Source organism: Serratia sp. Nf2 (genome assembly GCF_003028435.1).
Classification (GTDB): Bacteria; Pseudomonadota; Gammaproteobacteria; order Enterobacterales; family Enterobacteriaceae; genus Serratia; species Serratia marcescens_L.
The window spans coordinates 682,680-740,350 of sequence record NZ_PYTW01000001.1; the positions used below are offsets into that span (position 1 = coordinate 682,680).

Annotated in this window: 51 protein-coding genes and 3 pseudogenes (2 of these 54 cut by a window edge); 38 read left to right on the top strand and 16 right to left on the bottom strand. The window is 60.6% G+C overall.

The window, feature by feature from the left end:
• The 27 genes from C9411_RS03255 to C9411_RS03380 form a co-directional block, all read left to right on the top strand.
• A protein-coding gene (locus C9411_RS03255; RefSeq protein ID WP_063990283.1) for a DotU family type VI secretion system protein crosses the window boundary here: on the top strand, positions 1 to 922 show its 3' portion. The gene continues 299 nt to the left of window position 1, outside the view; the window shows 922 of its 1,221 coding nt (coding positions 300-1,221); its start codon lies beyond the left edge, outside the window; the stop codon is at positions 920 to 922.
• On the top strand, positions 922 to 4,557 hold the full coding sequence (gene tssM / locus C9411_RS03260) for a type VI secretion system membrane subunit TssM (RefSeq protein WP_107226390.1): 3,636 nt from the start codon (positions 922 to 924) through the stop codon (positions 4,555 to 4,557). Before C9411_RS03255 ends, tssM begins: the two co-directional genes overlap by 1 nt.
• A gap of 18 nt (positions 4,558 to 4,575) precedes the next feature.
• The gene (tagF, locus tag C9411_RS03265) at positions 4,576 to 5,295 is read left to right on the top strand and encodes a type VI secretion system-associated protein TagF (protein WP_063990285.1); all 720 of its coding nucleotides are present in this window, start codon (positions 4,576 to 4,578) and stop codon (positions 5,293 to 5,295) included.
• Positions 5,296 to 5,318: 23 nt separating this feature from the next.
• Complete coding sequence (gene tssA / locus C9411_RS03270; protein ID WP_107226391.1) at positions 5,319 to 6,350, top strand: type VI secretion system protein TssA; 1,032 nt, start codon at positions 5,319 to 5,321, stop codon at positions 6,348 to 6,350.
• A 121-nt stretch (positions 6,351 to 6,471) separates the two neighbouring features.
• On the top strand, positions 6,472 to 7,008 hold the full coding sequence (tssB, locus tag C9411_RS03275; protein WP_033635026.1) for a type VI secretion system contractile sheath small subunit: 537 nt from the start codon (positions 6,472 to 6,474) through the stop codon (positions 7,006 to 7,008).
• Between the two features lie 3 nt (positions 7,009 to 7,011).
• Positions 7,012 to 8,517, top strand: a complete 1,506-nt coding sequence (gene tssC / locus C9411_RS03280; protein WP_016927259.1) for a type VI secretion system contractile sheath large subunit — start codon at positions 7,012 to 7,014, stop codon at positions 8,515 to 8,517.
• A 67-nt stretch (positions 8,518 to 8,584) separates the two neighbouring features.
• A complete protein-coding gene (locus C9411_RS03285; protein WP_107226392.1) occupies positions 8,585 to 8,968 on the top strand; it encodes a Rap1a/Tai family immunity protein in 384 nt (127 codons plus the stop codon).
• Between the two features lie 263 nt (positions 8,969 to 9,231).
• The gene (locus tag C9411_RS03290) at positions 9,232 to 9,714 is read left to right on the top strand and encodes a type VI secretion system tube protein Hcp (RefSeq protein WP_004961372.1); all 483 of its coding nucleotides are present in this window, start codon (positions 9,232 to 9,234) and stop codon (positions 9,712 to 9,714) included.
• A 58-nt stretch (positions 9,715 to 9,772) separates the two neighbouring features.
• Positions 9,773 to 10,258 carry a type VI secretion system amidase effector protein Tae4 gene (locus tag C9411_RS03295; RefSeq protein ID WP_074181220.1) on the top strand — a complete coding sequence of 162 codons (486 nt, stop codon included), beginning with the start codon at positions 9,773 to 9,775 and terminating at the stop codon, positions 10,256 to 10,258.
• The gene (locus C9411_RS03300) at positions 10,255 to 10,614 is read left to right on the top strand and encodes a T6SS amidase immunity protein Tai4 family protein (protein ID WP_107226393.1); all 360 of its coding nucleotides are present in this window, start codon (positions 10,255 to 10,257) and stop codon (positions 10,612 to 10,614) included. Before C9411_RS03295 ends, C9411_RS03300 begins: the two co-directional genes overlap by 4 nt.
• Positions 10,615 to 10,773: 159 nt before the next feature.
• Positions 10,774 to 11,232, top strand: coding sequence for a T6SS amidase immunity protein Tai4 family protein (locus C9411_RS03305; protein ID WP_107226394.1), 459 nt, complete (start codon positions 10,774 to 10,776; stop codon positions 11,230 to 11,232).
• 18 nt (positions 11,233 to 11,250) lie between these two features.
• Positions 11,251 to 11,598 carry a T6SS amidase immunity protein Tai4 family protein gene (locus C9411_RS03310; protein WP_369919367.1) on the top strand — a complete coding sequence of 116 codons (348 nt, stop codon included), beginning with the start codon at positions 11,251 to 11,253 and terminating at the stop codon, positions 11,596 to 11,598.
• A gap of 243 nt (positions 11,599 to 11,841) precedes the next feature.
• Positions 11,842 to 13,605, top strand: coding sequence for a type VI secretion system-associated FHA domain protein TagH (tagH, locus tag C9411_RS03315; RefSeq protein WP_107226395.1), 1,764 nt, complete (start codon positions 11,842 to 11,844; stop codon positions 13,603 to 13,605).
• On the top strand, positions 13,605 to 14,378 hold the full coding sequence (locus C9411_RS03320; protein WP_015378289.1) for a PP2C family serine/threonine-protein phosphatase: 774 nt from the start codon (positions 13,605 to 13,607) through the stop codon (positions 14,376 to 14,378). The genes tagH and C9411_RS03320 overlap by 1 nt, the downstream gene beginning before the upstream one ends.
• A 28-nt stretch (positions 14,379 to 14,406) precedes the next feature.
• Positions 14,407 to 15,393, top strand: coding sequence for a type VI secretion system-associated protein (locus C9411_RS03325; protein ID WP_107226396.1), 987 nt, complete (start codon positions 14,407 to 14,409; stop codon positions 15,391 to 15,393).
• Between the two features lie 15 nt (positions 15,394 to 15,408).
• Complete coding sequence (locus C9411_RS03330) at positions 15,409 to 16,230, top strand: type VI secretion system accessory protein TagJ (RefSeq protein WP_301336339.1); 822 nt, start codon at positions 15,409 to 15,411, stop codon at positions 16,228 to 16,230.
• Positions 16,231 to 16,232: 2 nt separating this feature from the next.
• Positions 16,233 to 16,808: a type VI secretion system baseplate subunit TssE gene (locus C9411_RS03335; protein WP_038876749.1), complete on the top strand. Its 576-nt coding sequence runs from the start codon at positions 16,233 to 16,235 to the stop codon at positions 16,806 to 16,808.
• Between the two features lie 4 nt (positions 16,809 to 16,812).
• Positions 16,813 to 18,699, top strand: coding sequence for a type VI secretion system baseplate subunit TssF (tssF, locus tag C9411_RS03340; RefSeq protein WP_063990295.1), 1,887 nt, complete (start codon positions 16,813 to 16,815; stop codon positions 18,697 to 18,699).
• Complete coding sequence (gene tssG / locus C9411_RS03345) at positions 18,696 to 19,766, top strand: type VI secretion system baseplate subunit TssG (RefSeq protein WP_107226397.1); 1,071 nt, start codon at positions 18,696 to 18,698, stop codon at positions 19,764 to 19,766. Before tssF ends, tssG begins: the two co-directional genes overlap by 4 nt.
• Positions 19,767 to 19,822: 56 nt before the next feature.
• Positions 19,823 to 22,477: a type VI secretion system ATPase TssH gene (gene tssH, locus C9411_RS03350; protein WP_107226398.1), complete on the top strand. Its 2,655-nt coding sequence runs from the start codon at positions 19,823 to 19,825 to the stop codon at positions 22,475 to 22,477.
• A gap of 49 nt (positions 22,478 to 22,526) precedes the next feature.
• Entirely contained in the window at positions 22,527 to 23,972 is a 1,446-nt protein-coding gene (locus C9411_RS03355) for a serine/threonine-protein kinase (RefSeq protein ID WP_107226399.1), read from the top strand.
• Between the two features lie 143 nt (positions 23,973 to 24,115).
• A complete protein-coding gene (locus C9411_RS03360; protein WP_107226400.1) occupies positions 24,116 to 26,044 on the top strand; it encodes a type VI secretion system Vgr family protein in 1,929 nt (642 codons plus the stop codon).
• A gap of 55 nt (positions 26,045 to 26,099) precedes the next feature.
• Positions 26,100 to 26,546 carry a DcrB-related protein gene (locus tag C9411_RS03365; RefSeq protein WP_107226401.1) on the top strand — a complete coding sequence of 149 codons (447 nt, stop codon included), beginning with the start codon at positions 26,100 to 26,102 and terminating at the stop codon, positions 26,544 to 26,546.
• Complete coding sequence (locus C9411_RS03370; RefSeq protein ID WP_233221862.1) at positions 26,539 to 29,520, top strand: DUF6531 domain-containing protein; 2,982 nt, start codon at positions 26,539 to 26,541, stop codon at positions 29,518 to 29,520. The genes C9411_RS03365 and C9411_RS03370 overlap by 8 nt, the downstream gene beginning before the upstream one ends.
• Before the next feature lie 620 nt (positions 29,521 to 30,140).
• Positions 30,141 to 31,004, top strand: coding sequence for a glycohydrolase toxin TNT-related protein (locus tag C9411_RS25955; RefSeq protein ID WP_233221879.1), 864 nt, complete (start codon positions 30,141 to 30,143; stop codon positions 31,002 to 31,004).
• 6 nt (positions 31,005 to 31,010) lie between these two features.
• On the top strand, positions 31,011 to 31,385 hold the full coding sequence (locus C9411_RS03375; RefSeq protein ID WP_107226402.1) for a hypothetical protein: 375 nt from the start codon (positions 31,011 to 31,013) through the stop codon (positions 31,383 to 31,385).
• A 56-nt stretch (positions 31,386 to 31,441) separates the two neighbouring features.
• Positions 31,442 to 32,137, top strand: coding sequence for a hypothetical protein (locus C9411_RS03380; protein ID WP_233221863.1), 696 nt, complete (start codon positions 31,442 to 31,444; stop codon positions 32,135 to 32,137).
• A 90-nt stretch (positions 32,138 to 32,227) separates the two neighbouring features.
• Here C9411_RS03380 and sbmC read toward each other — a convergent pair whose 3' ends face one another.
• The 5 genes from sbmC to rclC form a co-directional block, all read right to left on the bottom strand.
• On the bottom strand, positions 32,228 to 32,695 hold the full coding sequence (gene sbmC, locus C9411_RS03385; protein ID WP_107226404.1) for a DNA gyrase inhibitor SbmC: 468 nt from the start codon (positions 32,693 to 32,695) through the stop codon (positions 32,228 to 32,230).
• A gap of 23 nt (positions 32,696 to 32,718) precedes the next feature.
• Positions 32,719 to 33,561: a tryptophan 2,3-dioxygenase gene (kynA, locus tag C9411_RS03390; protein WP_025303311.1), complete on the bottom strand. Its 843-nt coding sequence runs from the start codon at positions 33,559 to 33,561 to the stop codon at positions 32,719 to 32,721.
• Between the two features lie 147 nt (positions 33,562 to 33,708).
• Positions 33,709 to 35,046 (bottom strand): reactive chlorine resistance oxidoreductase RclA, encoded by a 1,338-nt coding sequence (gene rclA, locus C9411_RS03395; protein ID WP_107226405.1) that lies wholly within the window; start codon positions 35,044 to 35,046, stop codon positions 33,709 to 33,711.
• A 37-nt stretch (positions 35,047 to 35,083) separates the two neighbouring features.
• Positions 35,084 to 35,539 (bottom strand): DUF302 domain-containing protein, encoded by a 456-nt coding sequence (locus C9411_RS03400; protein WP_107226406.1) that lies wholly within the window; start codon positions 35,537 to 35,539, stop codon positions 35,084 to 35,086.
• Positions 35,536 to 36,108: a reactive chlorine resistance membrane protein RclC gene (gene rclC, locus C9411_RS03405; protein WP_107226407.1), complete on the bottom strand. Its 573-nt coding sequence runs from the start codon at positions 36,106 to 36,108 to the stop codon at positions 35,536 to 35,538. The genes C9411_RS03400 and rclC overlap by 4 nt, the downstream gene beginning before the upstream one ends.
• A 137-nt stretch (positions 36,109 to 36,245) precedes the next feature.
• On the opposite strand from rclC, the gene C9411_RS03410 reads away from it, so the two are divergent.
• From C9411_RS03410 to C9411_RS03435, 6 genes are all read left to right on the top strand, one after another.
• The gene (locus tag C9411_RS03410; protein ID WP_107226408.1) at positions 36,246 to 37,121 is read left to right on the top strand and encodes a cupin domain-containing protein; all 876 of its coding nucleotides are present in this window, start codon (positions 36,246 to 36,248) and stop codon (positions 37,119 to 37,121) included.
• Between the two features lie 159 nt (positions 37,122 to 37,280).
• Positions 37,281 to 38,318, top strand: coding sequence for a LacI family DNA-binding transcriptional regulator (locus C9411_RS03415; protein WP_107226409.1), 1,038 nt, complete (start codon positions 37,281 to 37,283; stop codon positions 38,316 to 38,318).
• Between the two features lie 271 nt (positions 38,319 to 38,589).
• Positions 38,590 to 39,825 (top strand): MFS transporter, encoded by a 1,236-nt coding sequence (locus tag C9411_RS03420; protein ID WP_172837476.1) that lies wholly within the window; start codon positions 38,590 to 38,592, stop codon positions 39,823 to 39,825.
• A gap of 21 nt (positions 39,826 to 39,846) precedes the next feature.
• A complete protein-coding gene (locus C9411_RS03425) occupies positions 39,847 to 40,608 on the top strand; it encodes an SDR family NAD(P)-dependent oxidoreductase (RefSeq protein WP_063990306.1) in 762 nt (253 codons plus the stop codon).
• Positions 40,609 to 40,656: 48 nt separating this feature from the next.
• Positions 40,657 to 41,073: an RbsD/FucU domain-containing protein gene (locus tag C9411_RS03430; protein ID WP_063990307.1), complete on the top strand. Its 417-nt coding sequence runs from the start codon at positions 40,657 to 40,659 to the stop codon at positions 41,071 to 41,073.
• A 137-nt stretch (positions 41,074 to 41,210) separates the two neighbouring features.
• Positions 41,211 to 42,293: a pyruvate dehydrogenase (lipoamide) gene (locus C9411_RS03435; protein ID WP_107226411.1), complete on the top strand. Its 1,083-nt coding sequence runs from the start codon at positions 41,211 to 41,213 to the stop codon at positions 42,291 to 42,293.
• Here C9411_RS03435 and C9411_RS03440 read toward each other — a convergent pair whose 3' ends face one another.
• Complete coding sequence (locus C9411_RS03440) at positions 42,294 to 42,731, bottom strand: MarR family winged helix-turn-helix transcriptional regulator (protein WP_063990368.1); 438 nt, start codon at positions 42,729 to 42,731, stop codon at positions 42,294 to 42,296.
• A gap of 154 nt (positions 42,732 to 42,885) precedes the next feature.
• On the opposite strand from C9411_RS03440, the gene aceE reads away from it, so the two are divergent.
• A complete protein-coding gene (aceE, locus tag C9411_RS03445) occupies positions 42,886 to 45,561 on the top strand; it encodes a pyruvate dehydrogenase (acetyl-transferring), homodimeric type (protein WP_107226412.1) in 2,676 nt (891 codons plus the stop codon).
• Positions 45,562 to 45,588: 27 nt separating this feature from the next.
• Here aceE and umuC read toward each other — a convergent pair whose 3' ends face one another.
• From umuC to C9411_RS26165, 7 genes and pseudogenes are all read right to left on the bottom strand, one after another.
• Positions 45,589 to 46,905: a translesion error-prone DNA polymerase V subunit UmuC gene (gene umuC, locus C9411_RS03450; RefSeq protein ID WP_107226413.1), complete on the bottom strand. Its 1,317-nt coding sequence runs from the start codon at positions 46,903 to 46,905 to the stop codon at positions 45,589 to 45,591.
• A 180-nt stretch (positions 46,906 to 47,085) separates the two neighbouring features.
• Positions 47,086 to 47,904, bottom strand: coding sequence for an energy transducer TonB (locus C9411_RS03455; RefSeq protein ID WP_107226414.1), 819 nt, complete (start codon positions 47,902 to 47,904; stop codon positions 47,086 to 47,088).
• A 163-nt stretch (positions 47,905 to 48,067) separates the two neighbouring features.
• Complete coding sequence (locus C9411_RS03460) at positions 48,068 to 48,982, bottom strand: FecR domain-containing protein (protein WP_158263870.1); 915 nt, start codon at positions 48,980 to 48,982, stop codon at positions 48,068 to 48,070.
• Between the two features lie 20 nt (positions 48,983 to 49,002).
• Entirely contained in the window at positions 49,003 to 49,515 is a 513-nt protein-coding gene (locus C9411_RS03465) for a sigma-70 family RNA polymerase sigma factor (protein ID WP_063990452.1), read from the bottom strand.
• Positions 49,516 to 49,682: 167 nt separating this feature from the next.
• Positions 49,683 to 52,220, bottom strand: a complete 2,538-nt coding sequence (locus C9411_RS03470) for a TonB-dependent hemoglobin/transferrin/lactoferrin family receptor (protein WP_369919353.1) — start codon at positions 52,218 to 52,220, stop codon at positions 49,683 to 49,685.
• Positions 52,221 to 52,316: 96 nt separating this feature from the next.
• Positions 52,317 to 52,751, bottom strand: coding sequence for a translesion error-prone DNA polymerase V autoproteolytic subunit (gene umuD, locus C9411_RS03475; RefSeq protein WP_033635060.1), 435 nt, complete (start codon positions 52,749 to 52,751; stop codon positions 52,317 to 52,319).
• 188 nt (positions 52,752 to 52,939) lie between these two features.
• A pseudogene (locus tag C9411_RS26165) lies at positions 52,940 to 53,119 on the bottom strand (hypothetical protein); the annotation flags it as partial.
• A 37-nt stretch (positions 53,120 to 53,156) separates the two neighbouring features.
• On the opposite strand from C9411_RS26165, the pseudogene C9411_RS25960 reads away from it, so the two are divergent.
• A pseudogene (locus C9411_RS25960) lies at positions 53,157 to 53,363 on the top strand (HTH domain-containing protein); the annotation flags it as partial.
• 58 nt (positions 53,364 to 53,421) lie between these two features.
• Here the strand turns inward: C9411_RS25960 and C9411_RS25480 are convergent.
• Complete coding sequence (locus C9411_RS25480; RefSeq protein ID WP_126171699.1) at positions 53,422 to 53,793, bottom strand: hypothetical protein; 372 nt, start codon at positions 53,791 to 53,793, stop codon at positions 53,422 to 53,424.
• A gap of 213 nt (positions 53,794 to 54,006) precedes the next feature.
• Positions 54,007 to 54,177: pseudogene (locus tag C9411_RS03500) on the bottom strand (DNA polymerase V); the annotation flags it as partial.
• A gap of 329 nt (positions 54,178 to 54,506) precedes the next feature.
• Here C9411_RS03500 and fdhD point away from each other — a divergent pair.
• Genes fdhD through C9411_RS03515 form a run of 3 tightly spaced genes read left to right on the top strand, consistent with a single transcriptional unit; the run spans position 54,507 to position 57,322 of the window.
• Complete coding sequence (fdhD, locus tag C9411_RS03505) at positions 54,507 to 55,349, top strand: formate dehydrogenase accessory sulfurtransferase FdhD (RefSeq protein ID WP_063990369.1); 843 nt, start codon at positions 54,507 to 54,509, stop codon at positions 55,347 to 55,349.
• A gap of 58 nt (positions 55,350 to 55,407) precedes the next feature.
• Positions 55,408 to 56,325 (top strand): bestrophin family protein, encoded by a 918-nt coding sequence (locus tag C9411_RS03510; protein ID WP_063990370.1) that lies wholly within the window; start codon positions 55,408 to 55,410, stop codon positions 56,323 to 56,325.
• A 34-nt stretch (positions 56,326 to 56,359) separates the two neighbouring features.
• Positions 56,360 to 57,322, top strand: a complete 963-nt coding sequence (locus C9411_RS03515; protein WP_107226417.1) for a Dyp-type peroxidase — start codon at positions 56,360 to 56,362, stop codon at positions 57,320 to 57,322.
• A 27-nt stretch (positions 57,323 to 57,349) separates the two neighbouring features.
• Here the strand turns inward: C9411_RS03515 and arsC are convergent, their stop codons facing one another.
• On the bottom strand, positions 57,350 to 57,671 hold the 3' portion of the coding sequence (gene arsC, locus C9411_RS03520) for a glutaredoxin-dependent arsenate reductase (RefSeq protein ID WP_107226418.1). Its footprint extends 110 nt past the window's final position; only the last 322 of its 432 coding nucleotides appear in the window; the start codon falls outside the window, past its right edge — the gene reads right to left on this strand; its stop codon occupies positions 57,350 to 57,352.

Genomic DNA, 57,671 nt, shown 5'->3' on the forward strand with positions numbered 1-57,671 from the left:
CCATAACGAAACCTGGGGCGGCGAGAAGTTTTTCCAACTGCTGGCCAAGCTGTCGCAAAGCCCGCGCGAGCACATCAACCTGCTGGAGCTTATCAATTATTGCCTGCTGCTGGGCTTTGAAGGCCGCTACCGGGTGATGGAAAACGGCCGCTCGCAGCTGGAAACCATGAAGCAGCGCCTGCTGCAGCTGATCCGGTCGGTGCGCGGCGGCTATGCCCCGCCGCTGTCGCCTCATGCGCTGGATCTGCCAGTACAGCAGAAACTGTGGCGTCCGCTGGTGCCGCTGTGGGCCTGCGTGGCGCTGACCGGCTTCCTGGCTTCGCTGCTGTTCATCGCCCTCAACTGGCGGCTGGGCGACAACACCAGCCCGGTGCTGGCGGCGATTTACCAAACCAATCTGCCGCAGGTGGCGATCGGTAACCCGGCGCCGGCCGCGCCGCCGACGCTGAGCCTGAAAAGCTTCCTGCGCAAAGAGATCGCCGAAGGGCTGGTGGTGGTGCGCGACGAGGCGCAGCAAAGCGTGGTGATCCTCAAAGGCGACGGGCTGTTCGACTCCGCCGCCACCACGGTGCGCGCCAACTATATTCCGGTCATCGACCGCATCGCCGCCGCCATGAACGGCGTCAGCGGCAAGATCCTCGTCACCGGCTACAGCGATAACGTGCCGATCCGCAGCGCCCGTTTCGCCTCCAACTGGGAGCTGTCGCTGGCGCGCGCCGAAGCGGTCAGCGCCCGTTTGCAAAAGCACCTCGCCAACCCGCAGCGGGTCAAGGCCGAGGGCCGCGGCGAAAGCAACCCCGTCGCGCCGAACGATAACAAAGTGAACCGCGCGTTGAACCGCCGGGTAGAAATTACGCTGTTGGTCGCCCCGGAAAATACCCAGGCGGAAATCAACGGCTTGCCGCAAGGAACCGGAAAGTAATGCTCAGTACGTTATTCTCCATCATCACCAGCCGCCTGCTGTGGGGCTTTGTCGGCATCACCGCGCTGGCGTTCATCATCTGGATGATCGGCCCGCTGGTGGCCATCGGCGACTATCGCCCGCTGGAGCCGGAACTCAACCGCCAGATCGCCATCGGCGTTATCTACCTGATCTGGTTCCTGTGCCGCCTGATCCCGCGCCTCTACAGCGCCTGGTTCAACAGCCGCCTGTTGAGCAACCTGCGCGCCGCCGAAGCGGTACCGGCGGAAGACGGCAAGCCCGAAGTTAAACAAGACGAACAGCTGGCTCAGCGCTTCGACGAAGCGGCGCAGCTGCTGAAAAAGGCGCGCTTCGCACCGGGCCAGGAGGGCGGCAAACACCGCTGGATGACCCGCTTCAGCCGCCAATACCTGTACCAGCTGCCGTGGTATGTGATCATCGGCGCGCCCGGCGCCGGCAAGACCACCGCGCTGGTCAATTCCGGCCTGCACTTCCCGCTGGCGGATCGCTTCGGCAAAGCCGCGCTGCGCGGTGTGGGCGGCACCCGCAACTGCGACTGGTGGTTTACCAACGACGCTGTGCTGCTCGACACCGCCGGCCGCTACACCACGCAGGAAAGCCAGCGCGAAGAAGACGCCGGCGAATGGCAAAGCTTCGTCGCGCTGCTGAAAAAATACCGCACCCGTCAGCCGATCAACGGCGTGATGGTGACTATCAGCGTGGCCGATCTGCTGAGTGACAGCGCCGAAGCGCGCGCCGCCCAGGCCAGTGCGCTGCGCAAACGCCTGATCGAACTGCACGAGCAGCTGGGCATTCACTTCCCGGTCTATGTGCTGGTGACCAAAACCGACCTGCTCAACGGTTTTATGGCCTACTTCGGCAGCTTCGACAAAGCGCAGCGCGACCAGATCTGGGGGTTCACCTTCCCTTACGAGCGCTCGCGGCAGCCGGACTTCAATCTAAACGCCGCTTTCGAACAGCAATACGCCCTGCTGCAACAGCGGCTGGACGCGGCGCTGCCGGATACGCTGCTGATGGAGCACGACGCGCGCCAGCGCGCCGAAAGTTATCTGTTCCCGCAGGAGTTCGCGGCCCTGCGCCCGCTGCTCAGCCAATACCTGGAACAGGTGTTCGCCACCTCCAGTTTTGAAACCCGCTTTACCCCGCGCGGCATCTATTTCACCAGCGGCACACAGGAAGGTCTGCCGTTCGACCGGGTGATGGGCGAGCTGAACCGCTACCTGCAGCTGCCGACGGCAAACTCAGGAGCGCAGGCCAACGCGGCCTGGGACAGCGTGGGCCAGGAAGCGCCGATCCCGGCGGCCAAGGGCCAAAGCTTCTTCCTGAAAGAGACGCTGGAATCGGTGGTCTTCCAGGAATCCGGGCTGGCGGGCAGCAACCGCTGGTGGGAATACCGCAACCGCGCCCTGCACTGGGCGGGTTACATCGCGCTGGCGGCGATCCTGGCGGTGCTGGCGATGCTCTGGTTCACCAGCTACGGCAACAACAAGGCCTATCTGGCGGAAGTGGCCGCCAAGGTGCCCGGCGTCGAGCGCCAGGGGCAAAACCTGACGCAGTTGGGCAACGGCGACATGTTCTCGCTGCTGCCGTTCCTCAATAGCCTGCTGCACCTGCCGGACAGCCAGAACTTTTCGCTGGACGATCCGCCGTTCACCTACCGCATGGGGCTGTTCCGCGGCGATCAGGTGAGCGACGCCGGCAATGCGCTGTACCAAAAAGCGCTGAAAGAGCTGCTGCTGCCGCAGGTGGCGCAACAGATCGCCACCACGCTGCGCAACGACAACCACGGCGACGCGGACTTCAGCTACGAAGCGCTGAAGGCCTATCAGATGCTGTATCTGCCGAAGCAGTACGACGGCAAGTTCCTGCGCGCCTGGGTGATGCTCAACCTGCAGCGCAACCTGCCGCAGGGCAGCACGCAGAAACAGCTGCAGCAGATCGAATGGCACCTGAGCCAGCTGTTGGATACGCAGATCCAGGCCTCGCCTTACGCCAAAGACGAACAGCTGGTGGCACAGGCGCAGGCCGCCATCAATCGGGCGCCGCTGTCGCAGCGCGTCTATGGCCGCCTCAAGCGCCTGCTGTTGAAACAGACCGACATCAAGCCGGTCAGCCTGGTCGATTTGGCCGGCCCGCAGACCGAGCTGGCGTTCAGTCGCAAAAGCGGCAAACCGGTCACCGACGGCGTGCCGGGCCTGTTCACCCCGCAGGGGTACTGGAAAGCGTTCAACGACAACATCGTCCCGGTGACCGACACCCTGCGCAAGGAAGACGTCTGGGTGTTGAACAGCCAGACGCCGGAGCAGAAAAGCGCCGATCTGACCAAGACCATCCGCCAGCTGTACATGCAGGATTTCATCGGCGCCTGGGATGAGCTGCTGGGGGATATCCAGCTGGCCAACATCGGCAACCTGACCCAGCGAATCAGCAGCGCGCGGCTGCTCTCCGGCAACCCGTCGCCGATGCGCAACCTGCTGGTCAACGTCAGCAAAAACGTCACCCTGCGCGACGAGAAAAGCGACGCCGACTCCCGCTCGCTGCTGGCCAAAACCGAAGACAGGCTGAATCAAAACGCCAACCGCACGCTGGAAGCGCTGTTCACCAACCGGCCGGCCAACGCCGACGGCGACGTGTCGGTCCAGCCGGAACAGCTGGTGATGGCGCACTTCGCGCCGCTGCTGGAGCTGGCGCAAAGCCAGGGCGAAGGCAATAAGGCGATCCCTTTCGACAGCGTGCTGAAGCAGGTCGATGAGCTGTACAGCTATCTGACTGCGGTGCAGGGCGCGGCCAACAGCGGCATGTCGGCGCCACCGAGCGACATCATCCCGCGCCTGCAGGCCGAGTCCGGCCGCTTGCCGGTGCCGTTCAAACAGATGCTACTGTCGCTGGCGATCGGCGCCAGCAGCGACACCCAGCGCAAAGAGATGGAGAACGTGAAAAAGCGCATCAGCTTCGAGGTCGGCAGCTTCTGCCGCCAGGCGATCGCCGGCCGTTATCCGCTGGTGGCCCGGGCGCGCCAGGACGTGACGCCGGACGATCTGGCGCGCATGTTCGCGCCGAACAGCGGGCTGATGGACAGCTTCTTCCGCGACAATCTGCAGGGCAAGGTCGATACCACCCGCGCCAACTGGCGCTTTACCCCCGGCGTGGACGGTAAGACGCTGCCCGGTGGCGAAGGCATCCTGCGTTCATTCCAGCAGGCGCAGCGCATCCGCGACGCCTTTTTCGCCAACGGTACCGCGACGCCCTCCTACCGCGTGACCGTACGGCCGGTGCGGATGGATAACGATATCCTCAACCTGACGCTGGATATCGACGGCCAGCTGTTCAAATACAGCCACGGCCCACAGGTGCCGCTGGTGGTCAGTTGGCCAGGCACCCGCAATACCAACCAGGTGCATTTGCAGCTGGCGCTGGCCAACGGCACCACCGCCAGCCTGGTGACCAGCGGGCCGTGGGCGCTGAACCGCCTGGTGGATATGGCGCAATCTTCGGGCACCGGCGGCCTCGGCCGCCAGGCGACCTTCAATCTCGACGGCCACCGTGTCACGCTGGAGTTCACGCCCAACAGCATCCGTAATCCGTTCCAACTGCCGGCCTTCTCGTGCCCGTAGCCCCGAAAGGACATGACCATGAGCACTGATTCAAGCGCCCCGACGAGCCTCGGCTGGTACGGCAAACTTCCTTCCGCCGGCGACTTCCTGCAGCGCCGCCTGCCCGATCCGGTGGTCAACAACTGGGCCCACTGGTTCCATAACGGGCTGGTGAATTTGCAGCGCGATGCGCAGGGGCCGAACGGCCATCCGTTCAGCAATGCACCGGTGTGGAACTTCGTGATCCCCGCCACGCTCGGCAGCCCGTACGTGCAGATGGGTTGCCTGTTGCCGGCGCGCGATCGCGTCGGGCGACGCTACCCGATCTGCGCGCTGCGCCTGTTCAGCCAACAGGATTGGCGACCGCAACAGCTGAACATGGCGGCGAGCTGGTACCAACAGCTCGGTCATACCCTGCTGAACGGCGTGCGCAACGGTTTCTCCGCCGAGCAGATCGACCGCACGTTGCAGGCTATTCCGGCGCTGCCCAGCCCGCCGGCGGAAGCGGATTCAGAGATATTGTCGATTATCGGTTTTCAGCATCCGGACGTGCCGGGCCTCGGCTGGCAACAGGCCGCCGACTGTTTCGACCCGGCGCAGTACACCAGTTTCTGGTGGACCAATCAGGCCGACGGACACCCGCTCTACACCCACGTGCACAGCGGCAACCTCACCGTGCAGCTATTTTCACTGCTGTTCGAGCCCAACGGCTGGGCGCGCCCCGGTCGCGGCGGCCAGTACCCGCAAATGTTTGATTAACATCGCTCGTTGAAGGAAATTTTATGGCTATCGACACCGATACCCTGCTGGCCCCGGTCGACACGGACAATCCCTGCGGCGACAACCTGGAATACGACGCCGACTTTCTGGCGATGGAACAAGCCGCCACCGGCAAGGCCGAACAGCAATTCGGCAGCACCATCATTCCGGAAGAAGCACCGGACTGGGTGCAGGTCGAGCGCATCACGACCTCGCTGTTGGCACGAACCAAGGACCTGCGCGTCATGCTGTATCTCACCCGCGCCTGGACCCAACTGCGCGGGTTGCCGGGCTACGCCGACGGGCTGACGCTGATCCACCAGTCGATACTCCGCTACTGGGACACCCTGCAACCGCCTCTGGAGTTCGATGGGGAAGCCGACCCGCTGTTTCGCATCAATGCGCTGGCCGACCTTGGCGACAAGGCCGCGCTGGCCGCCAGCGTCCGCGCTGCGCCGCTGCTGAAAAGCGCCGCCGGAGAAATCTCGCTGCGCGATGCCGGCGCCCTGCTCGACGGCAGCAAGCAGGAGTGCCCCAACTTTCCCGGCGGCCGTGCGCGGCTGCAGGATGAACTGGCGCAGCAGGATCGCCCCGAAGGCGCCCTGGTGACGCGCATCGCCAACACCCTGAGCGCCATTCGCGGCGAAGTGACCCGCCATCTGGGAGAAAGCGCACTGCCGGAAATGAGCGCGCTCACCAAGGTCTTTTCTCTGGTGGCGCTCGCCGGCCAAAGCGATGCCCCGGCCGCCGCCGAACCGGACGCCTTGCCGGACACCGCCGCCGTGCCCCCCCCCGCCGCCGTGCAAAGCGCCACCGCCCCGCTCAACTGGCGCAGCGCGCAGATCCAGTCGCGCGACGATGCCCAGCTGATGCTGGACAAGGTGAAAAACTATTTTCGTCTTCATGAGCCGAGCCACCCGGCGCCGCTGATGATCGATCGGGTCCAGCGGTTGATTACGCTGGACTTTATGCAAATCGTCCGCGATTTGGCGCCCGATGGGCTTAACCAACTGGAGACCATTCTCGGTCGCCCCGACAACGAGGAGAACAGCTAGCCGCCGACCTTTGTTCTCTTGACGCATCCGATACCGTCTGCTCCCGCGCAGACCCGAATCAGAACCTGACTCTCCCAGCCGGACGAGGCGCGTTCCCAATCGCCATTAGATGGAGTAAATCATGTCAAACTCGAAATCCCGCAGCGGGCAGAAATTCATCGCCCGCAACCGCGCGCCGCGCGTACAGATTGAATACGATGTCGAAATTTATGGCGCAGAGCGCAAAATCCAGCTGCCGTTCGTGATGGGCGTGATGGCGGATCTGGTGGGGAAAGCGGTCGATCCGCAAGCCAGCGTGGAAGAGCGCAAGTTCATGGAAATCGACGTCGACAACTTCGACGAGCGCATGAAATCGCTGAAGCCGCGCGTCGCTTACCAGGTCGACAACACGCTGACCGGCGAAGGCAAGCTGAACATCGATCTGACCTTCGAAAGCATGGAAGACTTCTCCCCTGCCGCCATCGCCCGCAAGGTCGACGCGCTGGACAATCTGCTGGACGCCCGCACCCAGCTTTCCAACCTGCTGTCCTACATGGACGGCAAGAACGGCGCCGAAGAGCTGATCTCCAAGATCCTGCAAAATCCGGCGCTGCTGCAATCCCTGACCGACGCGCCGAAGCCGGCGGTTAACGACGAAAACAACGAGCGTGAGGATTAATCGATGAGCAACTCGCCTCAGCAACAAAATGCGTTGCAGACCACCGAGACTTTTTCCAGCGATGAATTCAGCGCGCTGCTGAATAAAGAGTTCCGGCCGAAGACCGATCAGGCCAAAGAAGCGGTCGAGAACGCGGTGAAAACCCTGGCGCAGCAGGCGCTGGAAAACACCGTCACCGTCTCTTCCGACGCCTACCGCACCATTCAGGCGCTGATTGCGGAAATCGACGAAAAGCTGTCGCAGCAGATCAACCAGATCATTCACCACGACGACTTCCAGAAGCTGGAAGGCGCCTGGCACGGCCTGCATTATCTGGTCAACAACTCCGAAACCGACGAGATGCTGAAGATCCGCTTCATGAGCATTTCCAAGCAGGAGCTGGGCCGCACGCTGAAGCGTTATAAGGGCGTGGGCTGGGACCAGAGCCCGATCTTCAAGAAAGTCTATGAAGAAGAGTATGGCCAGTTCGGCGGCGAGCCGTTCGGCTGCCTGGTGGGCGACTACTACTTCGATCACAGCCCGCAGGACGTGGAGCTGCTGGGCGAAATGGCCAAGATCGGCGCTGCCTCGCACTGCCCGTTCATCGCCGGCACCGCGCCAAGCGTGATGCAGATGGAGTCCTGGCAGGAGCTGTCCAACCCGCGCGATCTGACCAAGATTTTCCAGAACACCGAGTACGCCGCCTGGCGCAGCCTGCGTGAGTCGGAAGACGCGCGCTACCTGGGCCTGGTAATGCCGCGTTTCCTGGCGCGCCTGCCATACGGCATCCGCACCAACCCGGTGGACGAGTTTGACTTCGAAGAAGACACCGACGGCGCGACCCACGGCAATTACACCTGGACCAACGCCGCCTACGCCATGGCCGCCAACATCAACCGTTCGTTCAAAGAGTTCGGCTGGTGCACCGCCATTCGCGGGGTGGAATCCGGCGGCGCGGTGGAAAACCTGCCGTGCCACACCTTCCCGAGCGACGACGGCGGCGTAGACATGAAGTGCCCGACCGAGATCGCCATCAGCGATCGCCGCGAAGCCGAGCTGGCTAAAAACGGCTTTATGCCGCTGGTGCACCGCAAAAACTCCGACTTCGCCGCCTTTATCGGCGCGCAGTCGCTGCAGAAACCGGCGGAATACTACGATGCCGACGCCTCCGCCAACGCCCAGCTTTCCGCGCGCCTGCCGTACCTGTTCGCCTGCTGCCGCTTCGCGCATTACCTGAAGTGCATCGTGCGCGACAAAATTGGCTCCTTCCGCGAGCGCGACGACATGGAACGCTGGCTGAACGACTGGATCATGAACTACGTGGACGGCGATCCGGCCAACTCCTCGCAGGAAACCAAGTCGCGCAAACCGCTGGCCGCGGCGGAAGTGCAGGTGGAAGAGATCGAAGACAACCCGGGCTATTACAGCGCCAAGTTCTTCCTGCGCCCGCACTACCAGTTGGAAGGCCTGACCGTCTCCCTGCGCCTGGTGTCGAAGCTGCCTTCGCTGAAGCAAAACGACGCGTCTTGATGGACTGAAGTCAGGCCGCGGTAGTGCGGCCTGGCTGATACATCAACCTCATCACAGGGAAAGAAAGATGAAGACAAAACGGTTTTATCTGGCATCGCTGTTGGCTGTCGTCTGCTCGCTCTCCGCCGTGCCGCCAGCTTTCGCAGAGCAGACATCGATAGCGCATTTGACGTCCGATGATGTCAATCTGCCAGGCAGTGACTTTTTCCGTTTCTATCGCAGTGCAGATAAACAGGAAAAAGAGAAAGCGCGGATTTATTTGCTGGGCGTGCTGGACGCGACGGAAGGAAAAAGCTGGTGCCAATACAGCCAGCTACAAACCGTCACTCTGCAGGAGTTTGTGTTCGAATTCTTTAATAAACTTCCCGCTGCGCGCCTGCACGAAAGGGCTGCCCCCCTGATTGAAGAGGCTCTGGTGACTCGCTTCCCCTGCAAAGGAGGCAAAGCATGAAACCTTTATATCATCAGCTTATCGTAGGCAATCCAGATCGCACGTGGAATCAAGATAACGCGAAATAATGAAGCATTGAGCCATTAGCACTTAATAGTGGCTCGGTAACCCGTACCGATAGTTTTCGGTATTTAAGAAGGTGCATGGCACAAGGATATAAATTGGTAATGCATTACCACACTTGCAATTCCTGCTGCTATTACCTGAGTTTTTCAACGTAACGTTAATACTACTGTTAACCCTTAATAAAGAGTGAAGAAACTATGGCTATTGATATGTTCCTGAAAGTTGAAGGTGCCAGCGGCGAATCTAAAGATTCGAATCACAAAGGCTGGACCGACATTACTTCTTTCTCCTGGGGCGCTTCTCAACCGGGCAATATGGGCGTTGGCGGCGGCGGTGGCGCCGGTAAAGTGTGCTTCAACGATCTGCACGTTAACGCGCTGGTCGACAAGTCAACCCCGGCGCTGCTGAAGCACTGCTCCAGCGGTAAGCACCTGACCAAGGTTGAGTTGTCTGTCTGCAAGGCGGGCGGTACTCAGGTTGAGTACGTTAAAATCACCCTGGACGACGTGCTGGTCACCGCCGTGCAGTACACCGGCGCAGGCGGCGAAGACACCGTGGGCGTCACCTACTCCTTCCAGGCGGCGAAAGTGAAACAGCAATACTGGGAGCAGAGCGACAAAGGCGGCAAAGGCGCCGAAAGCAGCGCAGGTTGGAACATTAAGGAAAACCGCGAAGCTTAATTTGCCTGCCCCCGGCTACGGCCGGGGGTTCATAACATGGATACAATGGAGAGTCAGGATGAAAAAACCTCTATTTGGGCCCGCATGGATTCGTTTCTCTGAAGTCAATATCAATGTAAAAAAAGTGGGTGCATTGATTGGTGGAAAAGTAGAAAGCAATATTGAAAGCGGTATTTTTGAAAATGCTTGTCCTATACGAATGAGTTATGTACTCAACTATACAGGCATACCAATTCCCTCTAACTCCGGTTATGCGACTGTGTCTGGTAAAGATAAAAAATGGTATCTTTATCGTGTTAACGATATGATTCTCTTTTTAGAAAAGAACTTCGGCAAGCCTGATATCACGGTGAAATCCCCTACCCCAGCTAAATTTTCAGGTAAAAAAGGGATAATGGTTATACAAGGAAATGGCTGGCGAAATGCCAGAGGACATGTCACATTATGGAACGGTGACATTTGCTCTGACTCTTGTCATTTCATGGGGGATCCTGAGAATGGATCTTTTGTTCCTGAAGTCGCATCACTTTGGATATTAAAATGAAGACTACCCACATCGCCCTTGCTCTTCTTCTCGTTTCTCCTATATTGCTGGCGGAAGATATAAAAATAGAAAACTTACCTCAAAGCGAAATTTATGAAAATTGGCTGGTTAGCCGCTGTATTGGGAAGTCTACTGACTCAGAAAAAACCAAGCAAGATGCCTTCCGTTCCGCTTCCGCTTATTTAGAATTCAGTAAACTCCCCATGGATGCATTCGAACAAGGCGAAAAACTGGCTGAACAGTACGCAAATAAAAATAGTCAAGGCTCAGTTAAAGGAAGTTATCATACTTTAGATTGCCTTTCGCTGCAGAGTTCCAGTGAGGCTAAAGCCATCTTCGAACGTTACTCTAACTAATAATTAATGTTGTAGGTTGCAATTTTATAAAACCATCAACTTAAGCAAATTAGAGTTTTATTAATTATTTTCACTGGGTATTAGCCATCAAGCATTGAGATACTCATGCGCTGGTTATCTACCACTCTGCACAAACCATACGGATTTTGGAGTGTTGAGATGAAAAAAATCCTTATCTCTTTTCTTTGTATATATGCTACTTGTGCTATAGCACAGAAAAATCAAGAAGAACCTATTGAAAAGTGGCCACCGCAAGCGGCGTACAGAAACTATTTGCAAAACTACAAGGATATTGCTCTAACCTACTGCATTTCCGTCGCTTATAAGACATCACCAGAAGCCAGCAAAGATGCAGTTGCCTCATCGAATGGAATCGATGCGTGGTCATACTATGCAATTCGTGATGAAGAATCCCCTATCATTGCGCTGACAAAGCAGTACTTGCAAAAGAATTACAATGCTAAGGATGGGAAAAGCCGCTTAGACTTAATGAAGTGCATGGATATGTACCATAGTAAAGATCTTGACAAACTTGCGAAAGACTATGTACAGCGCCCTAATGATAATTGGGTGAAAGACAATCCGGATAGAGTAAATGAAAATCCTCCTCGGAAATAATCAGTGAAAAGAATCTTACTGACTGTGGCCATCGCCGCAACGTTGAACGCTAATGCAGCGACAAAAATTGACTACTCCCCTGCCGAGTACCTCAAAAACTACGCGCTTAGCGTTTGTATCGCCGAGGGATACTCAGCAAAAGAAGTCAAAAACGATGCCGCCGCCGCTGCTCGGGGTTACACGGAATTCGGCGAATATTCTCTGGAAGCGCATACCGCTGTCAGGGCGCTGGCAAAAGAATTTCTGGCAAAGCACTATGACAGCATGTCTGGGGAGCCGATGACGATGGCAAAGTGCATCGATCTTGTACATAGCCAAGCATTGCAAGCCATCATCAAGAAGTACCAAGGGAAAGACGACAACTGATATCAGAATTAGTTATGAGAGAGCCGTTACCCTTGAGATGTTCAACGGAATTTTATTTCACCTTCTTATTCCATAATTCTTTCAATTAATAATAAAAGCATTTAGTAAAATTAAGACTACAACAAGCCTTAGTGAACGAGTTAAGAAACAACTTAACGGCTTGCCAAAATACCCGCAAATTTTGGCAAGCCATAGATCGAATCATTAATTATTGCACTACCTCCTAATCAGCAGGAATGCCTTATGCGATTTTCCATTGTAAAAAATAAAAGCGGCCAGGTTCCGCCGCAGAGCAGTTGCGATTTTCTGCCGCCGGGCGGCACCATCGGCCGCAGCGTGGACAACAACCTGGTACTGCCGGACGAAGAGCGCGCCATTTCTCGCCTGCAGGCGATCGTGCATATTTCCGCTGACGGCGAATGCCGCATCACCAACCGCGGCAACGTTACCCGCGTGCTGCTGAACGACATTCCGCTGGAACGTGGCCGCCAGGTTGAACTGCAGGACGGCGACGTGCTCGGCATCGACGATTACCAGATTGAAGTCAGCGCGCTGCAACAGCACGCCGCGCCACAGGCTCAACCGGTGGCCAAGGCTGCCGCCGTTACCGCTGCGGCGGCCCCTGCAGCCGCCGTTACCGCTGCGGCGGCCCCTGCAGCCGCCGCCAAAGAAAAATCCGCCGCGCCCATCCCCAACGAAATCTGGGACAGCCTGGTGGAAGAATTTACCCCGAATGCGCCGGCCGCCGTCACGCCGCCGGTCGCCAATCCTGGCAACCACCCGCTGCTGGACACCCCCGCTCGCGAGCTGAACCCGGCCGATCCGCTGGCGCAGCTGGCGGGCGATGTCGATCTGCGCCAGCTGCAGCAGCAGCAAACCGATCCGGCGGCGCTGTTCAACACCGACACCACCTTTGAGCGCGAACACATCCTCGCCGATACCACTCCCAGCGCGCTGCTGGCGGAACAGGCTGCGCCAGCGCAGCCGGCAACCCCGGCTCAGAATGCGCAGCAACCGGAGCAAGAGCTGGATCCGCTGGCGCTGTTCGGCGGTTCATCCGCTCCCGCGTCGCCCGAAGCGTTAAACAGCAACGATCCGCTGGGGCTGCTGATGGGCGGCGCCGTGCCGCTGGCTCAGCCGGAGGAGCCGGTACAGCCGCCCGCGCCGCCGTCTCCGCCACCGATGGCCGCACAACCGCAAGCGCCCCGCCCAGAGCCGACGCCGCCACCCGTGCAGGCGCCTGAGCCACAGCCCCAACCCGTGCCGCCGTTCAGCCAGCAGGAACCGCCTGCGCAGCCGCCTCGCCCGCGCCAGGGCAACCGCCTGGGCATCGATCCGGTCGCCTACCAGTCCGCTCAGCGGCAGCACGCCGCCGCGCCGAATGGCGACACCTTAGAGGGGCCGCTGCTGGCGGCGCTGCTGCAAGGCATTGGTCTCGACGATCTGCAGCCGCAGCCGCATTTCGACGAACAACAGATCCGCCAGGCCGGTCGCCTGCTGAGCCTGTTCTCGCAGGGCACCGTCGCCCTGCTCTCATCCCGCTCTATCCTCAAGCGCGGCGTGAAGGCCGAGATGACCATGATCCTCGACGAGGCCAACAACCCGTTCAAGCTGCTGCCTTCGGGTAAAACGGTGCTGATGCAGATGTTCGGCAGCCAGATGCCGGGCTTTATGCCGCCGGAGCAGGCGGTGCGCGACGCGCTGATCGACCTGCAGGCGCACCAGCTGGGGATGATCGCCGGCATCCGCGCCATCATCGCCGCCATGCTGCAGTCGTTCAACCCGGAGCGCCTCGAAGAGGAAGCGCGCAAGGAAGGCGTGGCGCCGCGTCTGTCGCTGCCCGCCAACCGCAAGGCTGCGCTGTGGGACTACTTCGTGAAGAACTATCAGCAAACCTCCGGCGAGATCGAGGACGATTTCCACACCCTGTTCGGCGAAGCCTTCCTGCACGCCTATGACGTTGAAGTGAATCAATACAAAGACTCACAGACCAAACCGGACGCGTAATGAATATCACCATAGCCTCTACCTCCAACCAGGGCGGCCGCGCCTCCAACCAGGATCAGACCGGCGAGGTGCTCGGCAACCGCGCCGCCTGCTTCGTGGTGTGCGACGGCATCGCCGGCTTTCCGGGCGGCGATATCGCCGCCAAACTGGCGCGCGACACCATTTTGCAAAACTTCGACGGCGAAAAGCACCTGAACGCCCAGAGCATTCGTCAGCACATCACGCGCGCCAACGCCGCCATCCACCAGCAGCAGCGACAGTCGGACGAATACAGCAAGATGGGCACCACGCTGGTCAGCCTGTTTATCGATCGCGATTACCAGCTGGCCTACTGGGCGCACGCCGGCGACAGCCGCCTGTACCTGTTCCGCCGCGGCTACCTGCATGCCGTCACCACCGACCACAGCCTGATCCAGCAGATGCAGGACGCCGGTTATCAGACCAACGGCATCAACAGCAACCTGCTGTATTTCGCGCTGGGGCTGAACGAAGAGCGCGACGCCACCTACAGCGACGTGCTGCAGCTGGAAGACGGCGACGTTTTCCTGCTGTGCACCGACGGCTTCTGGCACAGCTTCAGCCAGGCCGAGCTGGAACAGTCGCTGCACATGGTCAACTCCCCCAGCGAGTGGATCGCCCTGATGCAGCAGGCATGGAAGAAAAACAATAACAGCGATAACTACAGCGCTATCGCCGTCTGGATTGGCTCACCGCAGGAAACCACCCTGCTGCATTCGCTGGCGGATGCGGAGCGGTTTCTGAGCCGCGACTGAGCAGCGCACATTCACAGCAAGGTTCACTATGAAATATTGGATGCCGGGGCTCGTCGCCCTGATGGCGGTACCGACCGCGCAGGCGATGAACTATCGCCTGGTTTACTCCCCCAGCCAGAAGCTGGAAGTGTTTATCGATGACGTCAAAAACAGCAATCCGGCAAGCTGGTGCGGCAAGAGCATCCCGCTGCGCATCGTCTCGGCGCAAAGCCAAGATCCGGCGGTGCTGAACGACTTTCTGCCGCGCGTCGGCAATCTGCTGGAAAAGCAGTGCCCCAAAGCCGGCCACCTGCCCTGGACGCTGACCGACAAGCGCGGTGAAAAGCTGGCCAGCGGCGAAGCCGCCAAAGCGCGCGGCTGGAAACCGGTGGTCAAACAGGAATCCGCCGAGCAACCGGAAACCCCGCCGCCGCCGGCGATCCCTGCGGCGGTAGCCGTGACCTCTCCGCAGGCGGACACCGCGCCGCCTCAGCGTTTCAACCTGCCGCAGGGCTGCCACTTCCGCACCTTCTGGGGTGACGACGCCAACGGCGGCGCGCTGTTCATTCCCGCCGGCGACGCGCTGCGCTGCGGCGAGGACGGCTGGCTGCAGGGCAGCGGCGCGGTCACGCTGCAACAGGGCGGCCAAACCCTCTCGCCGACATTGTGGTTCCTGCAGGGCTATCCTCTGGCGCAGATCAACGGCGGCGATCGCGCGCTGACCGTCGTCAGCGCCAACGCCCAACGGCTGGTTCTGGGCGGTAACCCGCAGGCGCCGGGCAGCTTCCTGCTGCTGAGATTCGAACCGAAGCTGCACGCCTGGGCGTTCAACGGCGAAGCGATCGTTGAAATGCCGCGCATCGACGCCGCTGACGGGAACAAGGTCAAACAGCGCCTGCAGCAGGCGCAAACCGCCTGGCAACCGCTGCTGAGCGCCCCCGCTCCGCTGACCTTCAAGCTGGTGGAAAAGCTGGCCGCAGACCGGGTCGATCCCGCCAGCGGCAGCTACCTGTCGGTTAACGGCGCCACTCACTGATTATAAGGAAAGCCTGTGAAATCATTAGCAAGCATGCTGCAAGGCCAGTCGATTGGCGCGGCCATCACCGCCGTCGAAAACGAGATCAAGGCGAAACCGGCGAATGCCGACCTGCGCGCCGCGCTGGTGCAACTGCTGTGCCTGAGCGGCAACTGGACGCGCGCCAACGCGCAGCTGAAATCCTGGCAAGCGCTGAAACCGATCGCCCAACCAACCACCTTGCTGCTAATGCAGTCGGTCAACGCCGAGCTGCAACGCCAGGCGGTGTTCGCTGGCACGGCCGCGCCGGCGCTGCTGCGGCAGGATCAGCCCTGGCTGAAACTGATGGTGCAGGCGCTGCATCAGGATGCGCAAGGCGCGGCCGAGCAGGCCCAGGCGCTGCGCGATGAAGCGCTGGAAGCCGCCCCGGCCGGCGCCGGGCGGTTAACGCTGGCCGAAGGCGACCAAGAACGGCAGCTGCGTTTCGACTGGCTGACCGACGGTGACGGCCGCCTCGGGCCGGTGTGCGAGCTGGCGCTGAACGGCGTTTACTACTGGCTGCCGTTCGCCGATATCGCCGCGATCCAGTTCCAGGCGCCGCAGAGCGCCATCGATCTGGTGTGGAGCCATGCGCTGGTGCGCCTCACCGACGGCCGCGAACAGGTGTGCCAACTGCCCGCCCGTTATCCGCTGGCCGAAGGCAGCGACGACGCGCTGCTGCTGGGCAAGCGCACCGAATGGCAACCGCTGGGCGACGGCACCCACTATGCGGGGCTGGGCCTGAAGACCTGGCTCAGCGAAAGCGACGAATTCCCGCTGCACAGCCTGCGGCAACTGAGCTTCGACGCGAGCGCCTGAACATGAACGATAAGCGCCCCCCCCATTACGACGGCGGCGATCTGCGCCGCCAGGGCTATCGCTATCGTCAAGACAGCGAGCGCCTGACGTCGCGCGACAAAATGCAGCCGGTGCTGCTCGACATGCTGACCGACGACGAACCGCAGAAAAAGCAGGAGGCGCAGGTGCGCAACCTGGTGTCGCACAGCGAGCTGCGCCGCCGGGTGCTGCGCGATCTGCAGTGGCTGTTCAACTGCGTCAACAGCGAATCCAATCTGGATCTGGGCGATTTTCCACAGGTGCGGCGCTCCACCCTGAATTACGGCATCGCCTCGCTGGCGGGCAAGCGCATGTCGGACATCGAATGGCTCGACATTCAGCGCGCGCTGACCGAGTCCATTCTTCATTTCGAACCGCGCATTTTGCCCGAGGGGCTGCAGGTGCGCTGCATCTCGGACACCGGCTCGCTGGAGCTGCACAACGTGCTGTCGATCGAAATCAAGGGCCGCCTGTGGTGCGTGCCCTATCCGCTGGAGTTTCTGTTCCGTACCGACGTGGATCTGGAAAACGGCCACTTCGATCTGAAAGACATAGGGTAAGGCGATGGACAGTAAACTTTTAGATTATTACAACCGCGAGCTGGCCTATCTGCGTGAGATGGGCGCCGAGTTCGCCGAACAGTACCCGAAGGTCGCGGGCCGTCTCGGCATGCGCGGCATCGACGTGGCGGATCCCTATATCGAGCGTCTGATGGAGGGCTTCGCCTTCCTCACCTCGCGCGTGCAGCTGAAAATGGACGCCGAGTTCCCGCGCTTTTCTCAGCGCTTGCTGGAGATCATCTACCCCAACTACTTGTCGCCGACGCCGTCGATGGCGATCGCCGAGCTGCAGCCGGACAGCAGCAAAGGCGACATCAGCAACGGCTTCGTGGTGCCGCGCGGCACCATGATGGACAGCCAGACGCTGAAGAAAAGCGGCATCACCTGCAGCTACACCACGGCGCATGACGTCACGCTGCAGCCGGTGCGCATCGCCGGCGTCGAGCTGGGCGGCATTCCGGCCGATATTCCGCTGGCCTCGCTGGGGCTGCAGCACAGCGGCTGCGTCAGCGCGCTGCGCATTCGCCTCGAGTGCTACGAAAGCGTGACGCTCAACAACCTGCAGCTGGACCAGTTGATGTTTTACCTGGCCGGGCCGGACATACAGGCGCAGCAGCTGCTGGAACTGCTGATGCAGCACAGCGTCGGGCTTGTCTGCCAAACGGTGGAGGCGCAGCCGCAGCGGCGCGCGCTGGCGCTGGACGGGCTGCGGCAGGAGGGCTTCGCCGCCGAACAGGCGCTGCTACCCAACGACCTGCGCAACTTCGAAGGCTACCGGCTGCTGCAGGAGTACTTCGCCTTCCCGGCGCGCTTCCAGTTCTTCAGCGTCAACGGCCTGCGCCCGCTGCTGCAAAGCGTGCGCGAAGGGAAAAAGGCGCTGCGCCAGTTCGAGATCGTGGTGCTGCTGGATCGGCACGATGCCGCGCTGGAACGGGTGGTCGACGCCGCCCATTTGGCGCTGCACTGCACGCCGGTGATCAACCTGTTTCCGAAGGTCGCCGAACGCATCGCGATCAACGAAAAAAACCACGAATACCATCTGGTGGTCGACAATATCCGGCCGCTGGATTACGAAGTGTTCTCGGTGCAGCGGCTCGGCGGCAGCGCCAGCGAAAAACGCTACGAGCAAGAGTTTCGGCCGTTTTACAGCACCCTGAGCGCGGACGACGGCAACTATGGCGCCTACTTCTCGCTGCGGCGCGAACAGCGCACGCTGTCGGAGCACGCCCGCCGCTACGGCACCCGCACCGGCTATGCCGGTTCGGAAGTGTTCGTGTCGCTGGTGGACGAGCGGCAATCGCCGTGGCACAGCGATCTGAAATACCTCACCGCCGACGTATTGTGCACCAGCCGCGACCTGCCGTTGATGCTGCTGCAACAGGATCAGGGCAACTTCGTGATGCCCGACTCGATCCCGATCAAACAGGTCTCTCTGCGCAAAGGCCCCACTCCGCCGCGCCCGGCGCTGGCCGAAGGGATGATCACCTGGCGGTTGATCAGCCAGCTGCAGCTGAACTACCTCAGCATGATGGACGGCGATCCGGAACAGGGCGCCGCCAGCCTGCGCCAGTTGCTGGGGCTGTACGGCAACCTGAGCGAACCGGCGATCGCCAAACAGATCCAGGGCGTGCGCCACTGCAACCTGCGGCCGGTCTACCGGCGAGTGCCGGAGCCGGGCCCCATCGTGTTCGCGCGCGGCATCGCCATCGATCTGACGGTCGATGAGCAGGCGTTCTCCGGCAACAGCCCCTATCTGCTCGGCAGCGTGCTGGAGCGCCTGTTCTCGCGCCTGGTGGCGATGAACACCTTCACCGAGATGACGCTCTCCAGTCAGCAGCGCGGCGAAATCGCCCACTGGCAGGCGCGCATGGGCAAAAGGACGCTGATATGAACGCGGAGATGATTGCCACCGAACTGGCGCCGCCGCAGATCAACGCGCTGTATCGCCTGCCGGACGACTTCTGGCCGCGGTTGCGCAGCGCGCCTTACCAGCACGATCTGTTTCAGCTGCTGCGCCGCATCGACGCCCAGGGCGGTCAACCCTACCTGCTGGGGCGCGCGCCGCTGCCGCGCCACGAGATGCTGCGCCTGGGCCAGGAGCCGTCGCTGTCGTTCGCGCCCTCCACGCTGGCGCAGGTGGCGCCGCGCGCCAACAGCACGCTGCACGACGTCTCGATCTTCAGCTTCGGTCTGTTCGGCCCCAACGGGCCGCTGCCGCTACACCTGACCGAATACGTGCGCGAACGGGTGTACCACCATCAGGACACCACCCTGCTGGCGTTCACCAACCTGTTCCATCACCGGCTCACGCTGCTGTTTTACCGCGCCTGGGCCGATGCGCAGCCGACGGTGTCGCTGGATCGTCCAGACAACCGGCGCTTCGACGAGTACCTGTCGAGCCTGATCGGCATCGGCCAGCCGGCGCAGCAGGAACGCGACAGCATCAACGCCCACGCCAAACATTTTATGGCCGGTCATCTGATTCGCCACAGCCGCGATCCGGAAGGCCTGAGCAAGATTTTGCAGCAGTATTTCAAGGTGCCGGTGCGCATCGTCGAAAACGTGCCGCACTGGCTGCGGGTGGAGCCGCGCGAGCAAGCTCGGCTCAAGGCCGGGCGCGGTGCGCCGCGGCTCGGCGAGTCGGCCTTTCTCGGCATCGCGGTGCGCGATATTCAGCACAAATTCCGCATCGAGCTGGGGCCGATGCCGCAGCGGGACTATGACCGCTTCCTGCCGGGCGCCGATCTGTGCCGGCAGCTGCGCGACTGGGTGCGCCAATACCTGGGCATCGAGTTCGTCTGGGAAGTCCGCCTGATCCTGGCGAAGGAGCAGGCGCACGGCATCCAGCTCGGCGGCGCGCAGCGACTGGGCCTGAGCAGCTGGCTGGCCGACGATCGGCGGCAACGCGATCTCGACGATCTGATCTTCAGCCCTGAACCGCTGGAAAATCCGTTCTGACCCTATTTCGGCCGGCGCCCTGCGGCGCCAGGCCACTCTGAGACCTGAGGAAAACCATGTCTGAAATCAGCCGCTCGGTATTATTTGGCAAACTGGATAGCCTGTTATTCACCTCTCTGGAAAGTGCGACGGCGTTTTGCAAGCTGCGCGGTAACCCCTACGTCGAACTGGCGCACTGGCTACATCAGCTGATGCAATCGCCGGACGGCGATCTGCAACAGATCGTGCGCCACTTCGCGCTGGACGAGGCGCAGTTGGCGCGCGACATCGTCGAGGCGCTCGATCGCCTGCCGCGCGGCGCCAGCGCCATCTCCGATCTGTCCGAGCACATCGACAGCGCGGTAGAACGCGCCTGGGTCTATGGCTCATTGAAATTCGGCGCGGCGCGCATCCGCGGCGGCCACCTGCTGCTCGGCATCCTGAAAACCTACAGCCTGCGCCATCTGCTGAAGGCCATTTCCCCGCAGTTCGAGCGCATCAACGCCGATCTGTTGATGGAGCAGTTCGCCGCCATCACCGCTCACTCGGCGGAAAACGCCCAGGATGCGCCGGCGGAAAGCAGCGCCGAGAACGTATCCGGCGCGCCGCGCAGCGGTGAAAGCGTGCTGGCGCAGTATGCCCAGGACCTGACCGCCAGAGCGCGCAACGGCGAGATCGATCCAGTGGCCGGCCGCGATGAAGAGATCCGGCAAATCATCGATATCCTGATGCGCCGCCGCCAGAACAACCCGCTGCTGACCGGCGAGGCCGGCGTCGGGAAAACCGCGGTGGTGGAAGGCCTGGCGCTGCGCATCGTGGCCGGCGACGTGCCGCCGCAGCTGCGCGACGTGAAGCTGTGCCTGCTGGACATCGGCATGCTGCAGGCCGGCGCCGGCGTCAAAGGCGAGTTTGAAAAACGGTTGCAGGCGGTGATCGACGAAGTGCAGTCCAGCCCGACGCCGATCATCCTGTTTATCGACGAAATTCACACCCTGATCGGCGCCGGCGGCGCCCAGGGCACCGGCGACGCCGCCAACCTGCTGAAACCGGCGCTGGCGCGCGGCCAACTGCGCACCCTCGGCGCCACCACCTGGTCGGAATACAAGAAATACATCGAGAAGGATCCGGCGCTCACCCGCCGTTTCCAGGTGGTGCAGGTACACGAGCCGAGCGAAGACAAAGCGCTGCTGATGCTGCGCAGCACCGTCAGCCCGCTGGAGCAACACCACCGCGTGCTGCTGCTGGATGAAGCGGTAGACGCCGCGGTGCGGCTGTCGCATCGCTATATTCCTGCCCGCCAGTTGCCGGACAAAGCAGTGGCGCTGCTGGATACCGCTTGCGCGCGCGTGGCGGTCAGCCAACACGCCGAGCCTGCCCAGGTCGAAGACTGCCGCCACCGCATCGATGCGCTGCAGATAGAGTGGGATATCGCACGTCGCGAGGCCAAGGTGGGCATCGGCGATCCCCTGCGCCCGCAGGAGATTGAAGCCCAGCTGACCGCGCTGCGCCAGGAGTTGGAACAGTTGACCGACCGCTGGCAGCAGGAGCTGGCGCTGATCCAAGAGATCATCACACTGCGCGCCCAGCTGCACCGGCAGGAAGAAGAGTCTACTGAAGAAGAGACGCAGGCGCGCCCTGACGCCGACGCGCTGCGCGCCCAGCTGGGCGAACTGCAGCAGCAGCTGAGCGCCCTGCAGGGTGAAGCGCCGCTGATCTTCGCCGCCGTCGACGCCAACATCGTGGCGGCGGTAGTGGCCGACTGGACCGGCATCCCGCTGGGCCGCATGGTGAAAAACGAGATTGAGGCGGTGCTGCAACTCTCCGACACCCTGAACCAGCGCGTGATCGGCCAACGCCATGCGCTGGATCTGATCGCCCGCCGGGTGCGCACTTCGCGGGCGCGCCTGGACGATCCGAACAAGCCGGTCGGGGTGTTCCTGCTGGCTGGGCCATCCGGCGTCGGCAAGACCGAAACCGCGCTGGCACTGGCGGAAACCCTGTACGGCGGCGAGCAGAACGTCATCACCATCAACATGAGCGAATTCCAGGAGTCGCACACCGTTTCGACGCTGAAAGGCGCCCCCCCGGGCTATGTCGGCTACGGCGAAGGCGGCGTGCTGACCGAGGCGGTGCGCCGCCGTCCTTACAGCGTGGTGCTATTGGACGAAATCGAGAAGGCGCACCCGGACGTGCATGAAATCTTCTTCCAGGTGTTCGACAAGGGCTGGATGGAGGACGGCGAAGGTCGCCATATCGATTTCCGCAACACCATCATCATCCTGACCTCCAACGTCGGCACCGATCTGATCGCCGGGCTGTGCAGCGATCCGGAGCTGCTGCCGGAGCCGGAGGCGCTGAGCGGCGCGCTGCGCCAGCCGCTGTTGTCGGTATTCCCGGCGGCGCTGCTCGGCCGCCTGCTGGTGGTACCGTATTACCCGCTGACCGACGCCACGCTGGGCAACATCGTGCGCCTGCAGCTGGGGCGCATCCAGCGTCGCCTGGCGGATAATCACGACATCGTCTGCACCTTCGACGACGCGGTCATCGAGCAGATCGTCAGCCGCTGCACCGAGGTAGAGTCCGGCGGCCGCATGGTCGACGCCATCCTGACCAACACCCTGCTGCCGCAGATCAGCCACACCCTGCTGACCGGCAGCGCCAACGACCAGCGCTATCGCCAGCTGCATATCGCGCTGCAGAACCACGAATTCATTTGTCAATTTCAGGCATAACGCCGCGGCCGCCGAGACGGCGGCCCTTTGAACACAGAGAGTCATCACTATGTCGGGAACCGGGATAACCAAACCGAATTCGAACAGCCTGCCGAGCGGCTATCGATTCAATGAATTCGAGATCCAGGAAGCGATCGGCGAAGGCGGCTTCGGCATCGTCTACCGCGCCTACGATCACCAACTGGAACGCACCATCGCCATCAAGGAGTACATGCCGACCTCGCTGGCGAAACGCAACGACGATCTCAGCATCGGGCTGCGCGGCGAGCGCTTCGGCAAAACCTTCCAGGCCGGGCTGAACAGCTTTATTCAGGAGGCGCGCCTGCTGGCCCGCTTCTCGCACCCCGGCCTGCTGCACGTGCTGCGCTTCTGGGAAGAGAACGGCACCGCCTACATGGGCACCCAGTTCTACAGCGGCACCACGCTGAAGAACCTGCAGGCGCAGCAGCCGGAGAAAATCGACGAAGCGTGGATCCGGCGGCTGCTGCCGCCGCTGTTCAGCGCCATCAACACCATCCATCAGGAAGGCTACCTGCACCGCGACATCTCACTGGATAACATCCAAATCCAGGAGAGCCAGCTGCCGGTGCTGCTGGACTTCGGGTCGGCGCGCAAAGAGATCGGTAACCTGTCGGACGAAACGGAGATCATGCTGAAGCCGGGCTTCGCGCCGATCGAGCAGTACACCGAAAACAGCGACGGCGAACAGGGGCCCTGGACCGATATCTACGCGCTGGGCGCCGTGCTGCACACGCTGATCGTCGGTTCGCCGCCTCCGGTCAGCGTGGTGCGCAGCATCGAAGACAGCTATCAACCGCTGGCCGAGCGCCGCCCCGCCGGTTACTCGCCGGAGCTGCTGCGCACCGTCGACCGTGCGCTGGCGCTGAAGCCGGAAGACCGCCCGCAGACCATCGATGAAATGGCCGAGCTGTTGCATCTGCCGATCGCCGATGAAAACGAAATCGTCAGCACCCCGGCCGCCGCGCCGGAGAACCTGTTGGTGGCCGCCAACCCGGCAGCCGCCGCCGCGGCCGCCGGTGCCGTTACCGCGCGTAGCACCCAATTCTCACGGCCGATGATGGCCGGCGCCGGCGTCGCGGCGCTGCTGGTGATCGGCGCCGTCGCCTGGCTGAGCGGCGGCAAGGACGATACCCAGGCCGTAGCGCAAAACACCGCGGCGTCACCGGCGCAGAAAACCGTGACGGAGCAGCCGAGCGCGCCGCAAACCGCGCCATCTGCGCCGGTGGAACCTGAAAAGGCGGCGCCGCCACCGCAGCCGGTGGCGCTGGTGTATTTCAAACTGCAGCCGGGCGAACAGGTCAGCCTCGACGGCAAGCCGCAGCAGGTGACGCCGGGCGAAAACGGCTTCGCCAGCCTGAATCTGGCGCCGGGCCGTTATCAGTTGGAGATCCGTCACAACGATCGGCGTCGCCAGCAGCAACTCAGCATCGACACCGCCGGCACCTGGCTGGTCAATCCGGCCAGCGCCGGTTAATTCCGTTCTGAAGCCCCGTCGCGGCGGGGTTTCTCCTATTTCATGAGACTGACGCACCACTGCCCACCCTCATTGGCCGCGTGGCAAGGCCGCTGCAACGCCGGGGTATGCAGGGCATGACGTCAATCACAGAGGACGTCCTCATGTTGGATCGCATTATTGCGCACACGCCGCTGGGCCAGGAGCAGCTACTGTTCCGCTCACTGGACGGCATCGAAGCGCTTTCCACCCCTTTCAACTTCTCTATTGAATTGCTGAGCACCGACGCGCGGCTCGATCGCAAAGCGCTGCTCGGCCAACCGCTGACGCTGGAGATCCCGACCCAGGGCTTTCTCAGCGCCCCGCGCTACCTGAACGGCAAGATCACCGCCATCGCCGTCAGCAGCGAAGAGATCGGCGGCACCCGCTACGCGCTGTATAACCTGCACGTGCAGCCGGATCTGTGGCCGATGATCAAGGACCGCAACTTCCGCATCTTCCAGGAACAGACGGTACCGCAGATCGTCAAGACCCTGCTGGCGGAGCACAACGTGCAGCTGGAAGATCAGCTGACCGGCGACTATCGCCTGTGGGGCTACTGCGTGCAGTACAACGAAAGCAGCTTCAACTTCATCAGCCGCCTGATGGAGCTGGAGGGCATCTATTACTATTTCAAACACGAGATGGGCAAACACACGCTGGTGCTCGGGGATGCGCCCCACCACCACCAGCCCTATCCCGGCTACGAGATGATTCCCTATCACCTGACGCCGTCCGGCGGCAGCACCAGCGAGGAAGGCATCAGCCAGTGGACGTTGTCCGATCGCGTCACACCGGGCATCTACAGCCTGGACGACTACGATTTCCGCAAGCCGAACGCCTGGCTGTTCCAGGCGCGGCAAAACCCGGTCTCGCCGACGCCGGGGCAGATCGACGTCTACGACTGGCCGGGCCGCTACACCGAACATCAACAGGGGGAGTTTTACGCCCGCGTGCGTCAGGAAGCCTGGCAGGCCGAACATCAGCAGATCCGGGGCACCGCCACCGCGCTGGGCATCGCTCCCGGCAGCACCTTTACGCTGTATAACGCCCCGCACGCCGACGACAACCGCGAGTACCTGACGCTGCAGGCCAACTACCATTTGAAAGAGAACCGCTATGCCAGCGGCGACGATCAAAGCAGCGAACACCGTATCGACTTCATCGTGCTGCCGGCGGACGTGCCCTGGCACCCGCCGCAGCAGGCCACCTGGCCGAAAACCCACGGGCCGCAGACCGCACGGGTGGTCGGCCCGGCCGGCGAATCAATTTGGACCGACAAATACGGCCGCATCAAGGTGAAATTCCACTGGGACCGCTTCGGGCCGAAGGACGACGGCAGCTCCTGCTGGGTGCGCGTCTCCAGCGCCTGGGCCGGCCAGGGCTACGGCGGCGTGCAGATCCCGCGTGTCAACGACGAAGTGGTGGTGGACTTTATCAACGGCGATCCGGATCGGCCGATCGTCACCGGGCGCGTCTATAACGAAGCCAGCATGCCGCCGTGGGCGCTGCCGGCCGCCGCCACCCAAATGGGCTTTATGAGCCGCACCAAGGACGGCACCGCCGACAACGCCAACGCCCTGCGCTTCGAAGACAAGGCCGGCGCCGAACAGGTGTGGATCCAGGCGGAACGCAACATGGACACCCAGGTCAAAAACGATGAGAGCCACACCATCGATAACGACCACACCCATCTGGTGGGCGGCAACCAGATCAAACGGGTGGTGCTCAATCAGGCCACCGGCGTCAAAGGCGATGCCTCCGCGCTGACCGGCAAAACGCGCAGCGACGCCGTGGTCAACGCCTTTACCCTCGGCTCCGGCGAATCGCTGCGGCTGGAGTGCGGCGAAAGCGTGATCGAGCTGCTGGCGAACGGCCAAATCAACATCACCGGCACCAGCTTCAATATCACGGTGAAAGAGGACGGAGAGATCAATACCGGCGGCCAGCTGGATCTCAACCAGCCCGGCGGCGCCGCGCGCACCGCCGCACCGGGCGGCGGCCATCAGGCGGCGATCCAGAGCGCCGTCGATCAGCTGTTCCCGAAATCCTGATGCCGACGCGGCCCTGCGCCGCGCCCTTTCCCCCTGATTACTTGCAAGGACATCCATGGATTACCTTTTCCAGGAAGGCTATTTCACCCTCCCCGCCATCGCCTGGCAGGACTGCACGGTCAATATTCTCAAAAACCCGCAAACCGGCGCCTCGCTGGTCATCACCCGCGGCATCATTCCGCAAGGTGCCACGCTGGAGGACGAATTCGAGAAGCAGTGGCAAGCTCTGCTGCCACAGATCAGCGATTTGCAACAGTCGCCGCGCCGGCGCATCAGCGCCGGGCCGCAGGGCCATCTCAAGGCGATTGAAGTCACCAGTCTCTTTATCCGCGCCGGACACCACCATCATCAGCATCAGTTGGCGGTGCAGCCGGACGAGAGCCAGACGTTACTGATCGTCACCTATGCCGCCATGCGCCCCTTCACCCCCGAGGATGACGCTCACTGGCAGCAGGTGAAAGCGTCGCTGGTCTTGAACACAGTGAACAATAGCCATGGCTGAGATCTGGGCAGCAAGAAAGGATGACGAACTGATCCACACCAGCGCGTTGGCGGACATCGCCAGCGCCGTCGCCGAAGTCGCGGTGTATGCGGTGGCGACCGCCGCCGTGTCCGCCGCCGCGGCAGCCGCAGCGCCGGCATTGGCAGGGGTGGCGGTGCTCGGCGCAGCGGCGACGGCGGCCTCCGGTTGCGTTGGCGCCGGGCTGATCGTCGGTTTTGCCACCAGCCTGACCGGCGTCGGGGAACATATCAGCAACGGCTGCGACGCCGTGGCCAACTGGCTCTTCCCGCCTTCCGTCTCCGGCGTCATTCTCACGGGTTCCCCCAATGTCTTCACCAACGCCAAACCGGCGGCACGCGCCGCCGGTCGCTTACTCACGCCCGCAGAGATCAAAGCGTTACCGGCGCCACAGCCGCCACAAAGCTTCTGGGATTATGGCGCCGAGCTGCTGGCCACCGGCGGTAATATCCTCTCGCAGCTGTGGCAGCCCAGCGTCGCCGGCCCCAGCCAGCCCAGCCAACCGCTGGAAGAAGATAAAATCAGCTGTGACAAACATCCGCTTCCGCAATACCTGGCGGAAGGCTCCAGTAAAGTATTTATCAACGGCCAACCGGCCGTACGCAGTAATGACCGTTCAACCTGCGAGGCGAAAGTCTCGACCGACGCCTCCAAAAATGTGCAGATCGGCGGCGGAGCGGTGGTGGTACGCGACATCAAGAGCGGCAAGCTGCCGGGTATCGGTTTAGCGTTGACCGTACTGCCGCTGCTGCTCGGTAATCCGGCCAAACTGGTTAAGAACCTGCCTTGCATGATCGGCGGCGGGCTGGCGGCGGCGGGCGTTAACGCCCTCGGTGAAGCGATCCACGCCGCCTTTAACCCGGTGCATGCCGCCACCGGCGCCAAGGTGTTGAACGGCGAAGAAGATCTGGACCTGTTGCTGCCGGCACGCTTTCCGCTGGTCTGGCAGCGCAATTACAACAGCCGCAATGACTATCAGGGACTGTTTGGCCACGGCTGGCGCACGCCTTTTGAAACCTGGGTCGATCTTGGCGACCGGGACGGCGGCGTTGAGTGTTGCCTGCATGATGAAACCGGTCGTGAGCTACGCTTCCCGCTGCCTGAGGTGAACCAGCCGAGCTTCAGCGCCGGTGAAGGGCTGATGTTCCGCCGCGGTGAAGAGGGACAGCTGCTGATCGCCGACACCGACGGCAGCGTCTGGCGGCTGTTCGTGCCGCTGCCGCAGAACCCTTCCCGCCTGCGGCTGGTGTCGTTGAGCGATGAGTACGATAACGCGCTGCTGCTGAACTACGACGAACGACAGCGCCTGAGCCGCATCGTCGACAGCGCCGGCGCCATGACATTGCGGCTGGAATACGGCGATCCGCGCTTTGACGATCGCGTCACCGCCTTGCGGCATAACGACGAACCACGCGTGCGCTACCGTTATGACGACGGCGGCAATCTGCATCAGGTGATCGACGCCGGCGGCTTGGTCACGCGTGAATTTCACTATAACGCCCAACATCTGTTGACCCGCCACCAACAGGCCGGTGGGCCCAGCTTCGAGTATCGATGGGCGATGTTCGACGACTGGCGCGTGGTGGGACACCGCGACAGCGCCGGCGGCGGCTGTACAATCGACTACGATTTGGCCGCCGGGTTAACGACGGTCACCGAGTACGACGGCTTGCGGCACCAGCACCGCTGGAACGCCCAACGGCTGATCGTCGAATATACCGACGAGCGTGGTGAGGTCTGGCATTACCAATGGAATGACGAGGACATGCTGATCGCCACGCGCGATCCGCTCGGCCACGGCTGGCATTTCCGCTACGATGAAGTCGGCAATCTGGTCGAGGAAGAAGATCCGCTCGGCCATATCCGCCTCACCGGTTGGCTACCACAGCGCGCGCTGCCGATCAGCGTCAAGGAGCCCAACGGCGCCACGCAGCATTTCTACTACGACGAGCGCCATGCCTTGATTGCCGAGATCGGTGCGCTCGGCCATAGCCAGCGCTACCTGCGCGATGGCTATGGTCAGGTGGTGCAAGCCGTCGACGCCAACGGCGGCATCAGCCATTTCGCTTATGATGAGCACGGGCAATTATTGCGCGCCCGCGATTGCTCCGGCAAACAAACCCTCTACAAATATACGGCTCAAGGCTGGCTCCGCGAGGTGACCGACGCCTCCGGCGAACGCGTTCATTACCGCTACGATGCCGCCGGCCGCCTGACACAGCTGCAGCGCGCCGAGGGCTGGCAGGAGACGCTGAGCTGGAACGCGCAGGGCCAGCTGGATCGCTATCAGGGGGCCGATGGGCGCTTGACGCATTATCGCTATGACGCAGCCGGCCGCCTGCTGGCCACGCGCAATCCGCTCGATGGCGAAGTGGTGCGCCACTACGACGCCCGCGGCCGATTAACGGCGCTGTGCAACGAGAATGCGGAAAGCTACCTGTTCCATTGGACGGCCTGCAACCTGTTGCAGGAAGAAATCGGGTTGGACGGCGTCAGCACCCGCTATCGTTACGACGAATGCCGCCGGGTCGTCGAGCGCCGCTTCGCCGCCAATACCTCCGCCGCCTTCTCGCACTATTTCAGCCATGACGGCGCCGGCCAACTGGTGAGCAAACAGACGCCCGATGGAGAAACCCGCTACCGCTACAGTCCGCTCGGCCAACTGCTGCATGCCGCCAGCTACCGCGGCAACGCTTGGCATGACGAGCCGACAGCGGCTCAGAACGAGGTCAGTTTTGATTATGACTTGCTGGGGCGGGTGACCCGTGAGCAAGGTGCCAACGGTACGGTACGCTACGCTATGATTACGATCCGATGGGTAACCGCACGCAAACCACCTTGCCCGACGGACGCACGCTGCGCGCACTGTACTACGGCAGCGGCCACCTGCTGCAGCTGGCGCTGGACGATATCACCCTCAGCGAGTTCGAGCGCGACAATCTGCACCGCGAACTGAGCCGTACGCAGGGTCGCCTGACCAGCCGAGTGCATTATGATCGGCTGGGGCGCAAAGACCGGCGGGAGATCTTCAATGACAACCGCCAGCGCCCGGCGCCGGCCAGCAGCTCGCGCCAGTGGTCTTACGACTATCAAAACAACCTGACGCGCGAAGAACACAACGCCAACCCGTTCTCCTACCAGCGTTATCAGTACGATGCCACCGGTCGATTGCTGAGCCGGGACGGCACGCTGCCGGATACCGAGCGCTACCGGTACGATCCGGCATCCAACCTGCTGGATGAGGGGCAATTCCGCCAGCGGCACAACCGCGTACTGCATTATCAGGGAATTGATTACCGGTACGATGTCTTTGGCCGCACGGTGGAAAAACGCAAAGGCCACTACCGTTGGCAATATCTCTACGACGCCGATCATCGCCTCTGCGAGGTGGTGCGCTACAGCCAGCATCGCAGCGAAGCCCAGCAGCATGTGCATTTCCACTATGATCCGCTCGGGCGGCGCACGCAAAAGCGGGTGTGGCAGCAAAGTCAGGATCTGCGCCAACCGGCCGGCAAATGCCAAACCACCACGTTTTTGTGGGAAGGTTTCCGGCTGCTGCAGGAAACTCGCGACGGCATGCCCCTCACCTATGTCTATGCCGATCAGGGCAGCTATGAACCTTTGGCGCGCATCGACGGCCACGCGCCGGCCCAGGTATTTTACTTCCACACGGCGCCGAACGGCGAACCGGAAAGCCTGACCGACAGCGACGGAACGCTGCGCTGGCAGAGCCACAGCAGCGCCTGGGGCCGCATAAAGTATGAGGAAAATCAGCAAGATCTGGATTACTCCCAAAACCTGCGCCTGCATGGTCAATACCTGGATCGGGAAACGGGATTGCACTACAATTTGTTCCGCTATTACGATCCGGATATCGGCAGATTTACCCAGCACGATCCGATAGGTTTGGCCGGCGGGATCAACCTGTACCAATACGCGCCGAATCCGCTGGGTTGGGTGGATCCGTTGGGGTTGAGTTGCGGCAATTCCTGGAATAATTTTCAATCGAAGTCGAAAGGTGTTTTTGCATCCAGAAGCCAGGCATCTAAAGCTTATAATCTGTGGAAAAAACAAGATTGGGCGGCCTTAGAAAAATTCATGGGGCATGGCTCATGGCCTCCCAATAGAGGTTTTGTACAAGCAACTCCTACTACTCTTATGCCTGGAGCAAAAATTGATAGATACGGTGGCTGGACAAATAATGGCGTATTCAACGACCGAGGTACCTTTGTCTCTCCTGCTGGAGCCTCTTTTGGCAGCCGGGCATTACCGTTAGATACTCTGGAAAAACCGTATCGAGTATACGAGGTGGTTAAACCAATCCAAGCAGATATGGGGCCTGCTATACCGTGGTTTAACCAAGCTGGTGGAGGAACACAATTTGAACTGTCCAAATCCATCAGTCAACTTCTTGCAGAAGGCCGAATCCGGCCAATTTGAGGAATTATGAGCGAAAAATACTTTAGCGTGAAGAAAGATAAGCAACTATTTGATGGTAACGAAGAGCAGTTTCGTTTATTTAAAAAAGAAGTATCCATCCCTAACTCTAACGAAAAAGTACTTTATGATAACAGCTCTGCGATACCCATATGGGATATAGATGAAAACATCAGGAAGGCGATCGCAGAAAAAATAAGCGGGATAAAAGTCATAGAGTACCCATATGACCCAATACCTTCATATAAAAATGAAAATCTGGATATCTACATTCAGAAAGTAGAGTCGGAAATGCACAAAAACAGAATAACAATAATCACGGCGACGGGTGAGTCACAACCAGCAAGATATAAGATAAAGTTGCTGGGTTTCATTTTTCACTAGCGCTCTCTTAGAGGCGATCCCACTGAAATCTTTATAACACTCTGAGGTAACAGATGATGAATATTTCCTGGGATATCGCCAACTTTAATATATCAATGAAAAGCCAGTACAGTGATATCTATGAGTTAGAAAATGATATCAGTAATTTCTTTGGAAGCAGTAATTTTAGTGAAATGGACTCCCTTGACTGGTTTTTAATCAACAAGAAAACAAACGAGCTTTCTTTTTTGTTGTTGAGCGTTCCTTCTTTTTTTAAAGCATCAAGCGAGCGTCATGCCCTTGATGTTGACTCATTACGAGAAATAAAATTATCAGAATGTATCGATAGCTTCGTATCTCACGTCACTATTCAAGACGAAACAGTTTTCCAATCCAAAGAGAACATTTTAATTGTCGCATCGGATACATCGGCCATCGTTTATAAGGCACCAATCAAAGAGGGTCTTTATTTCTTGTTGGGCTGTGATTTTTCGTATCATGGTTTTTTATTGCTCAGTGCGACCCATCATATCCCCGGGGGAACACCACCATCAGATGAGACAATTTCCGATTCGTTATTCTTAAGAATGCTAGATTTGTGCAACCAAGATTTTTATGATGCCATGGACGAGCAAGATGAAAGATGTTTATCCATAATAAACCAGTTAGAGAAGGATTGTTTGGCATATCAAAAGATAGACGTTCGCTTACTGCAAATAATAGATTTTATAAAAAACCTTAAATATACATTCTATGATATAGACATGGAATAATTATCTTATGACTGTTCCTCTTTTAAATGAATCTTTAAATACCCTATCAAAAGGCTCCCAAAGAGCCTTTTGATACGCTACCGCGCCGTCTCACCACTTCTTCACCGTCTGGTAAATATCGAGGTCGAAATAGCCGTCGGCTTCGCAGTCGTTGAGATAATGTTCGTAGCTCACCCCCTCAACCGGCTGGTAGCCGCTGGCCGGCAGCAGCCTCTGATAGAACTCGCCCCACACCCGCTCGAAGTCGCCATCGCTGATGCGCACGTGGTAGACCGCATACTGCCCGGCGGGCAGCGTCTGCACGGTCACGCCCTCGCTGCCTGCCGGCAGCGCGAAATCGTCCGCCACGCTTATCACTACGTCGGCACGCAGCTTTTCCGGCGCCACTTCCGCCGGATCGTCCCAATACAGCACCAGCCATTTGCCGAACGGCACGCCGTGGCGCTGCCGCCATGCCAGCAGTTGCTGCGAGCCCTGCGGGATCGTCTGCGGATACGGCCCCACGACTCTCACTCCCGCCACCTTCTCCGCCGCTTTATCGATAATCCTCACGCTCATCGCCCTTATCCTCTCTCGTTATTTCAGGCGCCGATTTCGGTGCGCACGTCCAGCAGCTCGGGGAAAAAGGTCAGATCCAACGCCTTTTTCAGGAAGCTGACGCCGCTGGAACCGCCGGTGCCCGACTTGAAGCCGATGATCCGCTCCACCGTTTTCATATGGCGGAAGCGCCACAGGTGGAAGCTCTCTTCGATATCCACCAGCTTCTCCGCCATTTCATAGGCTTCCCAGTAGGTTTGCGGGTTGTCGTAGATCACTTTGAACGCCGGCAGCAGATCCGGGTTGCGCTGGTAGGGCTGCGTCCAGTCGCGCTCGAGGCACTCCTGCGGGATCGGCAGGCCGTGGCGCGCCAGGTACAGCAAGTATTCGTCGTACAGGCTCGGCGCTTCGAGGATCGCCTTCAGCGCCGCGTGTTTTTCCGCATCGCTGCTGAACACCGCCAGCATCGCCGCATTCTTGTTGCCGAGCAGGAACTCGATCGAGCGGTATTGGTGCGACTGGAAGCCCGACGAGCTGCCCAGCACGTCGCGAAACTCGACGTACTCCGACGGCGTCAGCGTTTCCAGCACCGCCCACTGTTCGAACAGCAGCCGCTGGATCTGTTTGACGCGCGCAAGGATTTTGAAGCAGTGGCTGAGTTTGTCCTGCTGCACCAGCCGCACCGCCGCTTGCAGCTCGTGCAGCATCAGCTTCATCCACAGTTCGGAGGTTTGGTGCTGTATCACGAACAGCATTTCGTCATGATGCGGCGGATTGGAGAGCGGGTGCTGGCAGTCCAGCAACGAGTCCAGGCACAGGTAGTCGCCGTAGCTCATGCGTTTGGAAAAATCGGTGACAATCGCGCTTTCTAATTCCCGTTTGTTCATCTGTGATCTCCGTTGCGCCCAGCGCCCCATCGGCCTGGAACGTGCCGCAAAGAGAAAACAATAGTACAGAACCCGCCGCCCCGAAGGGCGATAAACGAGAGGTGCTTCGCAGATCTCACTCATCTGCGCCGCCCCTCTCGCCCCGCTTTACCCTATCAACCCAAACAGGTCGTTGAGCGACTCGCTCATGGTCGGGTGAGTGAACAGCTGATCGCGCAGCCGGGTATAGGGCAGCCCGGCGTCCATCGCCGTTTTGACGATGTTGATCATCTCGTGGGCATCGCGGCACAGCAGCGCCACGCCGAGGATCTGGCCGGTCTGCGCATCGACCACCGCCTTCAGCAGGCCGCGCGTGTCGCCCAGCACGCGGGCGCGCGGGATCGCCGCCGCCGGCAGCGTGGCAACCTTAATGTTGCGCCCCTGCTGCCGGGCCTGATCTTCGCTGAGACCGATGCGCGAGAAGCTCGGGGTGATGAACACCGAGTAAGGCACCGCGCCGCGATCGGTCGTGCTGCGTTTACCCGCGCCGAACAGGCTGTCGCGCACAATGCGGAAATCGTCCAGCGAGATATAGGTAAACTGCGGCCCGCCGTTGACGTCCCCCAGCGCCCAGATATGCGGCACGCTGCTGCGCAGCTGCGCGTCCACCCGCACGGCGCCGCGCTCATCCGTCTCAACACCGGCGCGCGCCAGCTGCAAGCCGGCGGTGTTCGGCGCGCGCCCGGCCGCCACCAGCAGCGCATCGAACGACTGCATGCCGCCCTGATGCACCACCTCAACGCCCCCTTCCACATCGCGCACCTGCTTCACGCCGGCATTAAACGTGAAGCTCACCCCGGCGTCGCTCAGGATTTGCTGTATCGCCTGCGCCATATCGCGGTCTTCCCGGCCGAGCAACGCGCCCGCCTCTTCGAATACCGTCACGGCGCTGCCGAACTGCGCGAACATCGAAGCGAACTCCAGCCCGATATAACCGCCGCCGATAATGCCCAACCGCGCGGGCCGCTGCGTCAACTGCAGCAGGCCGGTGCTGTCGTAACTCCGCTGCGAACGATCCAACCCGTCGATCGCCGGCCGGCGGCTGACGGCCCCGGTGTTGATGAAGATGCGCTCGCCGCCCAGCACCTGCGTTCCCGCGGCGCCCTGCACGCTGATGCGGTGCGGATCGATAAACTCCGCCCGTCCGTCGATCACCGTGACCTGTTCAAGCCCCGCCAGGTTTTGGTAGTTTTTCTCCCGCAGCAGGCCGGTCACCTGCCGCTTGCGCGCCATCGCCTGGCTGAACGCCTGTTCGCCCGGCCCGTGAAGCTCGGCATCGTGCACCAGCGTTTTGGTCGGGATGCAGCCGATGTTGATGCAGGTACCGCCATACATCTGCGCCGACGCCTCCACCATCGCCACGCGCCATCCCTGCCCGGCCAGAAAGGCCGCCAGCGTTTTGCCGGCCTTGCCAAACCCGATGATAATCGCCTGATAATCGTACATTGTGTCGCCTCGTCTCGTGATGTTCATCGCCGGTCAATCAGCGTATTGCGGCCTCAATTAACCGCTCCAGCGGCCTCAGCGCCGCGACCTGTCGTTCGTCGGCCCCGGCGCTCCGCTTCAGACTTTCCGCCGGGTGGTAGCTGACCTGCGTTTTGCCCCGTTCGTCTTGCGCAATCAGCACCCTGAGCGGCAGATCCAGCGCCAACGCCGGCCGCGCCAGCATCAGCGGCGTGCCCGCCAGCGGGTTGCCCAGCACCAGCACCGTGGTGGGCGGCATCGCCAGATGATGCTCACGCGCCGCCCTGGCGTGATCGAACTCGGCAAACAGCGTCACGCCCTTCTGCTCGGCCGTGCTGATAATGCGCTGACGCGTTTCCTGATAAGCGTAGGCGCTCTCTACCGTTCGGGTTTCTTGCCCCGGCGTCCCCTCCGCCACTGCAGAACAGGCCAGCATCATCAGGCTACCGGCCACGGCTCGGTTCATGACGCTCATGCGGCCTTCCCCCGCCACTGTTTCTCGAGCAAGCTGCGCGCCGAATCCGCCATGATCATCACCGCGCCCGCCAGCATCAGCGTGTCCTTCAGCACCAGGCGCCCGGCGCCGGAGAGATAAGGGAAGCCGTGATGCGCATCGCCCAGCGCCGGCACCCAGGCCTCCGGGGTGGTGATTAAAAAGGTCAGCGTCACCAGCGGCGTGCAAAAGGAGAGCATGCCGCCCAACAGCCCCAGCCATTTGGAGAACGGGTTGGCCAGCACCAGCAGCGCGATCGCCACCTCCACCACGCCCAGGCCGTTGGAGAAGCCATAGGTATTGTTGGCCTGCTGCCAGGCGCGCGCGGCGAGGTTCAGTTCGCCTTCGTGCGTCAGATGCGCCTGATAGTCCTGCGGCATGTCATAGAAAAACGACATCAGCGGGCTGTTGGCGACGAACGGCGTGATGCTGTCCGCTTCGTAAGGGATGAATTTGAGCAGGCCAATCCATAAGAAGACGATGGCGATGCTGAGGCGAATCAGCGTTAATCCCAGCTTGTCGCCCTTGCTCAGAAAGAATAGTATTTTCATTACCGGCTCCATGTCATTGATAACTCATGCATCGCAGCGGCGCCCTCCGCATCGCTGCACTATCGAACCGATCTTAGTGCTTCGCATTACGCCGGCCCATTGCCGAAACAATCAGCTTCTTAGCCAGGAGTCTCAAAATGGATCCGCTCAGCCAACTGTTGATGCTTAACGACATGCGCGGTTACGTGGCGCGCGATTGCCATTTCAGCGGCGAGTGGCGCTCGCCGCATGCCGCCGGGGAGTGGAGCCAGATCCGCTGGCACATGGTGCTGGCAGGCAGCTGTCGGCTGGAGATCCCCGGCGGCTGCCCGGTACCGCTGGAGCAAGGCAGCCTGCTGTTCTTGCCGCACAACTCCGCCCACCGCCTGCTGCCGGAGGGGGCCGACAGCGCTACGCACCTGCTGTGCGGCGTGCAAATCTTGCCGCACAGCGCATCGCCACTGCTGGCGAGCCTGCCGGAATGTTTGCTGTTCAACAGCCGCCAGCAGGGGCGGCTGGCGCTATTGCAGGCGACCGGCCAGCTGCTGAGCGATGAGTTCAGCCAACAGGGCCAGGGGCACAACGCCATTGTCAGCCAGACCATGGCGCTGCTGTTCGCGCTGGCGATCCGCGCCTGGCTGGCCCAGCCGAACCAGAGCGGCAATCTGGTCGCCGCGTTGCTGCATCCGCAGTTGGGCAATGTGGTTGAACAGATGCTGCGCCGCCCGCAACACCCCTGGACGCTGGTGGAACTGAGCGAACGGGCCCATATGTCGCGCGCCAACTTCGCCCGCGTCTTTCGTCAAGTTACGCAGCAAACGCCGCTGCAGGCCCTCACCGCCATCCGCATGCAGCTGGCGGCCCGGCTGCTGGCGCGCCAGGCGTTGCCGCTGAGCCGTATCGCCGAACAGGCCGGCTACTCGTCGGAGGTGGCGCTGCATAAAGCCTTCACCCGCCACTTCGGCCTGACGCCGGGAAAATTCCGCCAGCAGGCCGCTGAGACACCGCCGGACATTTGCCCCATCTCGGCATAACCTCCCGCCCCGCCTTACTGTTTAGTAAACAACGCGGCCGTCGCCTGACGACTCTCACAAATGCGCAATCCCATGCGTGCGGCGCCCCGGTTGCGGCTTGCCTGCGGCCGGCTTCCCTTATAGATTGCAGGCTAACGGCAGGCAGCAAGGTATCGGCAAATGGCAAATATTCGTGATGTCGCACGGTTGGCCGGCGTCTCCATCAGCAGCGTGTCGAACCTGCTGAACAACCGCAGCCACCAGATGAGCGCGCAGACCCGTGAACGCATCGAACAAGCGATGGCGACCCTGGGGTATCGGCCGGCCCGGGCGGCGGCGGTGCCCGCACCGCAGGCCAAGATCATCGGCCTGCTGCTGCCGTCGATCGTCAACCCGAGCTTTTCGGCGCTGGCGCATGCGGTCGACGGCGCGGCGCGGGCTCACTGCTACCGCGTCTTGCTCGGCAACGCCTACCGCCAGGAACAGGAAGAGGCCGCGTTTATCGACGATATGTTCCTGCATGGCGTGCGCGGCATCATCGTGGCGGCAAGCGACGTTCGCCAGACCCATTTTGTCCGGGCCGCCGAACGGGGCATGAAGATCGTCAGCTATGACAATCCGTTTCCCGAGCGGGCGGCCATCGATACCCCGCTGTTCGACAGCGTCTCGATGGACAATGTCGCCGCCGGGCGCCTGGCCGCGCAGCACCTGCTCGAACGCGGCTGCCGACACATTGTGTTCGCCACCGAAGCGACGCTGACCGTCGGGCGCAGCCACAAGATCGACGGTTTTCTGAGTGCGCTGGGGCACAGCCTGAGCGAACGCCAACGGGTGATCGAAGGCAAGGCCAACAGCGCCTACGGCGACACGGAAATGTTCGAATTGGGGCTGACGCTGGCGCCGCGCGTACTCGCGCTGACGCCGCGCCCAGACGGTATCGTGGCGATTAACGATGCGCTGGGCATCGGGCTGATGGTGGGGGTGCGCGCTGCCGGCGTCCAGGTACCCGCAGACATCTCGGTGATCGGCATCGACAATATCGCGCTGGCCGGCCTGGCCGAACCGGGGCTGACGTCCGTCAGGCCGCCGCTGGCGGAGATGGCGCAGCTGATGGTCGAGCGCCTGATCGGCCGCATCAACAGTGATTCACCACCGCCCGGCGAGTTTCTCTTCCCGCCGACGGTCATCAGCCGGCGCTCGGTTAAAGCCGCCGGCTAACTGAAATAACAGCGTCTTACCCAGGCGATGCGCAGCGGCATCGTCCGGATCGGTGTCAGCCAAAAACAAAGGAACAGGCCGTCGCGCTTAAGGGATGCACGCGCCTCAATGAATCAGCGTCGTGCCGTTATTTAACGTTCAGCTCAGGGTTATGGGCCGGGCCTCTATTATTCCGATTAACCACATTGGAAATATCAAAATGAAAATAAGCAAGCCGCAGGATATTGAACACAGCGCTATCAGGAAATTGACGCTGCATATTGTCCCCCTCATGATTTTATTGTATTTCCTGGCCTTTCTCGATCGCAATAACATGGCCTACGCCGCCAAGGCGTTGGAGGATAACCTGGGCCTGACCGCCTCGGCCTTCGGCTTCGCCTCCGGGATTTTCTTTATCGGCTATTTTCTGTTTGAAATACCCAGCAATGCCGGCACCATTAAATTCGGCCCGCGCATCTGGTTCGCCAGAATATTAATTTCCTGGGGCATCTTCGCGACCTTGCTCGGTTTTGTACGCACGCCGCTGGAGCTGTATATCTGCCGTTTTATGCTGGGCGTGTGCGAAGCCGGGTTCTTTCCCTCGGTGGTGTATTACTTCACGGTATTTTTCCCGGAAAAATACCGCACCAAAATTCTCGGCATGTTCATCATCGTCCAGCCGCTGTCCAACGCCGTCGGCTCGCCGATTTCCGGCTTTATTCTCAATATTCAGCATGACTGGTTCGGGTTCGCCCCCTGGCAGCTGCTGTTTATCCTCGAAGGGCTGCCGCCGATCGTCATCGGCCTGCTGATCCCGTTCCTGATCAAGAACTCGCCCAAGGACGTCGGCTATCTGAACGTGGAGGAAAAGGCCTGGCTGATGAGCAACGCCGGCCGCTCCAAATCCGGCTCTAAAATCACGCTGGGCGACTTCCTGAAAGGAATTAAAAACAAGAAATACCTGCTCTACGCGCTGCTCAACTTCGGCATGGTGTGCGGTATTTATGGCTTTGGCACCTGGCTGCCGTCGATCATTACCGCCCTCTCCGGCAGCGATATCTTCCGCGTCAGCCTGCTGGCACTCATTCCCTACGGCCTGGCCGCGCTGCTGGTGTACCCGTGGAGCCTGTGGGCCAGCAAAACCAAAAAACTTGGCCTGTTCGCCGGCCTCAGCATGGTGGTCGCCGCTATCGGCCTGATGGGGGCGGTAACGTTTTTTAAATACGATCCGCTCGTCGCGCTGTCGTTCCTGTGCATCGCCGCCATCGGCATCTACACCGCCGTACCGCCGTTTTTATCCATGCCCGCCAACATTTCCACCGGCGCGGCCGCGGCCGCCGGGCTGGCGGTGGTCAGCTGCATCGGCAATATCGGCGGCTTCGTCGCGCCTTATGCGGTGGGCGTATTGAACGATCTGACCGGCAACAGCGCGCCGGGGCTGTTTTTCCTGGCCTCGTGCCTGCTGGCCACCGGGTTGATCTGCATTTTCTACTGCGCGAAACAGCGCGAAGGCGTCATCAATGCTTAACGAACCAATAAGGAGTCAATCATGGGCGATCTTGCGGGCAAAAAGGTCTTTATCACCGGGGCGGAACAGGGCATCGGCCGCGCGACTGCGGAGCGGCTGATCAAGGCCGGTTGCGACATCTATTTTCACTATCACAGCGACGAAAGCGGCCCCAAAGCGCTGGTGGCGCTGGCCCATTCATTGGGGCAAAAGGCCGCTTACGGCTACGCCGATCTCATCGATACCGACGAAACGCTGCGCTGCGTTTCAGCCGGCGCCGAGTTTCTTGGCGGCATCGACATTCTGGTCAATAACGTCGGCGGCATCGTCGGGCGCAAATGGTTGGGCGAGATCGACCGCGCCTTTTGGCAAACCGTGATCGACGTGAACATGACCACCATGCTGAACGTGACCCAAAGCGCGCTGCCGTTCCTGAAGGCGGCAAACGGCGCCAGCATCGTCAACCTGGCCTCGCAGGCCGGCCGCGCCGGCGGGCATTCCGGCTCGCTGGTCTATTCCGCCACCAAGGGTGCGGTGCTCACCTGGACGCGCTCGCTGGCGGCGGAGCTGGGCGAGCACGGCATCCGGGTGAATGCGGTGGCGCCCGGTCTGATCCTCGGCACCCGTTTCCATAATCGCCACACCACCCAAGCATCGGCGGAGGAAACCGTTCGCGCCATCCCGCTGGGCCGCGCAGGCACGCCGGACGACGTGGCACGCGCCATCGCCTTCCTGGCGGCGGAGTACGACGGCTTCATCTCCGGCGCCACCCTCGACATCAACGGCGGCATCTACCGCATGTAATTCAGCTGCGGGCGGCACGGCTGCCGCCCCCTATTCAGGTATCGCCTTATGATTAAATCCGCCATCACCCACCCGCCGCTGCTCGCCGCGCTGGCGCAATGCGGGCATAAAACCCAGGTGCTGATCGCCGACGGCAACTACGCCTGCGTGACCCACGCGCCGAAAGACGCCACCGTGGTCTATCTGAACCTGGCGCCCGGCACGCTCGCCGCCCCGCCGATCCTGGAAAAGCTGCTGGCCTGCATCAACGTGGAAAGCGCCACGCTGATGGCTTGCCCGCCGGACTTCACCAACACCATCGAAGCCGAATACCGGCAGCTGCTGCCGGCGCAGTGCCCGGTCGAACACCTGCCGCGCGAGGCGTTCTACGCCGCGGTCAAATCAGATCGGACGCTGCTGGTGATCGCCTCCGGCGAACAGCGCCGCTTCGCCAACCTGCTGCTAACGGTGGCGCCGGTGGTGTGAAAGGCGCGAGGGGGATACCCCCCCTCATACTTCGCCGCCTCACACTTACGATGCGATTTCCCCAAAGAAAGCCGTTGGCACACGCATCGAATTGCAATTACAATCGTTGCACTTGCAATTCAAGGAGAGAGCTGTGCATGTCGCCTCAACCTATAACAATGCCCGCAGCAGCAGCCGGTACCCTAACGCTGGCCGAGGCCTGTATCCGCAGGATGGCCACCGCCTATCAGCAAACCGGCGCCGCGTGTCCCTCTTCCACCGCCTGGATGGCGCAAGCCCTGGGCGAACTTAACGCCAGCGGCGACATCTGGCTTATCGACGGCAGAAGGCGCGCTGAGCCGCCGAGTTCCCATTACGCCACGGCCTGGCCGCTCTGGTTTGGCCATCAATCCGGACGCTATGAAAAACCGCTGTTTTACGTCGTCAACACGCCCTCGGTGGACATGCTCCGCGGGCTTGAGCCGGAAACCAATCGCAAGGGGATTTTCATCAGCGATGCGGATACCGGCAGTGCCGATTTGCCGAAAGGCGTGCAGGCCTGGTTCCCGCTTCAGCTCACGGCCATGCCGGGCTGGTTGCCCTTCGATCCGGCCAATGCCCGGGAAACCGGCGCGATACTCCACCATGCCCTGCGCGCGCTCTATCTGGAGGGAGCGAGGAAGATGGTGTATCTCGCGACCAACGCAGACAATGGCACCCTCTCTTCAGGGGAACCGTTTGTCGCAGAACAGGCGTTCAAGGGAATGTATCGCGTCGCCGCCGCGGCAGACTCGCCGTTGCAGATTCGCTTGTGCGGTGCCGGCCGAGCGCTCGCCCGCGTGCAGCAGGCGGCCGAGATGTTGAAAAACTGGGGGATTGCATCTGAAATCTGGAGCTGCCCCAGCTACACGCGGTTGGCGCAGGACGCCGAACTCGCTGACATGCAGCGCCAGGACAGCGGCGGCGAATGCCATCTGAAAGCGTGCCTGGGCGCCGGGAATGTCCCCGTCGTTGCCGTCACTGACTATTCGCACCTGATTGCCAACCAGCTCAGGCGATTCATTCCCGCGCGCTTTGCCGCGGTGGGCTCAGATTCACGGGTGCGCGGCGAAATCCACTACCCGCAGGCGGAATGGATTGCGCTCTGCGCCCTCAAACTGCTGGCCGACGAGCAGAAAATCCCTTCGGCGCTGATCGCCGATGCGCTACGCGTTCTGCACATCACCACACCCGATGCCTGATCACTCTCTGGCCAGCTGCATCGCGTTGTCCAACGCGTCGGAGAAGCGTGCGATCTCTTCTTCGCTGAACTGGTTGAGAAAGTGGGTTTTGACCACCGTGCGGTAGATCTCCCACATCTTTTTCCGCAGGGCCTTGCCTTCCTCGGTGATGGTGGCGAAGGAGGCCCGGCGATCGTCGTCGGAGCGAAAGCGCGTAACCAGCCGCTCTTTTTCCAGGCGATCCATCAGGCGGGTCAGGTTGTAACGCTCAATCACCAACACGTCCGCCAGCTCATGCATGCGGCGCGTGCCGTTTTCCCCGCTTTCCAATCCCCATAACACGTCATACCAGGCGTAAACCGGCAGCCCCGCTTCCGACAACTTCGTCTCTATCTTTCTGATAATCGCCCGATGCGCGCGCACAAAGGAGAACCACAGGTCGGGTTGTTTATCTTTCATGTCATTTTTCTCGTCAAAACCGGTGAGTTGCAATTGCAATTGTAAAGGGATAGAGTGGCTTTCGCTATTGTTGCATTTGCAACTCTTGCACTTGCAATTCACTGAATTCCTGTATCGCTCAGCGCCTTATCAGGTAAGTACATTTGGAGCTTTTATGAACCAACCCGCGGTAAAAGCAGATCTTGACCCACAAGAGACGGCTGAATGGCTTGAGGCATTTGAAGGTGTCACTGACATCGACGGCCGTGAACGCGCGCATTTTTTGTTGGCAAGAATGGCCGAAGCCGATCAGCGCAAGCACGGTGATTTCTTCAGCCTGGTCACCACGCCCTACGTGAATACGATCCCGGCCTATAAGCAACCGACGTATCCCGGCGATCTGGCCGCTGAAGCACGCATCAATGCGTTTATTCGCTGGAACGCCATGGCGATGGTGCTGCGCGCCGGCAAACACTCCAACGTCGGCGGACATATCGCCACCTACCAGTCGGCCGCAGTGCTTTACGATGTGGGGTTCACGCATTTCTTCCGCGGGCGCACCGATGATTTCGCCGGCGACATGGTGTATATCCAGGGCCATTCCGCCCCCGGCATTTATGGCCGCGCCTATCTCGAAGGCCGTATCGACGAGGAGTTGCTCGACAACTTTCGCCGCGAATCCACACGCCGCGGCCTCTCCTCCTACCCGCACCCGCGGCTGATGCCGGATTTCTGGCAATATCCCACCGTGTCGATGGGGCTGGGGCCGCTGACCGCCGCCTACCAGGCGCGCTACATGCGCTATCTGGAATACCGCGAACTGAAACCGCACCAGGGGAGAAAGGTGTGGGCCTTTCTCGGCGACGGCGAGATGGATCAGCCGGAATCGCTGGCGGCGATTGCGCTGGGCGGGCGAGAAAAACTCGATAACCTGATCTTCGTCGTGAACTGCAACCTGCAGCGGCTGGATGGCCCCGTGCGCGGCAACGGCAAGATCATTCAAGAGCTGGAAGGCACTTTCAAAGCCGCCGGCTGGCAGGTGATCAAGGTGATCTGGGGCAGCGGCTGGGACAAGCTGCTGCAAAAAGACCGCTCCGGGCTGCTGATGCAGCGCATGATGGAGTGCGTCGACGGCGATTACCAAACCTTCAAGTCGCAAAGCGGCGCCTATGTGCGGGAGCATTTCTTCGGCAAGTACCCGGCATTGCTCGAGCTGGTCGCCGACCTGAGCGACGATGAGATCTGGGCGCTGCACCGCGGCGGCCACGATCCGCAAAAGGTGTACGCCGCCTACCATCAGGCGGTGCATACCACGGGCAGGCCGACGGTGGTGCTGGCCAAGACCGTCAAAGGGTTTGGCATGGGGGAAGCCGGTGAAGGGCAGAACATCAACCACCAGCTGAAAAAAATGAGCCAGGATGCGGTGAAGGCCTTCCGCGACCGTTTAGGGCTGACAATCTCCGACGCCCAACTGGCAGAGATCCCTTACCTGAAGCCCGAGCCCGACAGCGCGGCGGCGAAGTACATCACCGCGACGCGCACCGCGCTGGGCGGCTACATCCCTGCCCGCTTCGGCCAATCCGCTCCGCTGGCGATACCGGAACTATCGCGCTTCGACGGCCTCCTGAAGGGCAGCGGCGAACGCAACATGTCGACCACCATGGCTTTCGTCAATATCCTCGGCGCGCTGCTTAAAGACGCCAACATCGGCAAACTGATTGTGCCCATCGTGCCGGACGAGTCGCGCACGTTCGGCATGGAAGGCCTGTTCCGCCAGATTGGCATCCATTCCTGGCTCGGCCAGCTGTATACTCCGCAAGACGCCGGGCAGCTCAGCTACTATAAAGAGGCCAAAGACGGCCAGATTTTGCAGGAGGGCATCAACGAATCCGGTGCGATATCGACCTGGATCGCCGCCGGCACCGCCTACAGCAACCACGATGTCACGACGATCCCGTTTTATATCTTCTACTCGATGTTCGGGCTGCAACGGGTGGGCGATCTCGCCTGGGCGGCCGCCGACGCACGCACCAAGGGTTTCTTGCTCGGTGCCACCTCCGGCAGAACCACCCTGATGGGCGAAGGCTTGCAGCATGACGATGGCCACAGCCACGTGCTGTCTTCCGTCATTCCCAGCTGCGTCTCCTACGATCCGACCTATGCCTATGAACTCGCGGTGATCGTCCAGAGCGGCATGCGCAGGATGTTCGTTGAACAAGAGGATATTTACTACTACATCACCTTGCTCAACGAGGGCTACCCGCAGCCGTCGATGCCGGCTGGCGTTGAGGACGGGATTATCCAAGGGGCGTATTTGCTCAAACAGAACGAAACGGCAAACCAAGAGGGCCCGCGCGCTCAGCTGGTCGCCAGCGGCGCCATCATGCGCGAGGCGCTGGCGGCGGCGGAGCTGCTGGCAGCGGACTTTGGCGTCGCCAGCGATATCTGGAGCGCCACCAGCCTGAGCGAGCTACGCCGCAACGGCATGGCGGCCGAACGCTGGAACCTGCTGCATCCGGAAGATCCGCCGAAAGTTCCTTATATCCAGAGCCTGCTGGCGGCACATCCCGGCCCGGTGGTGGTGGTGACGGACTATATGAAGATCGTCGGCGATCAGATCAAGCCGTTCTTGCCCGACCGTCCCTTTATCGCCTTGGGCACCGACGGCTTTGGCCGATCGGACACCCGCGAGGCGCTGCGTGAGTTCTTCGAGGTCAACCGCCATTTCATCGCGCTCGCCGCGTTGAAACTGCTGGCTGACGAAGGCCGTATCGCCCGCAGCGAGGTCAACCGCGCCATGGTGCTGTATGGCATCGCCCCCGATAAGCCGGACCCGGCGGCGGTGAAGTAACGCGCAGCCTACCCGCGCCGCCGGTTGTCACCCGCGGCGTTTTTCTTCCTTCGATTCGGCGGTGCGCGGCGCCCGCTCCCCCAACCGCGCCACCGGGATGTCCACCAACCGAGTGGTGTAGGCCGGCGACAGCATGTCGCGCTTCATTTGCCACGGCTTGACGATCCCCTGCCCGGCGAACCATACACGCCCGCGCCCCTCCTGATTCAGGCGATCGAGGGTCGCCATCAGCCGCTCGCTGTTGCGGCGCGGTGGGCAGTCGTCGAACAGATCGATCTGCGCCATGGCGGCGGCGCTGAAATCCCCCAGCACCACGCCGCCCTTCAGGTAACGCCGCCCTTCCTGCCAGATGCTTTCCAGCGCGCGCACCGCCATGGCGATGATGTCGCGGCTGTCGTTGCTCGGCGTTTGCAGCCGGGCGGTGCCCATATTGCTGTAATACCCTTCGCCCGCCGAATGCGGGCTGGTTTTGATAAATACCGACACGTTGCGGCAGTAGCGCTTTTCCTGCCGCAGCTTTTCGGCGGCGCGTTCGGCATAGCTGCAGATCGCCTCGCGCATGTGCGGGTAGTGCGTCAGCCGCTGGCCGAACGAGCGGGAGCAGATGATCTGCTCTTTGGCGGCCGCCTCATCTTCCCACCGCAGGCACGATTCGCCGCGCAGCTCGCGTATCGTGCGCTCCAGCACCACGCTGAAGGTTTTACGCGCCAGCCGGGTATCGCAGTCCGCCAGCTGCAGCGCGGTGTGAATGCCCATCGCCTGCAGCTGGCGAGTCAGGCGGCGGCCCACGCCCCACACCTCTTCCACCGGGAGCAACGCCAGCAGTTTGCGCTGGCGCGCCGGATCGGATAAATCCACCACACCGCCGGTACCGCGCCATTTCTTGGCGGCGAAGTTGGCCAGCTTGGCCAGCGTTTTGCTCGGCGCAATGCCGACCCCGACCGTCAAATGCAGCTCGCGCCGGATGCGATCGCGCACCCGCTGGCCGAACGGCTCCAGCGCTTCGCAATGCGCCACGCCGTCCAGCCGCAGAAAGGCTTCGTCCAGCGAGTAGATCTCCACCGCCGGCGCCATCTCTTCCAGCGTATCCATCACCCGGCGGGACATATCGGCGTACAGCGCGTAGTTGGAGGAGAACACCGCGACGTTGCGGCGGCGCATCTCCTCTTTGATTTTGAAATAAGGCGCGCCCATCGGCACGCCCAGCGCCTTCGCCTCGGCACTGCGGGCGATCACGCAGCCGTCGTTGTTGGACAGCACGATCACCGGCTGCCCGCGCAGATCGGGCCGAAAGATGGTCTCGCAGGAGGCGTAGAAGCTGTTGACGTCCACCAGAGCGAACATGGTTACCGACCTTTCATCGTCAGTGGGTTGTTATTCATAACGGCACCAATTTACTGTTTATGCATACAGTATTTGTATTTTTCTGGCGACGATCAAGTAGAAACCGCCACATCGCTGCTATCCGTTTGATGCGCTTTGGCTTTTAACTCAGCCTCCGTTTACCTGGAGCCGAGTTTTTCATTAACGGCGAACTTCACGCAGATCGAAACGAATCGGAATGGTCACGCTGAATTCCGCCTGCCCCGCTGCGATCTCGTTGCCGGGTGCAGGCAGTGGAGAAGCGCGCTGCGGTAAGTGAAGCGCCTCCCGATCCAGCGAAGCAACCCCACTCGATCGCAATAGCTTCACGCCCAGCACGTTCCCCTGTCGATCCAACGTCACGGCAACCTGAACAATACCCTGGCGCTGCTGGCGTACCGCCAGAGCCGGGTAGCGTTTGAAACGGCTCAAATGCGCCAACAGCAGGCCGCTCCAGACCGAGGCATCCTGGCTCGGCTGCGACGCCACGCTGGTTTGCGGTGCGGCAACACGCTTTCCATCCAGAGACGGCGGCGCGCTGGTGCTTGATGCTATTGAGCTTGCAGACGCTATTTTTTCCTGTTCCTCCTGCCTTGGGCGCGGCGGTTCCGTTTTCGGTCTGATGGGATCGTTCCGTTGCCCTTTAGCCTTGCTCTGCCGCTCCGTCGCACGCGGCGCATGAATCAGCGGAGGCATCGCCGCCTCCGGTTCCCGATTGGCCTGCCGTTGCGCCACCGCCTGCACCTGGCGCACGCCGGTCGGCATCGGCTCTGCGTTGGGGGTCGATTCCGCCTGCTCGGCAACCATCATCAACACCATCGGTTGCGCCGCGGGCAGCAGCGGTGGCATCAGGTGATAACCGAGCCCAAGCCACAACGCACCATGCAGACCCAACGCCAACACATTGGCGGTAGCCCAGCGCCATCGCCCGCCTGTTGGTGGTAAAGAGAAATCGCCAGATAATACGTTGTGATTGAACATAGGAAACGGTACTCAGGTTAAGCGTAAAACCGACCAACGTACGCGGCGGTCAACGGCAGTCGGGGTATGTCAGAAAGGTCGTTTAGGCACGCGGTACCGGGCAGGGAACGAGAAAGAACAGGTCAATCGAAAAGGAAATACCCTAATGGCAGAGTAAAAAACTTTAGGATACGGTAATGAAGTATTTTGACAGCATATTTATCCTAACCGGCAGCGCACCGGGCAGAGCCGCAATGACGCGCTCGGGGTCAGCCAGCGGAAACGCGCCGGAGAGCCGCAGGCCGGCGACCTCCGGCCGGCAGCGAATAACGCCCTGACGATAACGCCCCAGCTCCATCAGGAAGTCGTCCAACCGCATGTTGTCGGCCAACAGCATGCCCTGCCGCCAACCGGGCTCTTGCGTCACGCGATACGGTTCGCCAATGCCTTGCCGGCTTAATCTGCCGCCCTGACCGGCGTTGAGCACCGCGTTCCGATGCGCCGGCGAAAGGATCGTGACTCGGCCAAGATAAACGGCGATATCACTGTAGGTTTCCCACAGGCGAACGCTGAAGCGAGCAGCCTGCGTCACGATCTCACCCTGCGGCAGCCTCACCGTCAACGCGCCGCTTTCCGGCGGCAGATTCACCATCATTTCGCCCTCCAGCAATGCGGCCTGCTGACGGCTGACGTTGACCGCCGTTTGCGTGTTCAACATCAACTGCGCGCCATCCGCCAACGCGACGGTTTGCTGCTCCCCCACCGCCGTGCGGTAATCCGCCAGCCAGGGGCGCCAGGGCAGCGCGCCAGAACCGATGCCAACCGTCCCCACCACGCCGATGGCCGCCAGGCTTCTCAGCAACCGGCGGCGTTGCGGGTTCGGCAACTGCGACAGACTACGCTGCGCCGCCGCCCCGTTAAGCAGAGAAAAACGGGATGAAAACGCGGCGATATGCCGCCAGGCGCGTTCATTTTCCGGTTTCGCCTGATACCAACGCCGCCAGTTTTCCCTATCCGCATCGCTTGCCTCTTCCGACATCAGCTGGGTTAACCAGGCGGCGGCCTCACGCGCGCTCTGCCGATCGATATCCGATTCCATCATGGGTTCCGCACTTGCCGTTACGCCGCCAATGCAAAGAAACAGTGCAAATTGGCGCGCTGCAGATATTGTTTCACCGAGCTGGTCGACACCCGCAAACGTTCAGCGATGTCGCAATAACGCATGCCCTGCAGGTGCGCCAACAGGAAAGCCTCGCGGACGTGCGCCGGCAATCCGTCCAACGCCTGATCCAACTGTTCGAGCATTTCGAGGGTTTGTTGACGGACTTCCGGCGAGGGCGCCTCGATCGTCGGCAGCTCGCTCAAGGCCTGCAGATAGCTCTCTTCGATTGTTTTACGCCGGTAATAATTCGCCACCAGCCGGCGCGCCACGGTCGCCAGGAAGGGGCGTGGTTGCCGAATGGCAAGCAACTGCGGGCTCAGTAAAATACTGATGAACGTATCCTGCGCCAGGTCTTCGGCGTGATGCGCGCACCCGACCTTCTGTCTCAGCCAATGGCATAGCCAACTGTGATGCTCAAGGTAAAGCTGTTGAGCAAACCCGTTGGCTGCCGCGGCCTCTTTCCTTGCCATTCGGTGACACCAATTGATAATGAGATTGAAAATGATAATTATTATTATTTTAAAATTGTAACTTCTGTGTCAAGCGATTGCTGATGATTTATAAACGGCGAAAAAGTAGGGAAATACGGGAGAGAAAACGTGAAAAGGGGCCGAAATGGCCCCTGTCAGCAGGATATTCAGAAACGTTGACTAACGCTAAACTTGATGTTGCGCCCTACGCCGGACACCGATTCGCCCAGGTAAGGGTAATAATCGCGGTTGAACAGGTTGTCCACCGCGACGCGAGCTTCGAAGCCCTGCAAACCGCTGGGTTGCCACGAGGCGAACAGGCCGTGCAATGCATAACCCGACGTTTTCGGCAGCGCCCAGACAACGGCCATCGGATCGCCGTCGGCCGGTGAACGATCCTGTTTACGCACGAAATCGCCGGTCCAGCCGAAGGCCATGTCCCACTGCGGCACTTTCATGCCCAGCATCGCGTGTGCCGTAACGGGTGGAATTTCGGCAATCCAGGTTTCGTTGCCCCACGGATCGCGCGGTGAAGCGTCGCGTTTGCCGCGAATCGAGGAGAACGACAGGCTGCCGAACAGGCTTTCGCTGTCATAAAACGATTCGAGCTCCACGCCCTCAATGGTATAACCCGGCAAGTTGCGATAGTTCGACAACGGTTGCCCACATTGGCCCCCGTGCCGTGCGGCGTCGCACACTACGCCGCGACGATAGAAAATCTCGTCCTTGCCGCGATTGCGGAACAGCGTAGTGCGGATCTGCAGACTGTCTCGCGCCATCAACACATCGTTGAAGTCCAGCACCGCGCCGAGACGAACGCCCGTCATGCGTTCCACCTGCAGGCCGCGGCTGGTGCCGGGCACGCTGGAAGCGGCGTATTGCACTTCGTACTGTTCGTCGATCACCGGGGCGCGCCAGGTGCGGCTAACGTCGGCAAACAGGGACAGATTCGACGTCGCTTTCCACATCACGCCCAAATGCGGCGACCAGCCGGTATAGGTCACGCTGCTGTAATCATGGCCCACAAGCGGATCGCTGTCGTTATAGCGCGGCGCCCGGTTCGGTTGCCCGGTATTGGTCACATGATCGTAACGCACGCCCGGCGTCACGGTCAGGCTGCCGAAGCTGACCGCATCCTGCAGATAAACGCTGCGGGTTTCCTGTTCGCCCGCCGGCATATAATACGGTTGGAAATAGCCGTAGTTGTAACTGGCGTTTTTCACCTGCGAGGGGTAATACATCAGGGTATCGCGCTGATGTTTATGCCAACGCGCGCCGAGCAACAGCTTGTGCTCCAGCGGCCCGCTGGCGAAACGGCTTTCATTGCTGACGTCAAACTGCCGATCGGTATAGTTCACCCAGCTTTCATTGCCCAGCGTACCGAGATAGCTGAACTTTGACGCGGAATCCGGCCGCTTGTCATGCTGCTCTGTCTTCGAATAGGCATAAGACAGCGTCAGATTCAGCAACGGCTGCGCTTCCGGCGCCAGATTCCATTTCACCGAGTAATTAGTGTCCGTCTGGTCGCGATACACCAGAATGCGGCGCCACGCTTCTTCCCGGCCATATTTATCGATATCCGCCTGGCTGGGCGCAGCGATATCGTCCCGCTTGGCGGCAAAAGGCTGCCAGCCATCGGAGTCCGAACGCATCGCCGACAGCGTCAGGGTTTGCGCCTCGCTCAGATAAATATTGGTTTTTAACAGGTAGGAAGCCTGATCGTTGGCGGAATAGGCAAAGCGCGTGCCGTCCGGTCGCTTCAGGTTACCGCCGTCACGCTTGCTCATGTAGATCAAACCGTCGGCGAATCCTTCCGGCGTACGGCCGTACAACGCACCGCTGTAAATGCCCTGGCGATCGTTGGTGTGGTAGCTGTACTTCAGCAAGCCGCCAAAATCTTCGCCCGGCAGCAGCATATCCCCGGCATCTTTGGTCTCCAGCGTAATGGTCCCGCCAAAGCCGCCATTGCCGTTCAACAGATTGTGCGGCCCCTTATCGACCTCAACCTTTTTCAGCAATTCGGGTTCAATGAATACCGAACCCTGCCGATATTTCTCAAATCCCTTCGGCGCGCCGTCCAGCACCACCTTCACATCTTCCATGTCGCCCATGCCCCAGATATTCAGGCTTTGGCCCCCCGGGCGCGGCGATCCCGCCATCCCTACCCCGGGCAGACGATCGAGCAGGCTGGCGATGTTATCGGCCTGTACGCGTTCGATGTCTTCTTTATCCAGCACCGAACGGCCGGCGGCGACGCTGTCGGACAAACCGCCGACCACCGACAGTTCCGGTATCGTCAACGGCTGAACCGGCCCGGCGTCGACCAACCGATATCCCTGCGCAGTTTGCTGAGCGCGCAATCCGCTGCCCGCCAACAGCGTATCGAACGCGTCGGTGAGACGATAATGTCCCTGCAGGCCCGCGGTGCTTTTTCCACGCGTCTGTTCGGGCGTGAAAATCACTATCACGCCGGCCTTAGCGGCCGCCGTCTGCAAGGCGGGCGCCAGATCACCGGCGGGAATGGCGAAGGAAAGGATAGCGGGCTGTTCGACCGCCGAGGGTGGTGCCGACGCACCGGGTGCTGCCATCGCGGAGGTGAGCATGCCCGATAGTGCGCATCCTATCCCGATAGCTACGCGTTTCCCGGTAATGCGTTTGGCTGATGTGAACGTACGCCCTGCGCCGTTCTTGTTTTTTATGGCCATGAAGGATTCCCCTGAGTGTATTGAACTGGAAACTCAGTAGAGAGGTCACGCCAACGAAAAGATCGGGCAGAAAAAAAATGAAAAAAAGGGCCGAAGTCACCGCGCCGCGTAGACGATAAAGGTCACCACGCCGAAAATCTCCAGCTGCGCCTCGTCGTCGAACACGATCGGCGCGTAGGCGGGATTCATCGGCAACAGCCGCACGTCGGGGTGGCGCTGCAGTTTTTTGACGGTGAATTCGCCGTCCACCGCGGCGATCACGATATTGCCGTGCTCCGGCGTCAGGGCGCTGTCGACGATCAGCAGATCGCCGTCCTGGATATTGCCGTCGATCATCGATTCGCCGCTGGCGCGCACGAAATAGGTGGCGTTGGGGTGCCGCACCAGCAGCTTGCCGATGTCCAGCCTGCTCTCGACATAGTCCTGCGCCGGGGAAGGAAAGCCGCAGGCCACGCGATCGGCAAACAGCGGTAACGTCAGGGGTTCACCTGGTGAAAAAGCATACAACCTTGAATTGCTCAGCATAATCATAACCAAACTGTATATTTATACAGTAAAGCATAAACAAAACGCGAACGCGTGCAACCCCCAATCCCCCTGCAGATCGCGCTTTCCCGCGTAATATAATAATTTTCTGAGCGATTTTTCCTGCAGCTTTTGGCATTCTTCGCGTGTGTTTACACACATGATACCCACCAAAACTGTGGATAATGCGGCACTCAGACCGTTGGCGTATCGATGGGCAGGATGAGTGAGGGATTGTCATTGCGAACGGCGCCGACGGCGGGCGATACCGGTTGCCAGACGAAATCCTCTGCCTGCAGGCTGTACACGTCAGCCTGCATTTGACCAGAGGGCGGGACTAAGCGGGTGTCGAGCCAGTCGCGCGCGGCCCTCGGTCTCTGCTGCGTACAGCGCCGCAAAGAACAGCGGCAGGCCTTGCCTCACGGGAGGAACGGCGGACGGCCTTACAAAATGACGCCAATAAAATTGCGACTGGCAATGGCATCAATGGGACGGCCAGAGACGAAAGTCAGTACGTTATGTCAGGAGCTTGGGATAACCCGACAAACGCTGTACCGCCACATTTCCCCTGATGGTCCACTGCGAGCTGACGGTATAAAGCTGCTCAACCGAGGATAATTTTAGCGGACGGAAAAATCTGGAGTTCCGGCGTAGAACCCCGAATAAGGAATAATCCTTAATTCATTTCAGGATTATTAATTCCATCTAAAACCTCTCGGCAATATTCTTTTTTATAGGCTTCATCATTACTTAATGACTTAACCAAAAAATCAGCATTTTTCCAACCATTATCCCAATGCGTATCGAATCCTGACTGTTCATACTTTAATGTTCTAGTTAATGAGTCTTTTATTTGTTTTTTATATTTATCAATTTTCTCATTGGTTGCCCCACAAACATCATGTGCAACACGAGCATTTGAGCCAGAAAAACCTATTGCTGAAATTGCCATCGCTTCGTTTGATTTGTCGAAATCATTCGCATATGCCACAGCATTAGATAAAGCGAATATGACAAGAGCAGGTATGGTTTTTTTGTATGAAATCATCTTTTACCTCTAACTCATTGATTGTTCATGGGGTCAGTTTGGATATCGAAAATTATTGTACATTAAGGCTGCTTTTTAATCAGTCTCAACTTCTTTATAGAAGGCCTGAATGCGACAAACTTGGGAAGTACTGTAGCCTGTCGCGTCTGCTGTTTCTCGGATACTCAGTTTCTTAATCTGTCGGTAGTGCCTGATCCATCCTGCACGCTCCATCTCGCCGCTGGCGCGCACGAAGTAGGTGGCGTTGGGGTGCCGCACCAGCAGCTTGCCGATGTCCAGCCTGCTCTCGACATAGTCCTGCGCCGGGGAAGGAAAGCCGCAGGCCACGCGATCGGCAAACAGCGGTAACGTCAGGGGTTCACCTGGTGAAAAAGCATACAACATTGAATTGCTCAGCATAATCACAACCAAACTGTATGTTTATACAGCAAAGAATAAACAAAACGCGAATGCGTGCAACCCCCAATCCCCCTGCAGATCGCACTTTCCCGCGTAATATAATAATTTTCTGAACGATTTTTTGTTTACGCCTGCTAAGCGTTTCACCGCCCCTTGCACACACGTTATCCACCAAAACTGTGGATAACCTGGTGGGGTCGCCGGCAGGGTGTCATTCCCTACACGAGCGGGATCAGGATCCTGTATAATCCCCACACCTGCTAATAAGAATTCACTCCCGTCGGCGCCTCGTCACCGACGGTCACGAGAACGTTATGAATAAGCACCTACTCCTCGCAGAAACCGACGATATCAAACAGGAATGCCTGTCGCGCCACGCGGTCTGGCAGCGCAACGATCTGGCTCAGGCGCAGCAGGATTGGCTGGCGGAAGAAGTGCCGGTCGCCCTGGTGTACAACGGCATTTCCCACGTGGTGATGATGGCGACGCCGAAAGATCTGGCGGCCTTCGCCATCGGTTTTTCGCTGTCCGAAGGCATCATCGCCTCCCCCGACGATATCTACGATATCCGTCAACAGCCGGCCTGCAACGGCATTGAAGTGCATGTGGAACTCTCGAGCCGCCGCTTTATGCAGCTGAAAGAGAAGCGCCGCAGCCTGGCCGGCCGCACCGGCTGCGGCGTCTGCGGGGTGGAGCAGCTGCAGGAGGTCGCCCAACCCATCGCGCCGCTGCCCTTCACGCAACGCTTCGATTTGGCCCTGCTCGACCGAGCGTTGGCGCAGCTGCAGGAGGTGCAAACGGTGGGGAAATTGACCGGCTGCACCCACGCGGCGGCCTGGATCCAGCCGGACGGCGCGCTCAGCGGCGGATGTGAAGACGTTGGGCGCCACGTGGCGCTCGACAAACTGCTGGGTTACCGCAGCCAACAGGCCTGGTCACAAGGGGCAGCGCTGGTGTCGAGCCGCGCCAGCTATGAAATGGTGCAAAAATCCGCCATGTGCGGCGTCGAGATCCTGTTCGCCGTTTCCGCCGCCACCCGCCTGGCGGTGGAAGTAGCCGAACGCAGCAACCTGACGCTGGTGGGCTTCAGCAAGCCGGGGCGCGCCACCGTCTATACGCACCCGCAGCGGCTCTGGCCATCGACGACGGCGGCCTAACGCCGCCGGATAAGAATCGACTATTCTCAATAGCAGGACACCAGGAAGCACCCACGTCATGATCATTCGCCCGAATCAGAACTGGTTTTTTCGCCTGTTCGCCTGGCACGGTTCCGTGCTGTCAAAGATCACCTTTCGCCTGTCGCTGAACGTGCTGATGTCGATAGTGGCGGTGATCAGCTATCAATGGTACGAACAGCTCGGCGTGCATTTAACCATCGCGCCGTTCAGCCTGCTGGGTATCGCCATCGCCATTTTTCTCGGCTTTCGCAATAACGCCGGCTACAGCCGCTTTGTCGAAGCGCGCAACCTGTGGGGCTCGCTGCTGATTACCGAGCGCTCCCTGCTGCGTCAGATCAAAAGCCTGCTGCCGGACGAACCGGCGGTGCATCAGAAGGTCGCCAAGCTGCTGATCGCCTTCAGCTGGAGCCTGAAGCATCAGCTGCGCGCCACCGACCCGACCGCCGATCTGTACCACAATCTCAGCAGTAAAGAGCTGGCGGAGGTGATCGCCAGCCCGATGCCGACCAACCGCATCCTGCTGATGTTGGGCCAGGAGATCGGCAAGCTGCGCCGACGGGGGCTGTTGAGCGACATCACCTTCGAGCTGCTCGACAACAAGCTGAGCGAGCTGTCCCACGCCCTCGGCGGCTGCGAACGGCTCGCCAGCACGCCGGTGCCGTTCGCCTATACCCTGATCCTGCAGCGCACCGTTTACCTGTTCTGCAGCCTGCTGCCTTTTGCCCTGGTGACCGATCTGCATTACATGACACCGTTTGTTTCGGTGTTCATTTCCTATACCTTCTTATCCTGGGACTCGCTGGCCGAAGAGCTGGAAGATCCATTCGGCGTGTCGGCCAACCATCTGCCGTTAAACGCCATGTGCAACACCATCGAGCGCAACCTGCTGGAAATGAACGACCAAAGCCCGCTGCCGCCGCCGATGAAACCCGACGAGCACTTTAATTTGATCTGATTGATTTCACCCGAACACACTGGAGCCGAATGCAATGAATGCAAATAACAATCCGCCGCAAGCCGTATTCACGCCGGTGACGCGCCATGCCATCTTCATCGTCGCCACCCTGTCGCCCGTTCCCGCCCATCTGGCGGCGGTGCGCGCCTGGTGCGGCGACATCGCCGCCGTGGTACGTTCGGTCGGCAAACGCGCGCCGGCGGGCAACCTCACCTGCGTCTGCGGCTTCGGCTCCGAAGCCTGGGATACGCTGTTTGGCGCGCCGCGCCCTCGCCAGTTGCATCCGTTCAGCCCGATCGGCAGCGGGGAACGCGTCGCCGTCGCCACGCCCGGCGACATCCTGCTGCATATCCGCGCTGATGAAATGGATCTGTGTTTCGAACTGGCCTCGCAGCTGGTCGGCAAGCTCGGCGACGCCGTGACGGTGGTCGAAGAGGTACACGGCTTCCGTTACTTCGATCAGCGCGCCATGATTGGCTTCGTCGACGGCACGGAGAATCCGGAGGGACACGAAGCCTACGACTATACGGTTATCGGCGACGAAGACGCGGCGTTCAGCGGCGGCAGCTATGTGCTGGTGCAAAAATACCTGCACGATATGCAGGGCTGGAATTCGCTCAGCGTGGAAACGCAGGAGAAGATCATCGGCCGCCATAAGCAGTCCAACATCGAGCTGGATGAAGCGGTCAAACCGTCGTCATCGCACAGTTCGCTGACCACCATCACCGACGAGCAAGGCAACGAAGTGAAAATTCTGCGCGACAACATGCCGTTCGGCCGCCCCGGCCTGCGCGAATTCGGCACCTACTTTATCGGCTATGCGCGCTCCCCGCAGCCGATCGAGCAGATGCTGGAAAACATGTTTATCGGCCGCCCGGCCGGCAACTATGATCGGCTGCTCGATTTCAGCCACGCGGTGACCGGCACCCTGTTCTTCGTGCCTTCCGCCCCGCTGCTGGAAGCGCTGGCCGATCGCAGCGGCGCCGAACTGCACTGATTTTGCCAGGGCGCAGGGCCGCAGCGATCAGCCTTTGGTTATCCTGCGGCCCTGCGCATCGATCACCGGCTCCCCATCCTCTTTGCTGAAGGCCCCGCGCTGCGGATCCGGCAGAATATCCAACACCGCCTCCGATGGCCGGCACAGACGCGTGCCGAGCGGTGTCACCACAATGGGTCGATTGATCAGGATCGGCTGTTGCAGCATGAAGTCGATCAGTTGCTCATCGTTCCAACCGGTCTCGTCCAGTTTCAACTCGGCGTAAGGCTCGACGTTTTTACGCAGCAACGCGCGCGGTGTCATGCCCATCTCGGCCAGTAGCGCAACCAACCGTTCGCGGTTGGGAGGC

Coding starts and splice junctions, on each gene's coding strand:
- C9411_RS03460 (WP_158263870.1), bottom strand. CDS start 48,982: ATGGAATCGGATATCGATCGGCAGAGCGCGCGTGAGGCCGCCGCCTGG.
- tagH (WP_107226395.1), top strand. CDS start 11,842: ATGCGATTTTCCATTGTAAAAAATAAAAGCGGCCAGGTTCCGCCGCAG.
- kynA (WP_025303311.1), bottom strand. CDS start 33,561: ATGAACAAACGGGAATTAGAAAGCGCGATTGTCACCGATTTTTCCAAA.
- C9411_RS03435 (WP_107226411.1), top strand. CDS start 41,211: ATGTCGCCTCAACCTATAACAATGCCCGCAGCAGCAGCCGGTACCCTA.
- C9411_RS03400 (WP_107226406.1), bottom strand. CDS start 35,539: ATGAGCGTCATGAACCGAGCCGTGGCCGGTAGCCTGATGATGCTGGCC.
- C9411_RS03320 (WP_015378289.1), top strand. CDS start 13,605: ATGAATATCACCATAGCCTCTACCTCCAACCAGGGCGGCCGCGCCTCC.
- tssA (WP_107226391.1), top strand. CDS start 5,319: ATGGCTATCGACACCGATACCCTGCTGGCCCCGGTCGACACGGACAAT.
- C9411_RS03290 (WP_004961372.1), top strand. CDS start 9,232: ATGGCTATTGATATGTTCCTGAAAGTTGAAGGTGCCAGCGGCGAATCT.
- C9411_RS03470 (WP_369919353.1), bottom strand. CDS start 52,220: ATGGCCATAAAAAACAAGAACGGCGCAGGGCGTACGTTCACATCAGCC.
- C9411_RS03420 (WP_172837476.1), top strand. CDS start 38,590: ATGATTTTATTGTATTTCCTGGCCTTTCTCGATCGCAATAACATGGCC.
- tssG (WP_107226397.1), top strand. CDS start 18,696: ATGAACGCGGAGATGATTGCCACCGAACTGGCGCCGCCGCAGATCAAC.
- C9411_RS03515 (WP_107226417.1), top strand. CDS start 56,360: ATGAATGCAAATAACAATCCGCCGCAAGCCGTATTCACGCCGGTGACG.
- C9411_RS03360 (WP_107226400.1), top strand. CDS start 24,116: ATGTTGGATCGCATTATTGCGCACACGCCGCTGGGCCAGGAGCAGCTA.
- tssC (WP_016927259.1), top strand. CDS start 7,012: ATGAGCAACTCGCCTCAGCAACAAAATGCGTTGCAGACCACCGAGACT.
- C9411_RS03380 (WP_233221863.1), top strand. CDS start 31,442: ATGAATATTTCCTGGGATATCGCCAACTTTAATATATCAATGAAAAGC.
- C9411_RS03365 (WP_107226401.1), top strand. CDS start 26,100: ATGGATTACCTTTTCCAGGAAGGCTATTTCACCCTCCCCGCCATCGCC.
- C9411_RS03430 (WP_063990307.1), top strand. CDS start 40,657: ATGATTAAATCCGCCATCACCCACCCGCCGCTGCTCGCCGCGCTGGCG.
- C9411_RS03465 (WP_063990452.1), bottom strand. CDS start 49,515: ATGGCAAGGAAAGAGGCCGCGGCAGCCAACGGGTTTGCTCAACAGCTT.
- fdhD (WP_063990369.1), top strand. CDS start 54,507: ATGAATAAGCACCTACTCCTCGCAGAAACCGACGATATCAAACAGGAA.
- rclC (WP_107226407.1), bottom strand. CDS start 36,108: ATGAAAATACTATTCTTTCTGAGCAAGGGCGACAAGCTGGGATTAACG.
- C9411_RS03375 (WP_107226402.1), top strand. CDS start 31,011: ATGAGCGAAAAATACTTTAGCGTGAAGAAAGATAAGCAACTATTTGAT.
- C9411_RS03300 (WP_107226393.1), top strand. CDS start 10,255: ATGAAGACTACCCACATCGCCCTTGCTCTTCTTCTCGTTTCTCCTATA.
- C9411_RS03370 (WP_233221862.1), top strand. CDS start 26,539: ATGGCTGAGATCTGGGCAGCAAGAAAGGATGACGAACTGATCCACACC.
- C9411_RS03415 (WP_107226409.1), top strand. CDS start 37,281: ATGGCAAATATTCGTGATGTCGCACGGTTGGCCGGCGTCTCCATCAGC.
- tssB (WP_033635026.1), top strand. CDS start 6,472: ATGTCAAACTCGAAATCCCGCAGCGGGCAGAAATTCATCGCCCGCAAC.
- tssM (WP_107226390.1), top strand. CDS start 922: ATGCTCAGTACGTTATTCTCCATCATCACCAGCCGCCTGCTGTGGGGC.
- sbmC (WP_107226404.1), bottom strand. CDS start 32,695: ATGAGCGTGAGGATTATCGATAAAGCGGCGGAGAAGGTGGCGGGAGTG.
- C9411_RS03355 (WP_107226399.1), top strand. CDS start 22,527: ATGTCGGGAACCGGGATAACCAAACCGAATTCGAACAGCCTGCCGAGC.
- umuD (WP_033635060.1), bottom strand. CDS start 52,751: ATGATTATGCTGAGCAATTCAAGGTTGTATGCTTTTTCACCAGGTGAA.
- C9411_RS03440 (WP_063990368.1), bottom strand. CDS start 42,731: ATGAAAGATAAACAACCCGACCTGTGGTTCTCCTTTGTGCGCGCGCAT.
- C9411_RS03510 (WP_063990370.1), top strand. CDS start 55,408: ATGATCATTCGCCCGAATCAGAACTGGTTTTTTCGCCTGTTCGCCTGG.
- aceE (WP_107226412.1), top strand. CDS start 42,886: ATGAACCAACCCGCGGTAAAAGCAGATCTTGACCCACAAGAGACGGCT.
- C9411_RS03295 (WP_074181220.1), top strand. CDS start 9,773: ATGAAAAAACCTCTATTTGGGCCCGCATGGATTCGTTTCTCTGAAGTC.
- C9411_RS25480 (WP_126171699.1), bottom strand. CDS start 53,793: ATGATTTCATACAAAAAAACCATACCTGCTCTTGTCATATTCGCTTTA.
- C9411_RS25955 (WP_233221879.1), top strand. CDS start 30,141: ATGCCCCTCACCTATGTCTATGCCGATCAGGGCAGCTATGAACCTTTG.
- tagF (WP_063990285.1), top strand. CDS start 4,576: ATGAGCACTGATTCAAGCGCCCCGACGAGCCTCGGCTGGTACGGCAAA.
- tssF (WP_063990295.1), top strand. CDS start 16,813: ATGGACAGTAAACTTTTAGATTATTACAACCGCGAGCTGGCCTATCTG.
- C9411_RS03305 (WP_107226394.1), top strand. CDS start 10,774: ATGAAAAAAATCCTTATCTCTTTTCTTTGTATATATGCTACTTGTGCT.
- C9411_RS03335 (WP_038876749.1), top strand. CDS start 16,233: ATGAACGATAAGCGCCCCCCCCATTACGACGGCGGCGATCTGCGCCGC.
- rclA (WP_107226405.1), bottom strand. CDS start 35,046: ATGTACGATTATCAGGCGATTATCATCGGGTTTGGCAAGGCCGGCAAA.
- umuC (WP_107226413.1), bottom strand. CDS start 46,905: ATGTTCGCTCTGGTGGACGTCAACAGCTTCTACGCCTCCTGCGAGACC.
- tssH (WP_107226398.1), top strand. CDS start 19,823: ATGTCTGAAATCAGCCGCTCGGTATTATTTGGCAAACTGGATAGCCTG.
- C9411_RS03455 (WP_107226414.1), bottom strand. CDS start 47,904: ATGTTCAATCACAACGTATTATCTGGCGATTTCTCTTTACCACCAACA.
- C9411_RS03325 (WP_107226396.1), top strand. CDS start 14,407: ATGAAATATTGGATGCCGGGGCTCGTCGCCCTGATGGCGGTACCGACC.
- C9411_RS03425 (WP_063990306.1), top strand. CDS start 39,847: ATGGGCGATCTTGCGGGCAAAAAGGTCTTTATCACCGGGGCGGAACAG.
- C9411_RS03410 (WP_107226408.1), top strand. CDS start 36,246: ATGGATCCGCTCAGCCAACTGTTGATGCTTAACGACATGCGCGGTTAC.
- C9411_RS03285 (WP_107226392.1), top strand. CDS start 8,585: ATGAAGACAAAACGGTTTTATCTGGCATCGCTGTTGGCTGTCGTCTGC.